Here is a 55868-nt window from a genome sequence, read left to right on the forward strand (position 1 = left end):
TGGTCGGCTTGAAGCTGGACGGCGGCGGCGGCCACGCCGGCACCTCGATCCTGCCAAGCGCGCCGGAAGACAAGGCGCGCCACGCCTTCTCCACCGCCGGCGGCGCAATCAAGCTCAAGGGCTTCGACACCGAGTTCAAGGCCGGTGACCTGTTCCTCACCAACCCGGTGATCGCCGGTGGCGAAAGCCGCATGCTGCCGCAGACCTTCCGCGGCGTCGCCGTGACCAACCGCAGCATCGACGGGCTGATGCTCGAAGGCGGCAAGGTCAGCTTCACCAAGCCGTACAACCAGAGCGGCCACCGCCGCATCAACACCTACTACAGCCAGCAGACCGCGGAGCAGGACAGCCAGAACCTGAGCTGGGCCGGCGCGTCGTGGAGCGGCACCGAGGGCGTCACCGCCAACGTCTACGCCGCCGAGCTGAAGGACATCTGGAACCAGTACTACGCCGACTTCGACTACACCTACCAGGTCAACGACCTGGTCAGCCTGAACCCAGGCGTGCACTTCTACCACACCCAGGACACCGGCCAGTCGAAGCTGGGCGACATCGACAACAACACCTGGAGCGTGCACTTCACCGTGGCCGCCGGGTATCACAGCGTCACCGCCGCCTACCAGCGGGTCAACGGCGACACGCCGTTCGACTACATCAACCTGGGCGACAGCATCTACCTGGACAACTCGCGCATGTACGCGGACTTCAACGCGCCGAACGAGCGCTCGTGGAAGCTGCAGTACAACTACGACTTCGCCGGCGTCGGCATCCCTGGCCTGACTTCGACGCTGTCGTACTCGCGCGGCAAGGCCGACCTGACCAAGGCCAGCCAGGACACCCAGTACTACAACTTCTACAACGCCGAGGGCGAGAACGGCCGGCACTGGGAGCGCGACTTCGACGTGAAGTACGTGTTCCAGGAGGGCCAGCTGAAGGACCTGTCGGTGCTGCTGCGCTATGCCACGCACCGAGCCAACGCGGCGTATTCGTCGGTGTCGGACAACGACGAATTCCGGGTGATCGTGGATTATCCGCTGAACGTGTTCTGATCCGGGATCGGGGACGAGGGCTTCGCCCTCGTTTCGCCGGCAAGGCCGGCTCCTACAGGTCCAGGTAGGAGCCGGCCTTGCCGGCCATGGCACTGAGCATTCGCCGATGCGGCACTGTAGGAGCGGATTCATCCGCGATGCGTCGCGTCTGCGACGCTCGATTTGCGCATCACCACAACCCCTCAGGCGAGCACCTGGGCGCCATCACGCGATCCTCGAACGGAACAAGGCACCGGTTTTACCGGTCTTCGCGGATGAATCCGCGCCTACGGGAAACCTGCGGCCCCAAGGCCTACTGAATCATTTCCGTCGGGCGGAACACCTTTAATCTTGTCCGACAATCCCCGCTTCCCTAGAATATCGCCCGCCGCTTTCCGGCCCATTCCCCATGGATCCCGGGGCTTATGCAGTTGCGAGCATGACGTTGCCCACCCGATCACCACGATCCGCCCTGTACAAGTCACACCCCGAGCTGATCCTCAACCTGGGCAGCTGCCTCGCCGTGCTCGCCATCGTGGCCATCGTCAGCTACCTGCTGGCCCGCGAGCGTGACAGCGTCGAGCAATCGGCGATGCGTTCGTCGAGCAACATCGTGCAGCTGATCGAAAGCGACATCCTGCGCAACGTCGAGCTCTACGACCAGTCGCTCAAGGGCCTGGTCTGGGCGGTGCGCCACCCGGAACTGCTCGACGTGCCGCCCAAGCTGCGCCAGCAGATCCTGTTCAACCAGGCGTTCACCGCGCCCATTCGCGGCGACATCCTCTGGCTCGACAACAAAGGCGATGTGGTCGGCGACTCCACCAGCATCATCCCGCGCCAGGCCAACTTCGCCGACACCGTGCCGTTCCAGACCCACCGCGACCACCCCGGCATGGGCCTGCTGATCAGCCCGCCGTTCAAGGCGCGCCTGGGCAACCTGGACTGGTGCATCAGCTTCAGCCGGCGAATCACCGGCAGCAACGGCGAATTCCTCGGCCTGGCCGCCGGCGCCTTGCGGCTGTCGTACTTCAACCAGCTGTTCGAACGCCTGGACATCGGCGTGGACAGCAGCATCAACCTGCTCAACACCGACGGGCAGTTGCTGGCACGCCAACCGACCCGCCCGCAGGACCCGCTGATCGGCGCCAGCTTCAGCGAACGGCCCAACTTCAAGCGCATCCTCAGCGAGCGCAGCGGCAGCTTCACGGCCCGCTCCAGCACCCATGACGTGCAGCGCATCTACACCTTCGCCCGGGTTGCCGACCTGCCGCTGATCGTGCTGGTGGTGCATTCCTCGGACGAGGTGTTCCAGTCGTGGCGGCGCACGGCGATCGTGGTCAGCGTGGCCACCGGCGTGCTGTGCATCGGCATTCTCTGGCTCACGCTTTTGCTAGGCCGCGAGCTGCGCCGTCGCCATGAAGCCGAGCAGGGCCTGGCGACCCTGGCCGCCACCGACAGCCTCACTGGCCTGGCCAACCGCCGTCGCCTGGACCAGGTGCTGCGCCAGGAATGGGCGCGTGCCCAGCGCAATCGCCGGCCGCTGGCGGTGCTGATGGTAGATGTGGATCACTTCAAGGCATTCAACCAGCGCCATGGCCATGCGGGGGGCGACCACGTGCTGCGCGAGGTGGCCAAGACCATCGAGCTGTGCATAAGACGCCCGGCCGACCTGGCCGCGCGCTATGGCGGGGAGGAGTTCCAGGTGGTGCTGCCGGAGACCGACTTGGCCGGTGCCCAGCTGTTGGCCGAGCGTATCCGGGGCAGCGTCGAGGCGATGCCGCCGTTCGGCGACGATGTGCGTGCGGTGACCGTCAGCGTGGGCATCGGCTTGCATATCCCCGGCACCCTGCAGGACCTGGCGGCGCTGCTGGGTGATGCGGACGAGGCGCTGTACCGGGCGAAGGCCAATGGTCGGAACCGGGTGGAAGGGCCCCAGGACCCGGCAATGTGAGCTTGGGGCTGCTGTGCAGCCCATCGCGGCTGAAGCCGCTCCTACAGAGACGGCGGACCACCTGTAGGAGCGGCTTCAGCCGCGATGGGCCGCAAAGCGGCCCCGAGGTTCAAGACCGAGCGCGTGCCGCGTTACGCAGCGCCTTCACCTGGTCATGATTACGCTGCACCCCCTGCAACTGCTTCTCCACCAGCACATAGCTCTGGTCGTTGGCAGTACGCCCCAGCTTGACCAGTTTTTCGCGGGCTTCCTTGTAGGCTTTGAGGGCATGATCCTCGCCCCGCTCCACTTCATTGAGCACGGCGGCTTCATCCTTGCCGGTGACCATCGACTTGAGGTTGACCCAGCCACGGTGCAGGTCGCCGCTGATACTGGTGCTGGTTTCCGGGTCGCCACCCAGCCGACGCACTTCGCCTTGCAGCTCCCCTGCGGCATTGGCGCAATCGCCAGCGCGCTGGACGAAGAACGCCTTGAGCTCAGGGTTCTTCACATCGTCGGCGGAGGCCTTGAAGCCTTTCTCGCCATCCTTGCTGTATTCGATCAGGTCGTTGAGTACGTCGATCACGTCTTTGTTGAGATTGCTCATGGCAACTACTCCTTGGCAGGTGGAAGTCACCTGGAACGGAGCAGGCTTCATGCCAGCCATGAATTATAAAAATATTTCTTTAAAATCAATAAGTTGGGATATTTCAATAAACGATGAAAAGCAGCGTTCTGCATGATCGCCGCTTGGGTCGTCGTGCAGATTGCAGTATGGTTCGCGGTCCATCCCTGCCCAGGCCCGAGCCCGATGAAACCCGAATCGCTGCAACTGCTGGTCACCCGCACCATGCCCTTCGGCAAGTATCAGGGCCGCCTGATCGCCGACCTGCCGGGCGACTATCTGGCATGGTTCGCCCGCAAAGGGTTCCCGCCCGGCGAACTGGGCGGGTTGCTGGCGTTGATGCACGAGATCGACCACAACGGGTTGGGTGACCTGTTGAAGCCGTTGCGCAGTAAAGCCCGAGGTTGATCAGCTCGGAACACAGCCCCTGTAGGAGCCGGCTTGCCGGCGAACAGGCCCGACCTAGCCCTTGGCCGGCGCCACCACCATCTCCACCTGCTCGCTCTTCTTGATCACGGCATACACCACCGCCGTCACCAGGCTCCCCGCCAGGATCGCCAGCAGGTACAGCAGCGCGTGGTTGATCGCATTGGGGATCAGCAGCACGAACAGCCCGCCATGGGGCGCCATCAGCTTGCAGCCGAAGTACATCGACAGCGCACCGGTCAACGCGCCCCCGGCGATGCTGGCCGGGATCACCCGCAGTGGGTCCTTGGCGGCAAACGGGATCGCCCCTTCCGAGATGAAGCACAGCCCCAGCGCCAGCGCCGCCTTGCCGGCCTCGCGCTCGCTTTGGGCGAACTTGCGCCGGGCCAGGAAGGTGGCGATGCCCAGACCGATCGGCGGCACCATGCCGGCGGCCATGGTGGCGGCCATCGGCGCGTAGCTGGACGAGGCCAGCAGCCCCACCGAGAACGCGTAGGCCGCCTTGTTGATCGGCCCACCGAGGTCGACACACATCATGCCGCCCAGCAACAGCCCGAGCAGGATGGCGTTGGTGGTGCCCATGCTGTCGAGAAACTGCGTGAGCCCTTCGAGCATCGCCGCCACCGGCTGGCCGACCACGTAGATCATCACCAGGCCGGTGAACAGGCTGGCCAGCAGCGGGATGATCAGGATCGGCTTGAGCGCCTCCAGGCTCGATGGCAGGCGCACCCAGCGGGCGATGGCCTTGGCACTGTAGCCGGCGAGAAAACCGGCGACGATGCCGCCGATGAAGCCCGCGCCCAGGGTGCCGGCCAGCAGGCCGCCGATCATGCCCGGGGCCAAACCCGGGCGGTCGGCGATGGACCAGGCGATATAACCCGCCAGCAACGGCACCATCAGCTTGAATGCCGCTTCGCCACCGATCTGCATCAGTGCGGCGGGCAAGGTGCCGGCCTCTTTGTAGGCCTCGATGCCGAACACGAATGACAGCGCGATCAGCAGGCCACCCGCCACCACCATCGGCAGCATGAACGACACACCGGTCAGCAGGTGCTTGTAGATGCCGGTCTTCTCGGCCTTTTGCGGGGCACTGGCAGCGCTGCTCTCGGCCTTGGCCTGGTTCAGCGCATTGTCCAGGGTGGCGCGGGCCTGCTTGAGGGCGATGCCGGTGCCACAGCGGTAGATGCGCTTGCCGGCGAAGCGGGCCGTGGGCACCTCGATATCGGCGGCCAGCAGCACCACGTCGGCTTCAGCGATGGCTTCGCTGGACAAGGGATTGCGCGCTCCAACCGAGCCCTGGGTCTCGACGGTGAGCTGGTAGCCCAGCGCCTGGGCGGCCTGCTGCAGGGCCTCGGCGGCCATGAAGGTGTGCGCCACGCCCGTGGGGCAGGCGGTCACCGCGACGATCTTCACCGCAGCATTGGCCACGGCCGGGGCCACATCCTGAACCTGTGCCTTGGCCGCCGCCTCGTCGAGGAAACCTTCGCGGTCCGCCAGGGCCTGGGCCGGTGTGCTCTGGTACAGGCGTTTGCCGGCAAAACGTGCCAGATCGATCGGACCGGTGCTGACCACCAGCACCCAGTCGGCCTCGGCGATCTGCGCCGGGGTCAGGCGGCGCTCGGGGTGGTCGGCGTCCTGCACTTCGACGCTGGTGCTCCAGCCGCGGCGCTGGGCGGCAGCAGCCAGCAGGCGCGCGCTGAGCACGCTGGAGACCTGGCCGTTGGGGCAGGCAGTGACAATGGCGATATTCATCAGCAGCCCTCTTCCTGTTGTTCTGTCAGCTGTACCCCGGCTTGCAACCGCGCCAGCTGGTCACGATCGTTGATGCCGAAACCCACCTGGGTCACCGCCTGGGCGGCGATGGCCGTGGCGCGGCGCAAGGTATCTACAACGGGCTCGCGTTGCAGCAGGCCATGGACCATCCCGGCCACCAGCGAGTCGCCCGCGCCCACGGTGCTGGCGATGCTCACCTGAGGGGGTTGGGCGTGCAGCGCCAGGCCACTGGCGAACCAGTTCACGCCCTGCTCGCCCTGGGACACCACGACATGCTCGATGCCAGTGGCCAGCAACTGCTGGGCGGCGGCGCGCTGTTCGGCCAGGGTGTTCACCCGCAGCCCCAACACCTCACCCAGTTCTTCGGTGTTCGGCTTCACCAGCCACGGCATCGCCTGCAAGCCGGCACGCAGCGCTTCGCCGCTGCTGTCCAGCGCCACCTTCAGGCCTTGGGCCTTGAGGGTATCCAGCAGTGCGCGCAGCCACTGCGGGCTGATGCCGCGCGGCAGGCTGCCGGCCACCACCACCGCGTCATGGCCGGGCGCGACCTGCGCCAGCTTGCCCAGCAGCTCCGCCTGGGCGGCTTCGTCTACCTGAGGGCCCTGGCCGTTGATGTCGGTGACCCGGCCGTCGGCTTCCACCAGTTTGATGTTGCTGCGGGTCTCGCCCGGCACGCGCACGAAGCAATCGGTGAAACCGCGTCGCTCGATCAGCGCCTCGAAGGGTTGCAGGTTGTCGCGGCCCAGAAAGCCGCCGACGGTGACGTCGTGCCCCAGGTCGGCCAGCACCTGGGCGACGTTCAAGCCCTTGCCGGCGGCATGGCTGTGCTGGGCCTGGCTGCGGTTGACCTGGCCGGGGCGCAGGTGGTCGAGGCCGACGGTGATGTCCAGCGCGGGGTTGAGGGTAAGGGTGAGGATCTTGGCCATCTCAGTAACGCTCCACCAGCGCCCGGACTGCTTCGGCGCTGTCTTGTTGCAGGGCCTCGCGCGCCAGGGCGCGGGCCGTCGAATGGTCGGCCTGGCGCACCAGGGCCTTGACTTCAGGGATGCTGCGGGCAGACACGCTCAGCTCGTCCACCTCCAGGCCCAGCAGCACGGCGACCGCCTGCGGGTCGGCCGCCAGCTCGCCGCACACGCCCACCCACTTGCCCTGGGCATGGGCGGCGCGCACGGTCATGTCGATCAGGTTGAGCACCGCCGGGTGCAGGCCGTCGGCCTGGGCCGACAGGCTCGGGTGGCCACGGTCGATGGCCAGGGTGTACTGGGTGAGGTCGTTGGTGCCGATGCTGAAGAAGTCCACTTCGCGGGCCAGTTGCGGCGCCAGCAAGGCCGCCGAGGGCACCTCGACCATGATGCCGACCTGCAGGTCGCTGACCGGGATCTCCTGGCGCAGGCGCTCGACCATGGCCTTGGCCGCGCGCCACTCGTGGACCTGGCCGACCATGGGGAACATGATCCGCAGTGGCCGGTTGTCGGCGGCGCGCAGCAGGGCGCGCAACTGGTCCTCCATCACCTGGGGCCGTTGCAGGGTCAGGCGCACGCCGCGCACGCCAAGGAACGGGTTGTCCTCCGCCGCGATGGGCCAGTAGGGCAAGGGTTTGTCGCCGCCCACATCGAGGGTGCGCACCACCAGCGGTCGACCGGCCAGGCCATCGAGCACGCGGCGGTACTCGGCTTCTTGCGTGGCCACGTCGGGCGCCTGGGGGTGGGCCATGAAGATCAGTTCGGTGCGCAGCAGGCCGACGCCTTCGGCGCCCTGCTCCACCACCTTGTCGATACCGCTGCTTTCGCCGATGTTGGCCACCACTTCCACGCGGTGGCCATCACGGGTGACCGCCGGCTCGTGGCGATTGGCCCAGGCGGCTTGCAGGCGCTGCTCGCGGGCATCGCGCTCGGCCAGGGCCCGCTGCAGTTCATCGGCAGGCGGTGCGACCACCACCCGGCCACGTTGGCCGTCGAGCAACAGGGGGGTGCCGCTGTCCAGCAACAGGACCGCCGCGCCGGCCCCCACCACGGCCGGGATGCCCAAGGCGCGGGCGACGATGGCGCTGTGGGCGGTGGCGCCGCCCTGGGCGGTGAGGATGCCGGCGACCCGGGCCGGGTCCAGGCGCGCCACATCCGATGGGCCGACTTCGGCCATCACCAGCACGTAGGGTTGTTCAGGCGCCAGGACGTCCTGCACGCCGCACAGCTGCGCCAGCACCCGGCGGCCGATATCGCGCAGGTCGGCGGCGCGCTCGGCTAGCAGGGTATCGTGCAGCGCCTCCTGCTGGCGCGCGGCGGCTTCGATCACCGCCATCCAGGCCGCGGCGGCACTCTCGCCCTGGGCCAGGCGCGACTCGACTTCGTCGGTCAGCGCCGGGTCGGCGAGCATTTCCTGGTGGGTGACGAAGATTTCGCCGATGGCCTTGTCGCTGCGCTGTACCAGCGCTTGAAGGTCGCCGTGCACGGCTTCGATGGCTTGGCGCAGCTTCAGGCGTTCCTGCGCGGTGGATTCGCCGCGCAGTGGATAGTCGATCTCACGCTCGACACAGATGTGGGCCGGGCCGCTGGCGATGCCCGGCGAGGCGGCGACACCTTGAAGGTGGCTGCCTGGAGTCGGAGCCTGAAGCGCTTCGGCCGCTGGCTCGGCTATCGGCGGCGCGACCTCCGGCAGAGGTTCGACCTCCTCGCCCAAGCCTTGCTCGATGGCCGCCAGCAATACCGGCAGGGCATCGGCGGCGACGGCCGGCTCGGCGATCAGCTCCAGCGTCTGGCCACGGCGCGCCCCCAGGCTGAGCAGCTTGCTCAGGCTCTTCACCGATACCGCGGGCTGGGCACTGTCGAGCAGGCGCACCCGCACTTCGCCCTCGAAGCCCTTGGCCAGTTGCGCCAGCACCTTGGCCGGGCGCGCATGCAGGCCGTGGGGGTTGGCCAGCACCACACGGGCACTGGGCCAGTCGGCGGGCGCCTCGCCACCGAGCACTTCGAGCACGGCGCGGCTGCTGGTGGCCAGGTAGAGCGTCTGCCCACGGCCCTCGATCAGCACTTCGCACAGGCGCTCGAGCAGCGCTTCGTGAGCGGCGCCGAGGCTGGCCAGGCAGAACAGGCCATTGAGCGGCTGGTCGCGGTAACGCAATGGTTGCTGTGGGGTGATGAAGGCCAGGCCCGGTTGCCGCACCTGGCGCTCGCTGTGCAGCCACCACAGGCCCTCGCCCAATGGCAGTGGTTCGGCTTGTTGCAGCACGGCGGCAAAACCGCTGTCGGCGCACCCGGCGCGTTGCAACAGGCGGGCGCCGCGCCAGGCCAGCTCGTCGAAGTCCTCGGCTGCAAGGCCCAGGCCGACCAGTTGCGCGTCCAGCGCCAGCTCGCGGGGGGCGCCTTGCAGCAGCTTGAGCAGCGCCTCGGCGGAGCTGGACCGGCGCAAGGCCTCGGCCAGGTCGGTTTCGCCCAGGGCGCGGGTCAACAGTTGCAGGAGGCGCAGGTGCTCATCGGAACGCGCGGCGATGGCGATGGCGAGGTAGACGATCTGGCCGTCGCCCCAGTCCACGCCCTCGGGAAACTGCATCAGGCGCACGCCGGTGGCGAATACCTGGTCGCGGGTCTGCGGCGTGCCATGGGGGATGGCAATGCCCTGGCCGAGGAAGGTCGAGCCCTGCGCCTCACGGGCGCGCAGCCCTTCGAGGTAGCCCTCGGCCACCAGCCCATCGGCCACCAGCCGCCCGGCCAGCAAGGCCAGTGCCTCACTTTTGTCGGCGGCCTTCTGGCCCATGGCAATCTGCTCCACGGCAAGCTCGAGCATGACCTTCTCCTTTTGCGGCGCCCACGTCGGCGACCCAGGTATTGTTGTGAATTTGGCGGCCAAATACCGCTCGAACGATCAGCATGGCGGGCAGACAACTGGTTTCTCGGCAGAAAAATTTCCAATGCTGAATCGTTTAATCTGACCAAGTGGCCACGTTACTCGATAATCTTCCGACGAAAAAGCCCCATCCTGTCGGACAATTGCGACAATGGTCGTCTGCGCGCGGGCCTGCCGATGGGTGACACTACCCGGTCAGGCAAGCAGTCAGCCCCGGAAATAACAAGGAAAATTCGGTGAAACTCAGCGATATCGCCCGTCTGGCCGGTGTGTCCGTGACCACCGCCAGCTACGTCATCAATGGCAAGGCCGAACAGCAGCGCATCAGCAACAGCACCGTCGAGCGCGTGCGCGCGGTGGTCGAGGCCCATGGCTTCACCCCCAACCCCCAGGCCGCCGGCCTGCGCAGCCGGCACACGCGCACACTGGGCTTCATTCTCCCGGATCTGGAGAACCCCAGCTACGCCCGCATCGCCAAGCAACTGGAACAAGGGGCCCGGGCCCGTGGCTACCAGTTGCTGATCGCCAGCAGCGACGACCAGCCCGACAGCGAGCGCCAGCTGCAGCAGCTGTTCCGCGCGCGCCGCTGCGACGCGCTGTTCGTCGCCAGCTGCTTGCCGCCAGAAGACGACAGCTACCGCGAGTTGCAGGCCAAGGGCCTGCCGGTGATCGCCATCGACCGGCGCCTGGACCCGGCACACTTCTGTTCGGTGATCAGCGACGACCGCGACGCCAGCCGCCAACTGGCCCAGAGCCTGTTGAGCAGCCACCCGCGCAGCATCGCCCTGATCGGCGCGCGCCCTGAGCTGTCGGTCAGCCAGGCCCGCGCCGGGGGCTTCGAAGAGGCCCTGCAAGGCTTTGCCGGTGACGTGCGTCGCTACCAGGGCGAAGCGTTCAGCCGCGAATGCGGCCAGCGCCTGATGCAGCAGCTGATCGACGAGCTGGGTGGCCTGCCGGATGCCCTGGTAACCACCTCCTATGTGCTGCTGCAAGGGGTGTTCGACACGCTCCAGGCGCGCCCGGCCGATTCGCGCCAGCTGCAGCTGGGCACCTTCGGCGACAATCAACTGCTCGATTTCCTGCCACTGCCGGTCAACGCCATGGCCCAGCAGCACGGCCTGATCGCCGCCACCGCGCTGGAGCTGGCGCTGGCCGCCATCGAGGACAAGCGCTACGAACCCGGCGTGCACGCCATCGGCCGCACCTTCAAGCAACGTATCGCCCTGGCCTGAGCATGCGCCTGATCGACACCCACACGCACCTGGACTTCCCCGACTTCGATGCCGACCGCGAACAGTTGCTGGCCAACGCGGCGGCGCGCGGCGTAGAGCGAGTGGTGGTGCTGGGGGTGTACCAGGAGAACTTCCAGCGGGTGTGGGACCTGGCCTGTCGCGACCAGCGTGTCTACGCCGCGCTGGGGCTGCACCCGATCTACCTCGACCAGCATCGCCCCGAGCACCTGGTGCAGTTGCGCGAGTGGCTGGAGCACCTGCACGGTGATCCACGCCTGTGCGCAGTGGGCGAGTTCGGCCTGGACTTCTACCTGCCGGAACTGGACCCGGCGCGCCAGCAGGCGCTGTTCGAGGCCCAACTGCAACTGGCCTGCGACTTCGCCCTGCCCTCGCTGCTGCACGTGCGCCGCAGCCATGCCCAGGTGATCGCCACGCTCAAGCGCTACAAACCGGCGCGGGCGGGGATCATCCATGCCTTTGCCGGCAGCTATGAAGAGGCGCGGGAATACATCAGGCTCGGTTTCAAGCTGGGGCTCGGCGGCGCCGCCACCTGGCCCCAGGCACTGCGCCTGCGCAAGACCCTGCCGCGCTTGCCGCTGGAGAGCGTGGTGCTGGAGACCGACGCACCGGACATGGCGCCGGCGATGTTCCCCGGGCAGCGCAACAGCCCGGAGCATCTGCCGGAGATTGCCGGGGCGCTGGCGGAGGTGATGGGGATCGAGCTCGATGCACTGGCTGAGGCCAGCAGCCGCAATGCCTGCGAAGTGTTTGGCTGGTAGACCAACGCGACCCCTGTAGGAGCGGCCTTGCGCCGCGAAAGGGCCGCAAAGCGGCCCCGGTATTCTGCGTCACGGCAACTGTCACTGGGGCTGCTACGCAGCCCATTCGCGGCACAAGGCCGCTCCTACAGGGGTCGAGCCGCTGCCGGCTAGACCCTGAACGCGCCGATCAGACGCTTGAGTTCCACTACCTGCGCCGACAGCGCGCGGCTGGCGTCCTCGGTCTGGCAAGCACCCTCGGTGGTGTCCTGGGCCGCGCGGTTGATCGCCACGATGTTCAGGTCGATATCGTGGGCCACGGCCGTCTGCTGCTCGACGGCAGCGGCAATCTGCTGGTTCTGCTCGACGATCCCACCCACCGCGCCAAGAATATTGCCCAGGGCCTGCTGCACCTGACGTGCCTCATCAACCGTGCCAGCGGCCATCTGGTGACTACTGCCCATCACCTTCACCGCCGCCCCGACACCATCGCGCAAACGCTGGATCATCTGCGCGATCTCCTCGGTGGAGTCCTGGGTACGCCTGGCCAGGGTCCGCACTTCGTCGGCGACCACGGCGAAGCCCCGGCCCTGCTCGCCGGCCCGGGCGGCCTCGATGGCGGCGTTGAGGGCCAGCAGGTTGGTCTGCTCGGCGATGCTGCGGATCACCTCCAGCACACGCCCGATCGCCTGGCTGTCGCCCGCCAGCTGGTTGACCGCCGCCACGCTCTGGTCGATCTCGCCGGCCAGGCGGGCGATGCTGCCCTGCTGGCTCTCGACCAGGTCGCGGCCGGAGGCGCTTTCATGGTTGACCCGCTGTGCGCCCTCGGCGGCCAATGCCGCGCTGCGCGCGACCTCCAGTGAAGTGGCGCTCATCTGGTTCATCGCCGTGGCCACCTGCTCGATCTGCTCGCGCTGGCCACTGACCGCCAGGTTGCTGCGGGCCGACACCGACAGCACCTGGCCGGCCTGTTCCTCGACCGTGGTCACGGTGTGCCCCACCTGCTCGATCAGCCCGCGGATGCGCCGCACGGTCTCGTTGAAACCGCGACCCAGCTCGCCGAGCTCGTCCTGGCTGCGGGCCTGGAAGCTGACCGTCATGTCGCCGGCCGCCACCTTGTCCATGGCGCTGCCCAGGTTACCGAGGGTTTCACGGGTGGAAACGTAGAAACCGCTGTAGAGGTAGATGATCAGCACGAACACCGAGGCCAGCGCGACCACCAGGCCGATCATGCGCAGACGGTGTTCGCCGAGGCGCTCCTCGAGCTGCCCGTGCAGATGAGTCAGCACCGCGTCGTTGAGGCGGTAGGTCTGGGCCATCAGGTCGCTGGTCTGCTGGTAGAAGCCGGCCCACGGCGTGTCCAGGCTTTCAGCGACCACTACCTGATCTTCGAACAGCGTCGACGCCTGCTTGACCGTGGCCTGGCTGGCCTGGGCAACAGCGGCGAGGTCGGCCTTGGCGGCAGCATCGCTGGCCAGGGCATCGTCAAGGCGAATGGCATAGTCGGCGGACAACCGCTCCAGGCGCTGCAACAGGTCCTCGAAACGAGCACTGCCGGAGGAGTCCATGAAGCCGCGCCCCAGGGCCACCGCGCCCATCGCCCGGCCCTCGCCCAGCGCCTGGGTGACCTGCGCGGTGGCGCTGCCGACCAACTCGCCCAACTGGCGCACCGAGGCCTGGCTATCCTGGCTCAGGCCTGCCTGGCTGGCGACCAGCTTGCCCAGCACCTGGGCCTGGGCCAGCAGCTTGTCGAACAGCGCCACTTTGTTCTGCAGCGACGTCTCGCCACGCGCCTGGGCGAAGGCATCGGCCAGCTCGCCGCGCTTGGCCTCGAGCACCGGGTCGCTGCCCTTGAGCGCGTCGAGCTGGGCCTGGACCTTGTCCTGCAAGGCGGCGATGCGTGTCTCCACATCACCGGCCTGGCCCGACTGGCCGAGCACGGCATTGATCTGCAAAAGATTGCCCAGGGTTTCCAGGTCGCCGCGCAGGGCCAGGCTATCGCCCAGCGGCGCCAGGCCCTGAAGCTCAACGTGGGTGGCATGGAACTGGTTGTAGGCGTCACGCACCAGATAGAAGCTGGTGGCGAACATGGGCAGGAAAAACAGGACGCTGATCAAGCTGAACTTCATGCCGAAGCTCAGGCGATTCATCAGTGCGATGGCCGGATAGAGCAGCTGCTTCACAGGTCACCTCCTTGAATTCTTGTTGTTCTGCGGGGTAGCACTAGGCCATCTATAGCCCAAGGCTTTGTATAGCGCAGATTGGAATCAAGGTTTGTAACTTATGGTTAAGTTCGCCTGTAGGAGCGGCTTTAGCCGCGATGCGGTGTGGGCACCCGCTGCGCGGGTGATCGCGGCTGAAGCCGCTCCTACAGGTGCTCCAGGCGCCGCGACACTCTCAGACCAGCACGGTCCACAGCGCAAAGCAGGCGTACCAGAGCACCGCGCAGCGCAGCAACAGTTCCCACAGGCTGTCCAGCCGCTCCAGCCCGCGCTGGTGGTCTTCCTCTTCCGGAATATCGTCGGCCACCCGCCCGACCTTGGCCACCAGGTGCCCGGCACTGATATGCCAGTCGAGCAATTCATGCAGCATCACCCGGGTGACCGCGACAAAATTGCCGACCAGGGCGAAACTCACCGCGATGACCCGCACCGGCAGCCAATCCAGGGCATGGCGCAATTGCCCGGCCAGGGTCTGCAGCGCCGGCTGGCGGCTGTGGTCGGCGGTCAGGGCGAGCAGGCGGTAGGCCAGCGCCGCGCCCGGCCCAAGCAGGAAGTACCAGAAGATCACCGCGAAGAAGCTCTGGTAGGCCTGCCACAGCAGATGCCCCTGGACCCGCTTGATCAGGCCCTGGGCATCATCGGCGGCCAGGCCCAGGTCACGCTCGGCCACGTGCAGCGCGGCCTGGTCGTCGCCCCGGCGCCAGGCATCGCGAAACGGCCCCAAGGATGCCTTCACATCGCCGCGTCCCAGGCTGTACACCAGCACCAGCAGGTGCACCGGCAAGGCCAGCAGGCCATAGGCGACCGGCTCCAGCACATGCAGCAGCAAGGCCAGCACCGCCACCGGCGCCAGGATCAGGATAGCCAGGGTCCACCAGGGGTGGACCTTGCCGCTGCGCTCCAGGCGCACCAGTTCGCCGAGGAAGAAACCATCACGCTGCACGCGCTGGCGCAGGGCGGAGAACTTCTCGACCCACAGCGCCAACACCAACACCAGGAAACTCATGCCTTGTCCTCGTTACGCTGCAGGGCGGCGCGGTAGCGCGGCCAGTCGAATGCCGGGCCCGGGTCGGTCTTGCGCTGCGGGGCGATGTCGCTGTGACCGCAGATGCGCTGCGGCCCGATCACCGGCCAGGCGCCGCGGATCTCGCGGGTCAGCTGCTCCAGGGTGGCGTACTGGGCATCGGTGTAGGGCAGCTCGTCGGTGCCCTCCAGCTCGATACCGATGGAAAAGTCGTTGCAGCCTTCACGCGCTTCGAAGCGCGATACGCCGGCATGCCAGGCACGGTCGAGCAGCGAGACGAACTGGGTCGCCTGGCCGTCGCGCTCGACGAACAGGTGGGCGGACACCGTGAGGTGGTTGATGGTGGCGAAGTAGGGGTGCTCGTGCGGGTCCAGGCGGTTCTGGAAGAACTGCTGGACCTTGCCGGTGCCGAAGCAGGCCGGCGGCAGGCTGATGTTGTGGATGACCAGCAGCGAGATGGCCTCGCCGTCGGGGCGGGCGTTGAAGTTCGGCGAAGGGCAGCGGGTCACGCCGGAGAACCAACCGGTCGCACGGTCCAATTGCATGGAGCAGATCCTGAAAACACCGGGTACAGGATCGCAGTATGCCTCGCAGGCGCGGCCGATTGCATGTGAATCATTGTAAGGGCCGCAACGGAGCGCAAAGTGTCGGATCGCCTCGCAAGGCAGCGCCGCACCTGTAGGAGCCGGCTTTGCCGGCGAAAGGGCCAGTACCGCCAAGGACGTTCCTACGGCTTCACTACCCCTGCTGCCGGCGCAAGCCCTCAAGCACCGCCTCCAGCGCCCGCTCGAACAGCAACCCGTCATCAAGCAGGCGAACCTCCCCCAGACGCAGCGCCACGGCCAGCCCGGCACGGTTCCATTCACGCACCTTCATCCCGGTGCGGTTGGCAAAGACGAAGCGGTCGTTGATGTCCACACGCGCCACCAGCTTGCAGCGCAACGGTTCATCATCGTCCAGCACCTCGACCCAGGTGCCGATACGCAGGCGCTGCACCTGGCGCAGCGCTGGCTCCTGGTCATCCAGGCACGGGCGGGGCCCGCAGGCCGGCTCGTCGGTGATGGCCAGTACGATGTCGTCTTCGACACGTACCAGGGCCAACGCCCCATCGCTCTCCTCCACCTTCCCCGCGCACGCCTGCAGGTGCAGCCGCTCCAGTTGCAGGAAGAACTCACGGGTGGCCGCCGAGTCCAGCGCCACCCCCGCCAGCCCTTCGCGCAATGCCTTGAGCAAACCGGGTACCTGCTCAAGCAACCGGCTCGGCTCAGGGGCCGGGGCGATGCTGACGAGCAGGGTGTCGACGGTCGCCAAGCCATCGGCCCACGCCGTCGAGGCCTCGCCCTGCTTGAGCCAGGCCAGCAGCAACACCTGGCTCCAGGATTGCACCAGCATCCGCAGCACCCCCTCGGGCAACAATCGCCCCCGCAGGCGCAGGTTCAACTCATCCTGTACACGCTGACGGGCCAGCAACGTGCGGGCACGGCCTTCCTCGGCGTCGCGCGTGCGTTGCTCGAACAATTCGTTGCGCCGCCGCTCGTCCTGGCTGAAGGCCAGGAACTCGTCGAGCAGTTCGCTGAACAGCCCGCAATCTTCGGAGAAATCATTGAGCAGCCGCTGGACGATGCGCTCCACCCGCAGGTGCAGGCTGTCACGCAGGCCTTCGGCATCGCTCTCCCAGCCGATGGCCGTGGTGGCGATTTCGTTAAGCAGGCGCCGCGCCGGATGGGTGGCGCGGCAGAACAACGCCTTGTCGATCAGGGCAACCTTGAGCAGAGGAATATGCAGACGGCCGATCAGCCCACGCAGGCTGACGGGCAGGTTGTCGTCGACCTCGATGTAGCCGAACAGCAGGCCCACCAGGTTGATCATGTCCTCGTCGTCGGTGGCGATACGCCGGCGCGTACCGCTGCGCACGCTGACCCGCAGCAGCAACTGCTCCAACTGCTGGCCGAGATTGAAGTCGTCCGGCTCGCCTGCGGCTGGCACGTAATGCTGCAGGTGGGTGAGCAGGCGCAGCAGGTCGCTCGTGCCGATCGGTTGGGCCGAGCCCACGGCTTGCAAGCGCGGCGCGATGCATCCCCGGGAAGGGGCCAGAAGCCCCTGTACCGAGGCAAAGAAAGCCTGGCCGGCAGCATCGGCTCCAGACTCGCCAGCTTGCACGGGGTTGGCCGGCACACGCCGGGCAATGCCGCGTAAATCCTCGGCGCGGCGGCGCGGCGCAGGTTGCAGGCCGGGCAGCACACCGGCGCTGGCCAGCAGTTGGCCGGCCTCGCCATACAGCAGGTCGAGGTCACGCAGCACATAGCGTTCGAAGAGCTTGAGCAAGACCATCTTGACGCTCGTGCCCACGCCCAGATTGCGCCCGGCCGCGAGGAAATAATCACAGAGACTGGCAGGGCCAAGCGGGTTGTGCCGCTCATCCAAGTCCCGATCGAGCAGCGCGGCGAAGCGCTGGTTCAACTGCTGAAGAAAGAAACCGTCACGCGACAGCACCCGATCGACCATGCCCTGTACAACGCTGGAACGCTCGAGCTCGGTCTCGCCGCAGGCCACTGGCGTCGGCATCAGCGAATCGAACAGGTCGTTCTGGCCAATCCGCGCAAAGGCCTCGTAGAACAAGTCGAGGAACCCGCGCTCGATGCTCTTGCGCTTCAGCCGCAGGTCGCGCATGGCTTCGAAATAGAGGTTCTGGTCGACCCGGGCGCCGGCCTTGTCGGCCATCTCGAAGAGGGTGTCGTCGGCATTGTCGAACAGCGCCTGCAAGCCTTGGCGCAGCTGCAAGGCCGCCTTGTCGCGCACCTGCAGGAGCAACACGGGAAGGCTCGGCGAGGGCGTGCGCGCGCCCCGGTCGATGGCGGCCGCCAAAGGCACCACCTTGCCTTCTTTATGCATCCCGGACTCCTTGATGGATGTAACGTTGTTCGACTGGAAGGGGTCGTCAAAGCTATGACGCCAAATACAAGGCGCCATTATCGATGAAAATTCTGACAGCTGCTAGCACGCCATTCGCACGCCTCACTGACAGTGCATTCGTCCGATTGCTCGCACAACCTGACCAAAGGTCACCGCCGCAGCAGCTGTACACGCTGCCCCCCTGCCCTATAATCGCCGGCACCTAGCTTGTGGAGCCGACCATGCCGAACCTACGCCTCGCCGACCTGACCGCCGAAATCGAAGCCAACGTGCGCCGCGCGCTGCTGGAAGACATCGGCAGCGGCGACATCACCGCCCAGTTGATTCCGGCGGAGCGCCTGGCCAAGGCGACCATCATCACCCGCGAGGACTGCGTGATTGCCGGCACGGCCTGGGTGGATGCGGTATTCCGCCAGCTCGACCCGCGGGTGGCGGTGCACTGGCAGGTCGCGGACGGTGAGCGGGCCACCGCCAACCAGGCGTTGTTCCACCTCGAAGGCCCGGCGCGCTCGCTGCTCAGCGGTGAGCGCTCGGCCCTGAACTTCCTGCAGATGCTCTCGGGCGTGGCCACCCGCGCGCGTTTCCTCGCCGACCTGGTGGAAGGCACCCAGGTGCGCCTGCTCGACACCCGCAAGACCCTGCCCGGCCTGCGCCTGGCACAGAAGTACGCAGTCACCTGCGGCGGCTGCCACAACCACCGCATCGGCCTGTACGACGCCTTCCTGATCAAGGAAAACCATATCGCCGCCAGCGGTGGCGTGGCCCAGGCCGTGGCCGCGGCGCACCGCATCGCGCCGGGCAAGCCGGTGGAGATCGAGGTGGAAAGCCTGGACGAGCTGCGCCAGGCACTGGCGGCGGGGGCCGATATCGTCATGCTCGACGAATTGACCCTGGACGAGATGCGCGAGGCGGTGCGCATCAACGACGGCAAGGCCAAGCTCGAGGCCAGCGGCGGTGTGAACGAAACCACCCTGCGGGTGATCGCCGAAACGGGTGTCGACTACATCTCGATCGGTGCCATGACCAAGGATGTGAAGGCGGTGGACCTGTCGATGCGCCTTAGCCTGTAGGTCGAATCGCGGATATGAAAAAACCGGCCATAAGGCCGGTTTTTTTGTAGGTCCTGTTCGCCGGCAAGCCGGCTCCTACAGGGGCTTGCAGGAGCCGGCTTGCCGGCGAACCAACGCAACGCTTAGTGCGCGGCGTTGGCCAGGCCGTCCAGGTAGCGCTCGACATCCAGCGCGGCCATGCAGCCGGCACCGGCCGAGGTGATGGCCTGGCGGTAGACGTGGTCGGCCACGTCGCCAGCGGCGAACACGCCCTCGACGTTGGTGGCGGTGGCGTTGCCTTCGCGGCCGCCGTGGACCACCAGGTAGCCGTCCTTCAGGGTCAGCTGGCCTTCGAACAGCGAGGTGTTCGGGGTGTGACCAATGGCGATGAACACGCCATCGACCTTGATTTCGTCGAAGCTGCCGTCGTTGTTCTTCAGGCGCGCGCCAGTCACGCCCATGTTGTCACCCAGCACTTCGTCCAGGGTGGCGTTGAGCTTGAGCTCGATCTTGCCTTCGGCCACGCGGGCGTGCAGCTTGTCGATCAGGATCTTCTCGGCGCGGAAGGTATCGCGACGGTGCACCAGGGTCACCTTGCTGGCGATGTTGGCCAGGTACAGCGCCTCTTCCACGGCAGTGTTGCCGCCGCCAACCACCGCGACCGGCTTGTTGCGGTAGAAGAAGCCGTCGCAGGTGGCGCAGGCCGACACGCCCTTGCCCATGAAGGTTTCTTCCGAGGGCAGGCCCAGGTAGCGGGCGCTGGCGCCGGTGGCGACGATCAGCGCGTCGCAGGTGTAGGTGCCGCTGTCGCCGCGCAGGGTGAACGGCTTGTTGGCCAGGTCCACGGCGTTGATGTGGTCGAAGACGATCTCGGTCTCGAAACGCTCGGCGTGTTCCTGCATGCGCTGCATCAGGGCCGGGCCGGTCAGGCCATGGGGGTCGCCCGGCCAGTTGTCGACCTCGGTGGTGGTGGTCAGCTGGCCGCCGGCCTGCATGCCGGTGATCAGCAGCGGCTTGAGGTTGGCGCGGGCGGCATAGACCGCGGCGCTGTAACCGGCAGGGCCGGAACCGAGAATGATGACGCGCGAATGACGTACTTCAGACATGTCGAACTCCTGTCGAGCCGGCCGCACCGGGCCGGTACCTGTGTACCGGCTGCGCCAGCTGGAATTAAAAGGGACCCACGCAGCACTTGGGGAAGGCTACAACGCGCAGGTCCTGAAACCAAAAAAGTTGAGCGCACTGTAGCGAGGCCGCAGAGAGTAAGGAAATATCCTTCGACAATCCACCTCATAGGCAGTCTCTATCCTGGGAAGAAACCGATAGACCACCTCCAGGCGCTTTGTTACAGGCCGTTTCCCGGCCACCGAGTGCCTTTCGTCGCCGCGACAAACTCGGTAAGGTCAGCGCGTTTTCCTTCTGCGGAGCATTCCGATGCAAGCCCCCGTCCTTTCCGGCCCCCAGTACCTGCGCGAGGGGCTGAAGCTGGTCCTGAGCCCGAGCCTGCGGCTGTTCGTGCTGCTGCCCCTGGCGGTCAACCTGCTGCTGTTCGGCGGCCTGATCTACTTCGCCGGGCACCAGTTCAGCCTGTGGGTCGACAGCCTGATGCCCACCCTGCCCGACTGGCTGAGCTTCCTCACCTACATCCTCTGGCCGCTGTTCGTCGCCCTGGTGCTACTGATGGTGTTCTTCACCTTCACGATGCTGGCCAACGTGATCGCCGCGCCGTTCAATGGGTTTCTCGCGGAAAAGGTCGAGGTGGTGGTGCGCGGCCAGGACACCTTCCCACCCTTCAGCTGGGCGGAGCTGGTGGCCATGGTGCCGCGTACCCTGAGCCGCGAGATGCGCAAGCTGGGCTACTTCCTGCCGCGGGCCATCGGCCTGTTCATCCTGTCGTTCATCCCGGTGGTCAACGTGATCGCCGCGCCGCTGTGGCTGGTGTTCGGTGTCTGGATGATGGCCATCCAGTACATCGACTACCCGGCGGACAACAACAAGATGAGCTGGCAGGACATGCTTGCCTGGCTGCGCCAGAAGCGCTGGCAGTCGATGGGGTTTGGCGGGATCACCTACCTGGCGTTGATGATCCCGGGCGTGAACGTGCTGATGATGCCGGCGGCGGTGGCGGGCGCCACGCTGTTCTGGGTGCGTGAGCGCGGCTGACCCACATACCTAGCCTCGGTAGGAGCCAGCGTTGCTGGCGAACAAGGTTTGCGTGATCCCTGGTTCGCCAGCAACGCTGGCTCCTACCTGGTCAGGTCAAGAGCTGAGCTGGCTGGAGAACTGACCCACCGCATCCACTACCTTCTTCGCCCCTTCCTGGATCTCCACGATCACCCCGCCGGTGTCGGCGGCCAGGGCCAGGCCTTGCTCGGCCTGGCGCTTGCTGGTGTCGATGATGTCCACCGCCGCCTGGGCCAACTGTTCATTCTGCTGCACCACCTTGGCGATCTCCTCGGTAGCGCTGCTGGTGCGCGAGGCGAGCTGGCGCACTTCGTCGGCGACCACCGCGAAACCACGCCCCTGCTCGCCGGCCCGGGCCGCCTCGATGGCGGCGTTGAGCGCCAGGAGGTTGGTCTGCCCGGCAATGTCACTGATGGTCTTGATGATCGCGCCGATCACCTTGGACTGCTTGTCCAACGCCTGGATACCCTCGGCGGCATCCTGCATGGAGCCCTCCAGGCCGCGCATCACCTCGACGGTCTGGGTCACCACGTCGGTGGCCTTGCGTGCGCTGCTGTCGGTTTCCAGGGAGGTGGTGTAGGCAATGTCCGCCGCCTGGGCCACGGCCAGTTCCTGATTGACCTGGTCGGTGATCACCGTGGCGAACTTGACGACTTTGTAGAGCACATCGTGGGCGTCGATGATCGGGTTGTAGGAGGCCTCCAACCACACCACCCGGCCATGGGCATCGATGCGCTTGAAGCGGTCGGCGACATACTCGCCGCGGCGCAGCTTGTCCCAGAACTGCTGGTAGCCGCCCGAGCTGGCCTCTTCCGGGTCGCAGAACATGCGGTGGTGCTTGCCGCGCACCTGGTCCAGGTTGTAGCCCATGGTCTGCAGGAAGCGGTCGTTGGCGGTGATCACCTGGCCGTCGAGGTTGAACTCAATCACCGCGGTGGAGCGCATCAGCGCCTTGATCAGGCTCTCGTGCTCACGGGAGGTCTCGATGGTGCGAGTCAGGTCGCTGGAGTGCAGGGAGAAGTACTTGATCCGCCCTTCGCTGTTCTTGACCGGCTGCAGGATCGAACGCAGCCAGGCCTCCTCGCCATTGCCGCGCAGCAGACGGAAGGCGCCATTCAGGTGCTCGCCACGGGTGATGGCGTGCCTCATGCGCTGGTAGAAGTCGAGCTTCTTCACGTGGGGCGGGACGATATCTTCGATATTTCGCCCGATCAGCTGTTCGGCGCGGTAGAGCATCTCGGTCTCGAAATTGCCGTTGACCGACTCGATGCGCCCCTGGGGGTCGAGCTGGAGCACCAGCATCTCGCTGTCGAGGCTGTTCTTGACCTGCTCGATGGACATCAGCTCTTCGCGCAGTTGCTGGATTTCTTTCTTCAGTTTGCTGTTGAACATGACCGCTCTCCTGGAGCGAATTCCCGTAGACGAATGCCTTTGCATCGGCTGCGGCCACGCAGTTCTTGAGCACGTTGCAAGGAATTATTCATCTGCCTGGAATCGCCGGAAATCAGGCGTCATATGGCCGTCACAAAGCCGTCACATGGGCGCAACCGGGGCGACGGAAACTTTTTTCATGAGCACACCATCCCTGCGCATCACCCTGGTCAGCGAAACCTTTCCACCCGAAATCAACGGCGTGGCCAATACCCTTGGCCGCCTGGGCGACGGGCTGCGACAACGAGGCCACCACGTGGAGATCGTGCGCCCACGCCAGCCGAGCGACAGCACGGTCACGCCCGATGAAACGCTGCTGCTTTGCCGAGGCTGGCCGCTGCCCGGATATCCCGGGTTGCAATGGGGCGAAGTGTCGATGCATCGGCTGCTGCGCCGTTGGCGCCGGCAGCGACCGGACGTGCTGTACATCGCCACCGAAGGCCCGCTCGGCCTGAGCGCCCTGCGCGCCGCCCGGCGCCTGGGGATCGCCGTGGTCAGCGGCTTCCACACCAACTTCCCGCAGTACTCCGGGCAATACGGCCTGGGCCTGCTGGCGCGGATGCTCACCCACTACCTGCGCTGGTTCCACCGACGCACCGCCATCACCCTGGTCCCCAGCGCCAGCCAACGGCTGGAGCTTGAACGGCGCGGCTTCGAGCGGCTGGGCCTGATGGCCCGTGGTGTCGATGCCGGCCTGTTCAACCCGGCCCGACGCAGCCAGGCGTTGCGTGACCAGTGGGGACTGGGCGTGGATGACATCGCCGTGCTGCACGTCGGGCGCCTGGCCCCGGAAAAGAACCTGGCGCTGCTGCGCCCTTGCATGGAAGCCTTGGAGAAAAGTTATCCACAAAAGCGCCTGCGTCTGATCGTGGTGGGCGACGGACCACAGCGTGCGAGCCTGGAACAGCAACTGCCGGAGGCGATGTTCTGTGGTGCACAGCGTGGCGAGGCGCTGGCCGGGCACTATGCCAGCGGGGATCTGTTCCTGTTCCCCAGCCTCACCGAGACCTTCGGCAACGTGGTGCTGGAGGCCCTGGCCTCGGGGCTGGCGGTGGTCGCCTACGACGAAGCCGCGGCCGCCCAGCACATCCGCCACGGCCACAGTGGGGCCCTGGCCATGCCGGGCGACCAGGCCGCCTTCATCGACGCCGCCTGCTGGCTGCTCGAAGAGGGCGAGACCCTGCGCCGGGTGCGCCTCAATGCCCGGCAACACGCCAGCCGCCAGGGCTGGCCGGCGATCGTCGAGCAGTTCGAGGGGTACCTGCGTGGCGCGATGGCAGGAAACGGGGTCCCTGCCGCCACGCTGGCGATCAAGCCAGGGTCGTCAGTGCCTCACGGCTGAACGGCAGCACGTCGGCTTCACGCCCGTCGCGCACTTTCTGCGCCCATTGCGCGTCCACCAGCAAGGCCCGGCCCACGGCCACCAGGTCGAACTCTTCGTCCTCGAGCCTGCGCAGCAGCCCTTCCAGGCTGGCCGGCTTGGCCACCTTGTCGGTATCGACCATGAACTGCAGGAACTCGCCGTCCAACCCGACGCTACCCACGGTGATGGTCGGCTTGCCAGTGAGCTGGCGGGTCCAGCCAGCCAGGTTCAGCTCGCTGCCGGCGAACTCCGGCTCCCAGAAGCGGCGGGTGGAGCAGTGGAAGATGTCCACACCGGCTTCGGACAGCGGCTTGAGGAAAGCCGCCAGGGCTTCGGGCGTCTCCACCAGGCGCGCGCTGTAGTCCTGCTGCTTCCATTGCGAGAAGCGGAAGATGATCGGGAAGTCCGGGCCGACCGCTTCACGCACGGCCTGGATCAGTTCGATGGCGAAACGCGAGCGACTGGCCAGGTCACCCCCGTATTCATCATTGCGACGGTTGCTGGCCTCCCAGAAGAACTGGTCGATCAGGTAACCGTGGGCGCCGTGGATCTCCACGCCGTCCATGCCGATGGCCTGGGCATCACGGGCGGCCTGGGCGAAGGCCGCGATGACGTCACGGATATCCTCGTGGGTCATGCCATGGACCATTACCTTGCCGTCCTTTTCCTTGCCGCTCGGGCCATAGCCCGGCACGCTGCCGTCCGGCTCGGTGCCCAGACGGCGCACGCTGCCCACATGCCACAGTTGCGGCACGATACGCCCGCCTTCGGCGTGCACCGCGTCGACCACCCTCTTCCAGCCAGCCAGGGCATCCTCGCCGTGAAAGCGCGGCACATTGGGGTAGCCATTGGCAGCCAGGTGGCCGACCGTGGTGCCTTCGCTGATGATCAGCCCAACCCCGGCGGCGGCGCGGCGGCGGTAGTATTCGACCACCCCGTCATGGGGCACGCCGCCCGGCGAGAAGGTACGGGTCATCGGCGCCATGACCACGCGGGTCGGCAAGTCGAGGGAGCCAAGGGTGAAGGGCTGGAACAGAGGGTTGCTGGACATGCGGCGCTCCCGACGGGTGAGGAAATGCGCCAAAGATTAGGGGGAGCCTGGTAACGGGCACAGCATCATTGATTTGAGTGATTGCAGGGTATCGCGAGAGATTGCGGGGGCCGCTCGGCGGCCCCTTGGGCTGTTCAGGCCAGCGCCTTCTCGATCGCCTGGACCACGGTCGGGTCGTCCGGTGCGGTCCGTGGCGCGAAACGCGCCAGCACGCGGCCATCCTTGCCCACCAGGAACTTCTCGAAATTCCAGGTGATATCACCCGGGAATTCGGCGCCTTCGCCTGCCAGCAAGCGATACAGCGAATGACGATGCGGGCCGTTGACCTCGAGCTTGGCCCCCATCGGGAAGCTCACGCCATAGTTGAGGCGGCAGAAGTCGTTGATCTCCTTTTCGCTCCCAGGCTCCTGCCCGGCAAACTGGTTGCACGGCAGGCCGAGCACGTTGAAACCCTTGCCCTTGAACTGCTGATGAAGCTTTTCCAGCGAAGCGTACTGCGGCGTCAGGCCACACTTGGACGCAACATTGACCACCAGCACCACCTGGCCCTTGAACGGTGCAAGGGGCAGCTCCTTGCCATCCAGCGCCTGCAACGTCAGGTCGTGAAATGCACTCATGTTGATTCCCCTCTCAGGTTCCCATTTGCCGCTGGGGGCGAATTCCGCCCACTAAAAAGGCGCGCGGTCAAGCCGTCTACCCTCCCGAGGAGGGCAAGTCCGGCTTGCCCGAGCGCCTGGCGACTTTCTGAGCTTAGCGCAGAAAATCAGTGGTGATGGCCACCTTCGCCGTGGATGTGACGGTGAGCGATTTCTTCTTCGCTGGCATCACGCACGTCAATGACCTTGACCTTGAAGTTCAGGCGCTGGCCGGCCAGCGGGTGGTTGCCGTCGACGGTCACGTCGTCGCCGTCGATGTCGCGGATGGTAACGATCTGCATCTGGCCATCCGGCGCCGAGGCGTGGAACTGCATGCCGACTTCCAGTTTGTCGACGCCTTCGAACAGGCTGCTGCTCAGGGTGCTGACCAGCTCGGCGGAGTATTCGCCATAAGCGTCTTCTGGTTCGATGGCGACGGTCAGTTCGTCACCGGCCTGTTTGCCTTCCAGGGCTTTTTCCAGGCCCGGGATGATGTTTCCGGCACCGTGCAGGTAGACCAGCGGCGCACCACCGGCGGAGCTGTCGATGACCTCACCAGCGTCGTTGGTCAGGGTATAGTCGATGGAGACAGCCTTGTTGGCGGCGATCAGCATGGGGCAAGACCTTTTGCAAAAGAATGTAGAACCGGGAAGTGTAACCAAGGCATCGTCCGATTGCGAACGCGCCATGGATGAACAGTCGCCCGTCAGTCAGATCATCGGCTTCCATCAGGACGAGGAAGGTCACTGGGTGGTCGATCTGTCCTGCGGCCACACCCAGCACCTGCGCCACCAGCCCCCCTGGCAATCGCGCCCCTGGGTGCTCGACCCCGTCCAGCGTGCGCAACGGGTCGGCCAGGCATTTGCCTGTGGCTGGTGCGCCCAGGGTGCCGTTAGCGCTACCCTTGGCCATTGAATTCCTTGCACCGCTTATTTCGAGAAGCACGCATGCAGACATTTTTCATCGCGCCGACCGACTTTGGTGTCGGCCTGACCTCCATCAGCCTGGGCCTGGTCCGTACCCTGGAACGCGCCGGGCTCAAGGTCGGCTTCTTCAAGCCGATCGCCCAACCGCATCCCGGCGACACCGGCCCGGAACGCTCCAGCGAACTGGTCGCCCGCACCCACGGCATCAAGCCGCCCACGCCATTGAGCCTGGCCCACGTCGAACGCATGCTCGGTGACGGGCAACTGGACGAACTGCTCGAAGAGATCATCCGTCTCTACCAGCAAGCCTGCGTCGGCAAGGACGTGGTGGTCGTGGAGGGCATGGTGCCGACCCGGCACGCCAGCTATGCGGCACGGGTCAACCTGCACCTGGCCAAGAGCCTGGATGCCGAGGTGATCCTGGTATCAGCGCCGGAAAACGAGGTATTGAGCGAGCTGTCCGGCCGGGTCGAGCTGCAGGCCCAGCTGTTCGGCGGCCCGCGCGATCCGAAGGTGCTGGGGGTGATCCTCAACAAGGTGCGCACCGACGAAAGCATGGCCGATTTCGCCACGCGTCTGCGCGAGCACTCGCCACTGCTGCGTGGCAACGATTTCCGCCTGCTGGGGTGCATCCCCTATCAAGCCGACCTCAACGCGCCGCGCACCCGCGATGTCGCCGAACTGCTCGGCGCCCAGGTGCTCAACGCCGGTGACTACGAACAGCGGCGCATGAACAAGATCATCATCTGCGCGCGCACCGTGGCCAACACCGTGCCGCTGCTGACCTCCGGCACCCTGGTGGTGACCCCGGGCGACCGTGACGACATCATCCTCGCAGTGAGCCTGGCGGCGATCAACGGCGTGCCCCTGGCAGGCCTGCTGCTGACCAGCGACAGCAAACCCGATCCGCGCATCCTCGGCCTGTGCCGCGGCGCCCTGCAAGCGGGCCTGCCGATTCTGTCGGTGAGCACCGGCTCCTACGACACCGCCAACCAGCTCAATTCGCTGAACCGCGAGATCCCGGTGGATGACCGTGAGCGCGCCGAATTCATCACTGACTTCGTCGCCAGCCATCTCGATGCCGCCTGGCTGCACCAGCGCTGTGGCACGCCACGCGAGCTGCGCCTGTCGCCAGCGGTGTTCCGCTACCAGTTGATCCAGCGCGCCCAGCAGGCCAACAAGCGCATCGTCCTGCCCGAGGGCGCCGAGCCACTGCTGGTCCAGGCCGCCGCCCTGTGCCAGGCGCGCGGCATCGCCCGCTGCGTGCTGCTGGCCAAGCCGGAAGCGGTGGAAGCCGTCGCCCGTGCCCAGGGCATCACCCTGCCGCCCGACCTGGAGGTGCTGGATCCGGAGCTGATTCGCAGCCGTTATGTCGAGCCCATGGTCGAGCTGCGCAAGAGCAAGAACCTCAACGCGCCAATGGCCGAGCAGCAACTTGAGGATCCGGTGGTGATCGCCACCATGATGCTTGCCCTGGGCGAGGTCGACGGCCTGGTTTCGGGCCTGGTGCACTCCACCGCCAATACCATTCGCCCGGCCCTGCAACTGATCAAGACCGCACCGGGCGCCAGCCTGGTGTCGTCGGTGTTCTTCATGCTGTTCCCCGACCAGGTGCTGGTGTATGGCGATTGCGTGATGAACCCACACCCCAGCGCCGCCGAACTGGCCGAGATCGCCCGGCAGAGCGCCGAGTCGGCCGAATCGTTCGGCATCGCGCCACGGGTGGCGATGCTCAGCTACTCCAGCGATTCGGCGGCCAGCGACGAAGAGGTGGAGAAGGTGCGCGAGGCCACACGCCTGGCGCAGCAGGCCGAGCACGACCTGCTGATCGACGGGCCGCTGCAGTACGACGCCGCCGCCAACCCCGAGATCGCCCGCCAGCTGGCGCCATCGAGCCCGGTGGCCGGGCGCGCCACGGTGTTCGTGTTCCCCGATCTGAACACCGGCAACACCACCCACAAGGCCGTGCAACGCAGCGCCGACTGCGTCAGCCTCGGGCCGATGCTCCAGGGGCTGCGCAAGCCGGTCAACGACCTGCCGCGCGGGGCACAGGTGGACGATATCGTGCATACCATCGCGCTGACGGCCATTCAGGCCAGCACCGTGCGCTGAATGCAGATGGGGCCGCTACGCGCCCCATCGCGGGTAAACCCGCTCCTACAGGTGCAGTACAAACCTCAAGGCTTGCGCTGTACCTGTAGGAGCGGGTTTACCCGCGATGGGCTGCGAAGCGGCCCCACCGACTCAGCGTCTTGGCGACTCAGGGGTACTGCTGAACGGTACCCTGCTGGTCATACTGCTGACCCGGGATCGGCTTCAGGTTGACCTCGACCCTACGGTTCTGCGCACGGCCGTTGGTATCGGCGTTGCTGGCGATCGGCTGGTCCGGGCCCATGCCGCGCACGGTCACCCGCGTTGCGTCAACGCCCTGCGAGGTCAGGTAGCTGCTGACGGCCTGGGCGCGGCGCTGCGACAGGTCCATGTTGTGCTGGCGGCTGCCGGTGCTGTCGGTGAAGCCGACTACCTCGATGGTGTTCTGGTTGAACTGCTTGAACGAGTTGGCGAGGTTGTTCAGCGGCGAGTAGAAGCTTGGGGAGATGTTCGCCGAGTCGGTGGCGAAGGTGATGTTGCCCGGCATGATCAGCTTGATCTGGTCACCCTGACGCTGCACTTCGACGCCGGTGTTGGCCATCTTCGCGCGCAACTCGGCTTCCTGCTTGTCGGCGTAGTAGCCATAGCCGGCGGCGGCGGCGCCCACCGCGGCAGCGCCGATCAGCGCGCCCTTGCCACGGTTGTTGTGGTCGATGGCAGCACCAGCGATGGCGCCGGCCAGCGCACCGAGCCCACCGTACTTGGCGGTCTTGCTCATCCCTGTGGATTCCTGCGACTGGCCCTGGTTGTCATACGGGTTGGGGCTGGCACAACCGGACATCAGGGCAGCGGCGGTAGCGACGATAATCAGACGACGCATGGTGAACATGGACAAGCTCCTACTGAAATTCAAAAGTGCGGCGGATCACTCACGGATCTGTGCCAGCCTTGGATTGCAGCGCAGCGGAAAAATTCCATGAAACCTCAGGCGCGCACGAACGGGTTCTCGCGCATCTCGTCGCCGAGGCGGGTGTCCGGGCCATGGCCGGTCACCACGATGGCCTCTTCATCCAGGCGGTACAGGCGTTCCTTGATGGAACGAACGATAGCCCGCTGATCGCCCCCCCACAAATCGGTGCGCCCCACGCCCCGGCGGAACAGGGTGTCGCCGGCGATCAGCAGCTTGTGCTCGGCGAACCAGAAGCTCATGGAGCCCGGCGTGTGCCCGGGGGTGTGCAGCGCCACGCCGCAGCCGCAGGCCAGCTCCTCGTCGTCGCTCAGCCAGCGGTCAGGCGAAGGTACGGGGGGGTAGGGCATGCCGAACATCTGGCATTGCATCTCCAGGTTGTCCCACAGCGGCTGGTCGGCCTTGTGCAGGTGCAACGTGGCGCCGGTCAGCGCCTTGAGCTTGCCGGAGGCGAGGAAGTGATCGAAGTGGGCATGGGTGTGGATGATGCTCACCAGCGTCAGGCCGTGGTGCTGCAGGCGGGCGAGGATCTTCTGCTCGTCACCGCCCGGGTCGACGACGATGGCTTTCTTGGTGAGGGGGTCGCCGATCAGGGTGCAGTTGCACTGCAACGGGCCTACGGGGAAGGTTTCGCGGATGAGGGAGGCAGGTAATGAGTTCATGTTCGGCCCATGAAGGTGTTTCGCTTATTTACACAGATATCAAGATGCTCGATTAAAGCATTGCAGCGCCCGTGAGATCGAGCGCCGCCCGCGCGGCGCATCGCGGATGAATCCGCTCCTACATTTATTGCAACGTGGCCATGCCAGATAGGCCATGGTTGTCCGCCTTGTTTGTTCGCCGCGATTTTTCGACTGGCGCTGCCGCCGCCCAAGGCGCGGCACGTTGCAACCGATGTAGGAGCGGATTCATCCGCGATGCGCCGCGCGGGCGGCGCTCGATCTGAAGAGCACTGCAAAGCCATCGCCAGGCACCTGGCAGCCAACACGCGCCCCCTGAAGGGCCGACGTGTTCACCCGGTTCTCAGGGCAGATACAACCGGAACAACCCGCCGCCCAGCGTCCCGCCATTCGCGATTTCATGCAGTGCGGCAATCCGCGCGGCAAAGTACAACCCCAGCCCGGTACTGCCACTCTGCGAATCGATACCCTGCACATAGTCGTGCTGGCGCTCGAGCATGCGCTGTGGATAACCGGTGCCGTCGTCGTTGACGCTGATCACCAGTTGCTCGCCCTCTTCCTCGATGCTGATCAACAACGCATGACCGGCATAGCGGATGGCATTGGTGAGCACGTTGGCAACGACCGAAGCAACCAGCTCGCGGTCGAAGAACCCCAATGGGCTTTCGGTCTCGATACGCCAGGTGGCGAGGATGTCACGGTGCTTGATTACCTCTTCCTGGGCCGCCAGCTGAGCTTCGATGAAATCGTCGAGTTCGTGGTAGTCCGGGCAGATGGGGAGCTGGTTGACGCCCAGCTTGTACAGCCCCAGCAACTGCACCAGCATGCCGTTCAAGTGGCTGAGCTCATGCTCCACCACGCCTTGCTCGGTGCCGCCGCGCAGATCTTCGGGCAGGCGCGCCAGCCATTGGCTGTGGGCATGGGTCAGCGCCGAAAGGGAGTTCTTCAGGTCGTGCACGGTGGAGGCGATCACCGTGGAGAAATCCAGCCCCTGGTTGTCCTGGTTCATGCGCCGAACACCCGGATGTGCAATTTGCGGTAGCGGTCGTAGCGGCTGTCGCTGGCGGGAATGCCGGCCACGCTGGTCAGGCAGTTGCGGCACTCTTGCATGACTGCGGGCGACGGCGTCTCGCCACCGATGCGCAACAGCGCCTGGGCAGTGTTCAAGGCGATACTGATGTTCTTCGGCTGCAACGACAGCGCCTTGCGGAACATGCCCAGCGCCTCGTTGAGCTGCCCACCCTGATAGCTGCGCACGCCTTGACGGTTCAGATCCACCGCCTCGGTCACGGCACCGAGCACCGTGGGGTCGTCGGTGAGCTTGGCCACGCTCTGCATGACCTTGGGATCGTCGCCGTAGGTCTCCACGCACCCCTTGAGAATCGAGGTACCCGCCGCGTCCTGGCCAAGCTGCTGCAACTGCTTGGCCACGGTGAGCGCTGCTTCAACCGAGAAGAACTGTTCCATCTTGTCCAGGCGCTGCATGGCCTGCTCGGTGAGCTTGGCCGCGGTTTCCGCGTCACCGGCCTGTTGCAGACTGGCGGCCTTCATCAAGCGTGCGCGCACCTGCAGGCCCTGGTCCTCGACGTTCTCCTTGGCCACTTCGCTGAGCACGGTGTTGATTTCGACGCGAGTCCGGGCGTCGAGACCGTTGCCGGCGTTCTTGTTCATCAGTGCCTGAACGAGCCCCAGGTTGCTTTCGGCATCCTTGTAGCGCGAACTCTGCCCTTGATTCACGGCGTGACGGAAGGCCTTCGACGCACTCTCGAAGTCGGCGTTATCCAGGGCCAGCTTACCCAGGGCGGCCTGTCGGCGCACGGCGAGTGGCGACAGACGTACCGCCTCTTCAAGCATGTGCTGGGCACGCCGGGTTTCACCCTGGGCGACCAGCACCTCCGCCATGCCGTCATACAGGTTGGGCATGATCGGGAAGGCTTTGAGCGCCTGCTCGTAGACGCCCTGGGCCTGGGCGTTCTGGCCGCGCTTGTGCAACAGGTTGCCCAGTGCGGCGTAGACCCATGGCTGTGGACGGCTGGCGAGGATGCTCTTGAGGAACTTCTCAAGCTCCTCGAAACGGTTCAGGTCACGCAGTGCGTCGGCGCGATAGCGCAGGCACAGCGGGGCGAAACGCGGATCTTTCTTGCACAATTCTGCACAAGCCGCGAGCACTTCGGCCGGGCGGGAGCGGTCGAGGGCCTGGAGGATCGGTTTGAGCAACGTCTTGCGCTGGGTGAGCTTCTCCAGCCGCTGGGCCAGACCAACCCGATTGAAAGGCTTGGTCAGGTAGGCGTCGGGCTCGTGCTCAATGGCACTGAGCACGATGGACTGGCTGCTCTCGGCCGTGACCATGATGAACACGCACTCATGGCTGATGAGCTTGTCGAGGATCAGGTCTTCGAGCACCTGCTGGCCATTCTTCTTGCCATCGCCCAGGTGGAAGTCCTGGAGAATGAAGTCGTAGCGCTTCTGCGAGCACATGCGCAGCGCCTGCTCGCCGCTGTCCGCGGTATCCACGTCGCGCACGCCCAGCTCCCGCAGCATGGAGCGGGTCGAAGTGCGAAAGTCGGTGAAGTCGTCGACGATCAGAAAGTTTTTTTGCCCGTACTGCAGCATCAACACGACCTGTATGCGAAGAAATGGGGAGAAGGCGCGCGACGATGCATGGCGCCGAATCCTGTATCGGCAGCGGGTCGGGAAAGATGAGCCCTGGAGTGACGCTGGCCGGGTTACGCCAGCAGCCCCAGGGACTTGGCCCTGGCCACGGCCTGGGTGCGGCGCTCGACACCCAGCTTGCCGTTGATATGGCTGGCGTGGGTCTTGACCGTGTGCAGCGAGATGAACAGGCGCTCACTGATCTGCTGGTTGGAGCAGCCCTGGGCAATCAGCTCCAGCACGGCCAGCTCACGACCACTGAGCGCCTCGGTAGCGCCGAGGTCATTCGCCTGCGCCTCAGGCAGACGTGCCAGCAGGTCAGCCTGGGCAGGGCTGACGGGCTGGCCCGCCAGTTGTTCACGCAACCAGGTGGGCTGATCCTCAAGCAACCGCTGGAATGCCTGTAACGCACCACCTTGAGCCGCCTCAAGTGCCAGGGGCAACAACCTGCCCGCCTCGGGCTCCCGGCCTTCACCGAGCAACAGGCCGATCAACTGGCACAACGCACTGACCACCAGTGTCATGCCGCCACTGGCCTGGCCTCGCTCGACCAGTGTGCGCAAACGTGCCTCGGCCTCGCGTGGGCGATCCAGCACGCGCTCCAGCAATGCCTGCTGCAGTTCGATGTGCAGGGGCAGCAGCGGATGAAACTCGGGGGCGGCCGCAGGTTGCTCGCCGCCATAGGTTTGCCCCAGACGCAGCAACCAGGATTCGGCCAGGTCCGTCCGCCCCTGGGCCAGCCACAGTTCGCATTTCACCAGGGTGATCATGGCCAGGTAGAAGATCGGCGGCACGTCCCAGATATGCATCAGCCGCTCGGCTTCGGCCAATTCCGCGAATGCCTCGGCGAAGCGCCCTTCACGACCATCGAGCGAGGCGATCACGCAATGGCCGATCAACACGCTGATATCGCGGCAGCTACGTGCCTCGCTGAGGCCCGCACGCAAGCGAGCGCGCCCCTGGACAGGCTGGAGGCGCGCTGCCAACAGGTAACCTTCGTACAATGTCAGGCGAGCGCGCACGGCGTACAGGCGCTGCCCCGACAACCCCTGCAGCCGCAGCAGCCCCTGACGCACTTCATCCTGCGCCCGCAGCACCTCGCCACGGGCATGCAGCACCCGGGCCCGGTCGTAGTGGGCCAACGCTTCGAACAAGGGGTTGCCGACCCGCTGGGCCAGTTCCAGCGCCTCACGGTTCCACCCCCGTGCCCGCCAGAAGTCGCCATCGGCAATGGCCAGGTTGGACAACGTGGACAGGCACACCAGACGCTGACCGTAGCGCTTGCAGGGCAGGCTTTGCAAAGCCTCGCCGCAGTAGGCCTGGGTACGCTCACGGTCACCCCGGCCACGGGCGATGACGCCGCTGAGCGCCAGCCATTGGGCCAGCATCGACTTCTGGGCCGTGGCCGACGGTGCTGGCAGGAAACGGCTGAGGTAGCCCGCAAGCTCTTCGGCGGCGTCCAACTGGCAGGCGAGCCCCAAGGCCCAGCTGTACAGCACGATCAGCCGTGGCGTGCTGATGAGCAGGCTTTCGGGCAGGTCCATTTTCCAGCGCAGCAGCATGCCGACGTTCTGCTCTGCCAGCAGTTGCTCCTCGGACAGGCTTTGCACCAGGTCGGCGGCCACATCCAGGTGGCCCGCTCGCAACGCCTGCTCCACGGCCTCATCGAGCAGCCCCTGCCCTTCGAACCAACGGCAAGCACGCAGGTGCAGCGCCGCCAACGGCTCGGTCGCCTGGCGGCTACGCAGCAGGTCGGAGAACAAATGGTGATAGCGGAACCAGCGCCCGTGCTCGTCGAGCGGCACCAGGAACACCTGGTGGGCCTGCAAATAGCGCAAGACATCCGAGCTGTCATGGCGCTCGCGCAGGGCATCGCACAGCTCGGAACAGAAGCGCTCCTGGCAAGCGGTTTCATAGAGGAATGCCTGCACCGGCGCAGGCAGCATGTCGATGACTTCCTCCAGCAGGTAATCACGGATCAGCCCCTCGCCGCCATGCAGGGCCTGGGGCAAGGCGTTGTCGTCACCGGACTCGCTGGCCGCCAACTGCCAGAAACGCAGGCCGGCGACCCAGCCATCGCTGCGCTGGATCAGATTGTCGAGGGCCTGGCCACGCAAACCGGTGGGCTGGCGACCGATCACGGCCAGCGCTTCGTCTGGCGTGAGGCGCAAGTCCTGCTCGTTGAGCTCGACCAGTTGCCGTGACAGCCTCAGGCGAGCCAGGTGCCAATCGGGGCGCTGGCGGCTGGTGACCAGCAGCACCAGGCCGGGCGGCAGGTGATTGAGGAAGAATTGCAGGCAGCGATCGAGCACCGGCCCCTGGGCGAGATGGTAGTCGTCGAGTACCAGCAGCAGGGGCGTGTCGGGTTGCAGGTAGAGCGCCAGCTCGTCGAGCAGGCCATCGAGCCACTCTTCGAAGGCGAAAGGCTGGTGGCGCTGACGCATCTTGAGCAACCCGAGGGCCTGTCCGCCCAAGGCTGGACAGAACTGCTGGAGCCCCTCAAGCAGGCGCTCCAGGAAGCGCCCAGGGTCAGCGTCACGCTGGCTCAAGCCAAGCCATAGGCTGCGCCAGTGAGAAGGCAGCTCCTGGCAGAACTCGATGGCAAGTGAACTTTTACCAAAGCCCGCCGGTGCGTTGACCAACAGCAACCGGCCCGTTAGCCCAGGCTGCAACCGCTGGCACAGGCGCGCTCTCGGTACGTGCGCTTCCGGCAACGGGGGCCGGAAGAAACGCCCGTCCAGCAGGCCCAAGGCCTGACTGGCAACTCCATGCGTACGGGACAGGTCTGTCATGGCCGGCTCGTTCTGATTGTAAGGCTTCGGCGGTACGGATCTTTGCGAGACTAGCGGCAAACGCCACGCAATTGAAGATGATGGGTGCGCTTCGAGCAAAAAAGACTACGACAAAACGAGACAAGACCGATCGACATCAGCGGGGTCGATATCTCGTCATCAATGCAGGGTAGAGAATCCCTGCCGGTTTCAGCCCACGCCAAAACAGAAACGCCCCGGCAAGCCGGGGCGTTCTGGGGGATCACACGGAGTGGGTGACAATCAGCTCAACGTACACCCGACTGACGCAGGGCAGCTGGCTGGAAGTCGGCCTTGCCGGCAGTGAAGCCGAAGTCGTAGGCGCTCTTCTCTTCGTTCTTCATGCCCAGGGCCAGGTAGCGGCCCGATTGCAGGTCGTAGATGGCCTCGAGGGTGTACCACGGCACCTGCACGTTGTAGTACGGCTGGGCATGGGCTTCGGACACGCGCCACAGCTGGTTGCGACCGTCGTACTGGTCGATCACCGCAGCTTGCCAGGTGTCTTCGTCGATGTAGAAGTCACGCTTGGCGTAGATGTGCCGCTGGCCAGCCTTGAGCGTGGCGACCACGTGCCAGACACGGCGCAGCTCGTAACGCGCCAGGTCCTGGTTGATGTGGCCAGGCTTGATGATGTCCGAATACTTGAGTTTCGGGTCATCGAGCTTGTAGGCGTTGGAGGCGATGTACATCTCCTTCTTGCCTTCGAGCTTCCAGTCGTAGCGATCTGGCGCGCCGTTGAACATGTCCAGGTTGTCGGACGTGCGCAGGCCGTCGGCGGCGGTACCCGGACCGTCGTACGAGACTTGCGGTGCCTGACGCACGCGGCGCTGGCCAGCGTTGTAGATCCACGCCTTGCGCGGCTCCTTGACCTGGTCGAGGGTTTCGTGGACCAGCAGCACGGTCCCGGCCAGGCGCGCTGGAGCGGTCACTTCCTGCATGAAGTAGAACAGGATGTTGCCTGGGTTGCTCGGGTCGTAATCCTTCATCTTGTCGCGGAAGACGAACTGGTCCCTGAAGTACACCAGGCTGTACGAGCCGTTCTGCTGCGGGGTGGCCTGCGTGACTAGGCGCGTCACGCTGCCACCGCGGTAGCGGGTGATGTGGTTCCAGATCACTTCCACACCATCCTTCGGAATCGGGAACGGGATGGCGGTACGGAAGTTCTCAAGGCCGTTGCCCCCACCGACCAGCGTGGTCTTGGTTGCGTTTTCCTTGATCGCGGCGAAGACATCGTCAGGCACGGTAGAGCCGCGGTGGGTCTTGTACACCGGGATCTTGTAGGTGTCCGGGTAGCGCTCGAGCATCGCCATCTGGCCAGGCGAAAGCTTGTCCTTGTACTGGGCAGCGTTCTGCTTGGTGATAGTGAACAGCGGTTTCTCGCTGCCATAGGGGTCGGAGAGGAAACCCTTGGCATCGACCGTTCCGGCCGACTTCGACAGCGGCTCCCAAGGGCCGATCGAACCATCGGCGTTACCGGCTTTCTCCGCACCCATTGGCGTAAGGCTCGAGCCTAGCTTGGCTGCTTCATCGGCGGAAACCGCAGCCATGACGCTGGTCGCCAGCAGGGACAGGCCCAGTACACCGGCTTGCAGCAGACGTGTGGTCATCTTCATTCTGTTGTCGTCCTGGATCAGTGTTCTTAGAAGTTCACGCCGAAGCTGAGGGCGACGAAGTCGCGGTCATCCACGGTGGTGTACTTGCCGTCGAAGAAGTTGGTGTACGACAGGCTGGCCGTGTAGGTGTTCTGGTACTCGGCGTCCAGGCCCAGGCTGATCGCCTTGCGGCCTTCCTCGAAGTTGCCGCCAGGGCCCGGCGAGTAGCCGGAGACATCGTGGGACCAGGCCACGTTCGGCTTGAGGTTGACCCCGGCGAAGACGTCGTTGTAGTCCCAGATTACCCGGGCGCGGTAGCCCCAGGAGGTGCTGGTGGTGTAGCCGTCGTTCTCGCACTTGCGGTTGAGGTTGGCGGTGGAGGCGCCTGCACCGGCACCGGCGATGGTGCTGGCATTGAGTGCCTGGCAGGTGTTGGCACCCCCCGTGGCGGGCAACGGGCCAGGGCCATAGACCGGGTCGCGGCCGTAGCGGACTTCGTGGGCGTTTTCCAGGCCGCCGACGTGGGTGACGCCCACCTCGCCGACGACGGTCATGCGGCTGGCGCCCATCACCTGGTCGAAGAAGTGCGTCAGGGTGGTCTGGAACTGGGTGATCTCCTTGCGGCGATAACCATGCAGGTCCTGGCCGGGAACACCGTTGAGCAGCGAAGCATTGGCCAGTGCGCCACCGATCGGACGCACACCGGCGAACAGGATGTCGGTGGTGTTCAACTGCACCGGGGCGTTGGGGCGGTAGCTCAACTCGCCGCTCCAGGCCGTGCCGGTGGGCAGCGTGGTGGAGAAGCTCAGGCCGTAGAGGCGGATGTCTTCCGGGTACTCGACGAAGTACTTCGAGTTGCCCGCGACGATAATCGGCGCCAGCGACCTCAGCTGGGCCGGCAGGCCCGCCAGGCCGGCGTACACCGACTGCGGGGCGCCGGTGGCGCTGAAGATCGGCGCACGGCTGTGGTAGTTCATGAAGTAGGCGCCGAACTCGGTGTCCAGCGGCTCGAACATGTAGCGCATGGCGACACCGAACTGGCCGCTGTCACGGGCGTCACGGTCCGGGCCACGGCCGACCATCACGCCTTCCTCGTTGATGTTCACGCCACGGGTGGCAAGAAACTGCTGGGCCGCCACTGGCACCGTGCGGCTGCTGTTGAGCACGCGCAAGTTGTTGTTGCAACCGTCGGCGATGATGTCCGGCTGCGAGAAGAAGGTGCCGCAGTTGTCGACGACGGTCTGGTCCCATTCGAGCTGGTAGAAGGCTTCGGCCGACAGGTTGTCGGTGAGGCTCTGGGAGATGTAGAACATGTTGACCGGAATCAGGCCTTCCTTCACCTCGGCACCTGGGCGGCGGAAGGCGGACACGTCGATCGGGTTGATCGAGTTGATGCCGCCACCAATGAAGGTGCTCTCACCCCAGCTCACCACCTGCTTGCCCAGGCGCACCGAGCCCGGCAGGTCGGCGATGGAGTAGTTGTGGTAGACGAAGGCGTCGAGCAGCTCCGCACCAGACGATTTGGCGCCCTCCTTGCGGTTGGAGTCGCTGATGTCCTTGAACTCGCGGTGCTCGTCCTTGAGCTCGAAGTCGTACCAGTACTTGCCACGGACGAACACGCCGGTGTCACCGTACTTGAGCTCGAGGTCGTGGATACCCTTGAAGATCTTCGAGAAGGTCTCGCCCTTCTTGAAGTTGAGGTGGCCGTCGTCGGAGGTCTGCGACAACCCCTTGCCGCCGTTGTTGACCCCGATGAGGTCCTTGTTCGGGTTGGCTGTCGACCAGCTGGCGCCGATGGAGAGCGACGAGTCGAACTGGCCTTCGATTTCACCGATGTTGAAGCTGACCGCGAAAGCAGGACTTGCAAGCGTGGAAGCGAGGCTGACGGCCAAGGGCAGACGTGCCCGGCGCCAGAACGGGTTTGCAGATGTCATCGACGCTACTCCATGTACTTTTTTGTTATGGCAGTGAGTCCTTTCAGAAACGGCCGAGCGCCTGGTGAAGCCGGCTCCTGCCCGAGGCGCCACGACAATGCGCGGCGCCCTCCCCCATTCCTGAAATTCCCCTGGCCCGACTATAGCCAGCGGTCACAGGTGCTAGATCCCTCTAAAGTGTGATTTGCGCTCCCTGTTGTTGGCCCGCCCCAAAAGACCGGCCTGTGCGCTGGCAGTGGTGAAGCATGGCTCAATTTTGCCGTTTGACAAGACACCACCCTCTCTAGCGTGCGGGTCGCGATCTTGCGACCGCGACACACGAGGGTGGTTACAGCGTGGAAAGGAATGCGCTGTTACTGGCCTGCCATTGGCTGATATCCACGCGGATGCGCTTCTTGTCGAGCTTGCCGACGCTGGTCTTGGGAATTTCAGTAACAATGGCGATCTGGCTGGGAATCGCCCACTTGTTGATATGCCCCTGCTCGACGAAAGGCTTGAGGTGTTCCTTCAGGCTGCGTGCATCGATGCTCAGCCCCTCGCGCACCACCAGCAGTGCGAACGGCCGCTCGCCCCACTGCGGATCAGGCACGCCGACCACCGCCACCTCGCGCACCGCAGGGTGGCGGCTGACCAGGTCCTCGAGGTCGAGCGACGAGATCCATTCGCCACCGGTCTTGATCACATCCTTGATACGGTCGCGGATATCGATGAACCCCATGCCGTCGAGGGTGGCGACATCGCCGGTGTGCAGCCAGCCACCCTGCCAGAGCTCTTCGCTCTTCTCCGGCTCGCGGAAATAACCCATGGTCAGCCAGGGTGCGCGCAGCACCAGCTCGCCTTGGGTTTCGCCATCAGCGGGCAGGAAGTTGCCATTGCCATCGACGATCGCCGCTTCGACCAGCGGCACCGGCACACCGGCCTTGATCCGGTAGCTGGTGCGCTCATCCTCACTGCCGGCCTGCAGCTCGTCGTTCAGGTGCGCGGCGCTGATCAGTGGGCAGGTCTCGGACATGCCGTAGGCGGCGGTAAGCTGGATGCCCCTGGCCAGTGCGGCCTCATACAGCGCGCGGTTGAGCGCGCTGCCACCGATGATGATCTTCCAGCCGCCAAAGTCCTGGCCGGCAGCCGACGGGCAGTTGAGCAGCATCTGCAGGATGGTGGGTACGCAGTGGGAGAAGGTCACCTTCTCTTCGCGCCACAGCTTGATCAGCATGTCTGGCTCGTAGCGCCCGGGGTAGACCTGCTTGATCCCCATCATCGTCGCCGCGTAGGGAATGCCCCAGGCGTGCACGTGGAACATGGGTGTGATCGGCATGTAGACATCGTTGCTGCTCAGCAGCCGCACACTGTCCAGGCTGCCGAGCACGGAGGTTTCGGCCAGGGTGTGCAGCACCAGCTGGCGATGGGTGAAATAAACCCCCTTGGGGTTGCCGGTGGTACCGGTGGTGTAGAAGGTGGTGGCCACCGAATTCTCGTCGAAATCGGGGAAATCGTAGTGTGGGCTGGCCGCTGCCAGCAGTTGCTCGTATTCACCGCGCAGGCCCGGCAGGTCGGCGCTCTTGTCCGGACCATCGGTCAGCAGCACGGTCCCCTGCACCGTGGTCAGTTGCCCGGCGATGGTCTGGTAGAGGCCGATGAAATCACTGTTGACCAGCACGAAGCGGTCTTCGGCGTGGTTCATGGTGTAGAGGATCTGCTCCGGTGACAGGCGCACGTTGATGGTGTGCACCACCGCGCCGATCATCGGGATGGCGAACATGCACTCCAGGTAACGGTGGCTGTCCCAGTCCATCACCGCCACCGTGTCACCCGCCTTGACGCCAGCTGCGGTCAGCACGTTGGCCAGCCGCGCGATGCGCTCGCCCAGTTGCGGGTAGGTGAGGCGGATCTGGTCGCGGTAGACGATCTCGCGGGTCTTTTCATAGCGGCTGCCGGACATCAGCAGGCGCTTGATCAGTAGCGGAAATTCGTAGGCGCCCTCGGCGGGCTTGATGATGCGCGTCTGCAACATGGGTATCCCTTTTCTGTAATGCGGGCCGGACAGCTCTGGGATCCACTCTAGATTGGTGACGCGCCGGTCAAATCAGCCGAAGGAATGATTTGCCGTGCAAAGGTATGAGCGGCGATACCGGCGTTGACGAACGGCACCGGCGGGCCAGACACTGCCCTGAATGGATCGCGCCCCCGGTAGGAGCCGGCCTTGCCGGCGAACAGGCCAGTACAGCCAGCACAAGACAATGGTTCCCACAGGTTCGCGCCAACGCCAAGAATGCATCCAGCCCTGCACCGGAGCCCCCATGCCCAGCCCACGTCGCGCCGTGTTTCTCGACCATCCGTCCCTGGATCTCGGTGATCTCGACCTTTCCCCCCTGCGGGATCAGTTCGATGATCTGCAGCTGTTCGCCACCACCCGCCCCGACCAGGTAGCCGAGCGCCTGCGAGGCGCCGTGGCGGTGATCAGCAACAAGGTGATGCTCGACGCCGCCAGCCTGGCCGCCAACCCGCAGCTCAAGCTGGTCCTGGTCGCCGCCACCGGCACCAACAACGTCGACCTGGCCGCCGCCCACGCCCAAGGCATCACGGTATGCAACTGCCAGGGCTACGGCACGCCATCGGTGGCCCAGCACACCCTGGCCCTGCTGCTGGCCCTGGCCACGCGCCTGTGCGACTACCAGCAGGCCGTGGCCCGGGGCGAATGGGCCAAGGCCAGCCAGTTCTGCCTGCTGGATTACCCCATCGTCGAACTCGAGGGCAAGACCCTTGGCCTGCTCGGCCATGGCGAGTTGGGTGGCGCGGTGGCGCGGCTGGCCGAGGCGTTCGGCATGCGCGTGCTCAGCGGGCAGATCCCCGGGCGCCCGACCCGCGATGATCGGCTGCCACTCGATGAACTGTTGCCACAGGTCGATGCCCTGACCCTGCACTGCCCGCTCAACGAACGCACCCGGCACATGCTCGGCGCCCGTGAGCTGGCCCTGCTCAAGCCCGGCGCGCTGGTGGTCAACACCGCCCGTGGCGGGCTGATCGACGAACAGGCCCTGGCCGATGCCCTGCGCAGCGGTCACCTGGGCGGCGCGGCAACCGATGTGCTCAGTGTCGAGCCTCCGGTCAATGGCAACCCGTTGCTGGCAGCGGATATTCCCCGCCTGATCGTGACCCCGCACAGCGCCTGGGGCGCGGTGGAATCGCGCCAGCGCATCGTCGGCCAGCTCGCCGAAAATGCCCAGGCATTCTTTGCCGGGCAACCGCGGCGAGTGGTCGGCTGAGTCAGCGAAGGCTCTGCTACACTGCGCGACTTTTTCCAGGAGGCGCCGTTCATGGACCCGCGCAGTGAAGTAATGCTCCGCCAGACGGAGCTGTTCCAGAAGCCGCTGCTGATCGCCGGCGCCCCCGCCGATGGCCTGCTCGGCCAACTGCCCAAGGCCCACGGCTGGACTTGGCATGCAGGCGACCAGGCTCTGCTTGAAAGCCGTTTCGGCGATCGCTGCCACCATGGTGTGAGCGTGCCCGACGTGGCTTTCGACGCGGCCATCCTGTTCCTGCCCAAGTCCCGTGAACTGGCCGCCTACCTGCTCAACGCCCTGGCCGCCCGCCTGGCCGGGCGCGAGCTGTACCTGGTCGGTGAGAAACGCGGCGGCATCGAGGGCGCGGCGAAACAGCTGCAAGCGTTCGGCAGGCCCCGCAAGCTCGACAGCGCACGCCACTGCCAGCTGTGGCAGGTGACCGTCGACCATGCGCCCGAGGCCAAGCCGCTGGAGAGCCTGGCCGAGCGCTTCGAGCTGCCGCTCGAGGACGGCCCGTTGCACGTGGTCAGCCTGCCGGGGGTGTTCAGCCATGGTCGCCTGGACAAGGGCACCGCCCTGCTGCTGGAACACCTCGACGGGTTGCCCGGTGGGCATGTGCTCGACTTCGGTTGTGGTGCCGGCGTGCTGGGCGCGACGATCAAGCGCCGCTACCCACAGAGCCGGGTCACCCTGCTGGATGTCGACGCCTTTGCCGTCGCCGCCAGCCGCCTGACCCTGGCAGCCAATGGTCTGGAAGGCGACGTGATCAGCGGTGACGGCATCGATGCCGCACCGAGTGGGCTGGACCTCATCCTGAGCAATCCGCCGTTCCACACCGGGGTGCATACCGATTACCAAGCCTCGGAAAACCTGCTGAGAAAATCCGGCGAACACCTGCGAAAAGGTGGCGAAATGCGCCTGGTAGCCAACAGCTTCCTGCGCTACCAACCGCTCATCGAGGGCGCACTTGGCAACTGCGAGGTCCGCGCCGAGGCACAGGGTTTCCGTATCTACCGGGCGACACGCGGGTAAAAACAGGGCTTGCCGAAAGCGCCCGGCGTAGGCAGAATCCGCTCCGTCCTAGGGGAGTAGTCTCCCGCGAGCCCTCCGCTCGCCCGGTACGCGTCAACACACTTGGCCCACAGGCCATGGCGCGTGCGACCCACGATCTGCGCAGACAGGTCCAGGGTTTGACAAGACCTATGACACGCACACCTTACCCGGGGCGGGGAGGTCGTACGTGTCATAGCCGTGTCGACCCGCCCCCGTAGGAATCCTGATGCTGGAATCACTGCTCGTCCCCACCGCCATCGTTGCCCTCGCCGAAATCGGCGACAAGACGCAACTGCTCGCGCTCATCCTCGCGGCGCGTTTCCGCAAGCCCTGGCCGATCATCGCCGGCATCATCGCCGCCACCCTGGCCAACCACGCCGCCGCGGGCGCCGTGGGTGCCTGGGTCAGCAGCTTCTTCACCGAATCCGTGCTGCACTGGATCCTCGCCGCGAGCTTCACCGCCACCGCGCTGTGGACCCTGGTGCCAGACAAGATGGACGATGACGAAACCAGCAACGCACGCCGCTTCGGGCCGTTCCTGACCACGTTGATCGCATTCTTCCTGGCCGAGATCGGCGACAAGACCCAGGTCGCCACGGTGATGCTGGCCGCCCAGTACCCGCACCTGATCATGGTGATCATCGGTACCACCCTGGGCATGCTGATTGCCAACGTGCCGGTGGTACTGGCGGGCAACTTCGCCGCGGAGAAACTGCCGTTGACGCTGATCCGTCGCTTGGCGGCGGCGGCGTTCTTCGTGCTGGCCGTCGTCGCGGTGTATTCGGCGATGAAGACCAGTGGCTGGATAGGCTGAAGACCCTGTAGGAGCCAGCCTTGCTGGCGAACCAGACAGCGCGGTGCCTGGCACCGGCTTTGCCGGTGTTCGCCGGCAAAGCCGGCTCCTACAGGGGGCCCGGTGAATTACTTCCTGGCGGCTTGATACAGCGGCATCACCTTCGGAATGGCTGCCTGCAACGAAGCGATACGGCTGCTCGACGCCGGGTGGGTGCTCATGAACTCAGGCGGCGCGCCTTCGGACGCCTTGCTCATCTTGTTCCACAGAGTGATCGCGGCGTTCGGGTCGTAGCCAGCGCGGGCCGAGAGTTCCAGGCCGATCAGGTCGGCTTCGTTCTCATTGGCGCGGCTGTTGGGCAAGGTCATGGCGTAGTTCACCACGGTATCGGCCAGCGCCATGCTGTCCTGGCCCAGGCCGAGGAACGCACCGGCGCCCTGGCGGGCCATTTCCACGCCATAGGCCTTGGACATCGCTTCACGGCCATGCTCGCGCAGGGCGTGGGCAATCTCGTGGCCCATGACCGCGGCGATCTCGGCGTCAGTAAGCTTGAGCTGATCGATCAGGCCGGTATAGACGATGATCTTGCCGCCCGGGCCGCAGTTGGCGTTCAGCTCGTCGCTCTTGATGACGTTGACTTCCCATTTCCACTGTGCGGCATCCGGCCGGAACTGTGGCGCCTGGGCGATCAGGCGATCGGCGATGGCCTGCACGCGCTTGGCGTCGGCGCTGCTTTTGTCCAGGACGCCCTTGCTCGACGCCTCGCCGAGGGTCTGCTGGTAGGACTGGGCGTACATCTGGTTGACCTCATCGGTCGAGAGCATGCTGAACATGTACTGCTTGCGCTCGACGCCCACGGCGCCACCGCTGGTGGTATTGACCGCCTGGCAGCCGCCCAGCAGGACGCTGGCGCTCAACATACTGACAACGAATGACTTACGCATTTAAAACACTCCCTTTTTACGTGCCGCGTATCCTAGGCCCAGTCGCCCGGCCCCGCCAGAGCCGCAGGGAAGATTTCTGCACGCCCCTCATGCTTTTGTATTAGCCCGCCGATAACCCGGGGACACGACCTCCTTGCGCGCGGAGCCTTCCATGAAGTTCAAGTCGATCCAGTTTTCCGTGGCCGCCCTGGCCGGTGCCATCGTACTGAGCATTGTCGCCGCCCTGGTGCTCTATGCCGTGTATTCCGGCGAACGCACCCAGACGCTGGTGCAGCAGCGCACCCAGCAACAGTTCGAAAGCGTGATCGAACAGCGCCTGTCGGCGCTGGCCCGCACCCAGGTCAGCGAGATCCAGCGCGGCCTGGAGGCGCCGCTGTCGATCGCCCGCGGCCTGGCCACCGGCAACGCGATGATCGGCATGCAAGGCGCCGACGGCCGGCCACTGATGCGGGTCGACCGCGAACACCTGATCAACCAGCTCAAACGCACCGTCGAGGCCAACCCGAGCGTGCTCGGCGCCTACCTGGGCTGGGAGCCGAACGCCCTCGACCACGATGACGCCCGCTATGTCGGCAGCAGCATGGTCGGCATCGACAGCGCCAGCGGCCGCTTCCTGCCCTGGTGGTTCCGCAACGGCGATGGCAGCCTTGGCCAGGACAAGCTGGCCGACGTCGACGACCGCACCGTGCTGGCCACCGGCGTGCGCGCCAGCGAGTACTACCTGTGCCCGAAAGAGTCGAAGAAGGCCTGCGTGATCGACCCGGCCCCTTATAAAGTGGGCGACAAGATGGTCATGCTCGCTTCCTTCGTCGAGCCGATCATGGTCGACGGCCAGTTCAAGGGCATGGCCGGTGCCGACCTGTCGGTGAACTTCATTCAGGACCTGCTCAACGCCGCCGACCGTCAGCTCTACAACGGCGCTGGCGAACTGGCCCTGGTGTCGAGCAACGGCCGCCTGGTGGCCTATACCCGCGACTCGGCCAAGTTCGGCGAAAAGGCCAGCGATGTACTGGACGCCGATGAAGCAAGCACCCTCAAGAACCTCGTCGGCGAAGACCTGCACTACAAGGTCGAGACCGCCAAGGACCGCATCGAGCTGTACCTGCCGTTCAAGGTGGCCAGCACCGACGCCCGCTGGACCCTGCTGCTGGAGCTGCCGCTCAGCACCGTCATGGCCGACGCCGCCCAGTTGCAGAAAGACCTGGCCGAGCAGCGTCGCACCGACATCACCGGCATGACCGTGGTCGGCCTGGGCATCGCCGCCCTGGGACTGCTGGTGATCTGGCTACTGGCCCAGGGCATCGCCCGGCCGCTGAAACAGATGGTCGCCATGCTCGACGACATCGCCCAGGGGGAGGGTGACCTGACCCGCCGTCTGCAAAGCGACCGCGCCGACGAACTGGGCGCCATCGCCAAGGGCTTCAACACCTTCCTGGCCAAATTGCAGACGATGATCAGCCAGGTGGTCAGTTCGGTGCAGAAGGTCAGCGACTCGTCGGAACACACCGCCGACATCGCCATCCGTACCAACCAGGGCGTGCACAAGCAGATGGCCGAGATCGACCAGGTGGCCACCGCCGTGCACGAAATGACCGCCACGGCCCAGGATGTGGCGCGCAACGCCACCCAGGCGGCGCAGGCTGCCAGCGACGCCGACCGCGCCGCCAACGAAGGCCTGGACATCGTGCGCGGCACCTCGCACTCGATCAGCGCCCTGGCCACCGAAATCGGCCGCGCGGTCACCGTGGTCCAGGACCTGGCCCGTGACAGCGAGAACATCAACGCCATCCTGGTGGCCATCCGCGCCATCGCCGAGCAGACCAACCTGCTGGCGCTGAACGCGGCCATCGAGGCCGCCCGGGCCGGCGAGCAAGGGCGTGGCTTCGCCGTGGTCGCCGACGAGGTGCGCAACCTGGCGCAGAAAACCCAGCAGGCCACCGAAGAGATCCAGCACATGATCCAGCAGCTTCAGCAAGGTACGCGGGAAGTGGTGCGGGTGATGGAAGAGAGCCAGGGCAAGACCGATGTCAGCGTGCAGCAGGCCAGCCGCGCCGCCGAATCGCTGGAGAGCATCACCCAGGCAGTGTCGGTGATCAACGACATGAACACCCAGATCGCCAGCGCCGCCGAGGAGCAGAGTGCGGTGGCCGAGGACATCAACCGCAACGTGATCAACATCGGCCAGGTGGCCGGCGAGGTGGCCGGTGGCGCCGACGAGTCGAGCCAGGCGAGCGCCGAGCTGACCAAGCTGGCAGAGCAGCAACGGCGCCTGATCAATCAGTTCAGGGTTTGAAATGCAGCAAACCTGTAGGAGCGGCTTCAGCCGCGAACACCGGCAATGCCGGTGCCAGGCACCGCGTCGTTTGTATCGCGGCTAAAGCCGCTCCTACAGGGAAAGCCACCGGCTCAATACTCAAGCGGGCGTCAGGCACTCCGGCCCATTGAGCTTCGGATCGTTGACGAAATACGTCAACGCCCTTTCGCGCAAGGCGGTCGGGGGCTTGGCCAACAACTCGTGCAGGCGCGCCAGCGGCGTCTCCGGGTCCAGCCAGATCGCCTGCTCGGCTTCATCCAGGATCAACGGCCGACGCTGGTTCATCGCCGCTTGCGTCACCACGGCACAGCTCAGCCATTCCTGCTCCTGCACCGGATAGACTTCCCACACCGCCGCGAAGAACAGTGAAGCCCCCTCCCCCGGCGTCACCCAGTACGGGCGTTTGCGCGCCGTGCCGCGCCATTCGTAGAAACCGTTGGCCGGCATCAGGCAGCGCCGCTGGCGCAGCGCCTCGCGGAACATGGGTTGCTCGGCGAGGGTTTCGGCACGGGCCTGGGCCGGCGTGCGCGACAAGTCGGTCAGCCAGGCCGGGGTGAGCCCCCAGCGGGCGCTGGCCAGTTGCATCTGGCCATCGAGCTGGCGCTGGATCAGCACCGTGGCGCCGGGCGAGATGTTCCATTGGGCCTGCTGGCTCGAAGGGAAACCGGGCAGGCCGGCGAAGGCCTGGGTCCAGCGAAACAGGGCGTAGCGTCCACACATGGGCGATTTCAGAACCTAGCAGATCAGGGTACCGGGATAACTCTCCGGCGCTTCGCCGACAAGCGGCTGGGCGGCATTGTACGCGTCGATCAACTGTCGCGCGTAGCCGGCTTGCTCATCGGGCACCGCCAGGCCCAGCAAGCCCTGCATCGGCAGCTCGCCCACAGCGCCCATCAGGTCGCGCCCGACCAGATGCACCTCGACACCCTCGCTGGCCAGCATGCCCACCAGCATCTGCGCCTCCAGCAGGTTTTCCGGGTCATAGATCCGTTGCATCAGTCGTTCTCGCCATAGACATCCAGCATCCATTCCTCGTCATGCACCTGCAGCACGAAACGAATGGGCTTGCAGCAGACCTGGCAGTCCTCGATGTACTCCTGGTCGCCGCCGGACAAGTCCACGGTCGTCTCGACTTCTTCACCGCAATAGGGACAATCGTAGATCGCAGTTTCCAGCATCGCGGCCTCCCGAGTGACTTGTGCGTATAATTGCCGGTCTGTTTACAGGGCCTGCGTGTGTCCGAGCCGTTTTTCGGGCCCCACCCCTACCTTATTACCCTAGCCGTTTCCAACAAGAGAGCATGATGGGCGAATTCGATGCCATCCGACCGTACGACGACGCTGAAGTGCCTGCCGTTCTGGCACGCCTGCTCAGCGACCCGGCATTCCTCGATATCCTCACCCACTTCCGCTTCCCGCGCGCGGCGGGCGCCTTCGGCTGGCTGCTCAAACCGCTGATCGCCCGGCGCCTGCGCCAGGAGTTCGCGGGCGTGCAGTGCGTCGCCACGCTGCAGGATAAAGTCGAGTACTACGTCGACCGGACCATCGACCGCGCCACCGACGGTGTCACCTACACCGGCGTCGAACAGCTCAAGTCCGGTACCGCCTACCTGTTCCTGGCCAACCACCGCGATATCGTCATGGACCCGGCCTTCGTCAACTACGCGGTGTACCACGCCGGCCTGCCGACACCACGCATCGCCATCGGCGACAACCTGCTGCAAAAGCCGTTCGTCAGCGACATGATGCGCCTGAACAAGAGCTTCATCGTGCACCGCTCGATCAGCGGCCGTCGCGAGAAGCTGGCGGCCTACCAGCTGCTGTCGGCCTACATCAACCACTCGATCCGCAACGACGGCGCGTCGATCTGGATCGCCCAGGCCGAGGGCCGCGCCAAGGACGGTGACGACCGCACCGACTCGGCCATTCTCAAAATGTTCCACATGAGCCGCAAGGACGAGCCGTTCGGCGCGGTAATCCAGAGCCTGAACCTGATTCCGGTGTCGATCAGCTACGAATACGACCCCTGCGACCAGGCCAAGGCCCGCGAGCTGTACATCCGCGCGACCACCGGCACCTACAAGAAGGCACCGGGCGAGGATGACAACAGCATCGCCCAGGGCATCACCGGCTACAAAGGGCGGGTGCACATCAACTTCGCGCCCCCGGTGACCGAGTACCACGAGGACACCAAGCAATTGGCGCAGGCCATCGATCGGCAGATTCTCGGCGGCTACCGGTTGTTCCCGGTGCACTACCTGGCCTATGCAATGTGGGCAGAGAAGGACGCGGCGCTGGAAGTGCCGGGCGCCGAGACGCTGTTCCCGGCCGATGAGCTGGCCAAGGCGAAGGAAGAGTGGCAACGCCGGTTGGACGCCTGCCCGGTGGAGCACCAACCATACCTGGTGCAGCAGTACGCGACACCGGTGCGCAATCAGTACCAGGTCAGGCAGCAGGCCACGGTGGTCTGACCGCCTCTATCTGTAGGAGCCAGCCTTGCTGGCGAATGCCGCTTATCATCGGTGGTGAGCGAACGATTCGCCAGCAAGGCTGGCTCCTACGGTGGGTGCGTTGCGTTCAGATCCAGGTGCTGAACCAGGACAACAGCAACGCCATCGCCAGGCACGAGAACCCGAGAATGTAGTAGTAGCGCGGCACGCGCAGGTCGAAGGCATCCACCAGCCCTTCATCCACCGCCAGGCTTTCGCGGGCCATGCTCGCCCGGCGCCGGGCACTGTGCAGCAACAGGCCGCCCGGGCAGGTGACCAGCAGGGCCAACAGGTTGATCAGCTTGGCGGGATGGGCGGCCAGGAAGCCCCAGAGCACTTGCAACGACATTGCGCGACCTCGGTATCACGACGGCAAAGCCCGGCATTCTACCCAAGCCCACGAACACCGCCCCGACTTTGCGACCAGCTGCGGTAAATTTCATCTGTCACACGCTCGTCATCAGGACAGGCCACCCTGTCGGCCTTCAACCGAACCGGAGCTTGTCATGCTGCACGCCGAAAACCAGGACCGCCTCTACCTCGTGGCCCAGAGCGACGAACAGCAGGCGCTGATCGACGGCTTCGCCATCAATGTCCAGGACCGCCAGTGGCTGGTCTACTGCGCGCTGGGCGGCCATGCCCACCATGACCTGCCGGAGGTCGATGCGCAGACCGGGATCAGCCTGCTGGACTTCAATGTGCTGGCCGCCTGATCTGCATTGCCTCAAGACCAGCGCCACACCTGTAGGAGCCGGCCTTGCCGGCGAACAGGTCGGTATAGCCAACAAAAAACCCGCCGCCTGATCACAGGCGGCGGGTTTTCTTCATTGCAACCGCCTTACTCGCCCAGCACCTGACCAACGGTCGGGTCCTTGAACAGGCGGGTCAGGGCATCGCTGAGCACGTCGCTGACCAGCTTGGTGTTGGTTTCCTGGTTCGGCGCCATGCCGAAGCGCTGGTCCAGCGAGGCACCGTAACGGCCGCTGTAGCGACGGTTGGCATTCGACACGTCGGCACGGAAGGTGGCGCCGATGGTCGCCTCGGTCACGTACATCTTGTCCTTGGGCGACTGATATTTCAGTTCAGCCAGCGTCACGGTCAGCTGCGGCGCGTTGTAGGCGTTGGGGGTCGGGGTGAAGCCGAGCAGGCGCACCGCCGCCTCGGCCTGGGCCTGCAACTTGGGCACGACGTCGTTGCCATTGACGGTGATGGTGCTGGTCTCGGGGTACATGCCACCCCGGGTACCCAGCGACTGCGAGGCACGCCCGTCGACCACCTTGACCACCACCGGTTGGCCGTGGCCGACTGGGGCCAACTGTTGCGTTAGCTTGGGTTGCGGGCTGAGTTGTTGCGGGCTGTGGGCACAACCGGCCAGGCTCAGGCTGGCTACCGCGAACAAACCGACCAACAGACGTTGCAACATGCGCGTTTCTCCAGAAAAAGCGGCAAAGGCCCACAGTATACCCAGCGCGCCACAGGCCAGCCATCGGCCTTTCCCGCCTGTCACAATGGTTTCATGGCCCGCGCGCTATGCTGGCACCAGCCCGAACACACAGGACCGTCCGCCATGAACCTGTTCTGGAACCTGCTCCTGCAACGCCCGCGCCACGCCACCTACGCCCGTCTCGACAGTGACGGCATCTGCCTGGGCTTCAAGCAGTGCAGCCTGCCACCAATCGGCAGCGGCTGGGTCCAGGTCAACGAGGCGCACCTGGGTTGGCTGGGCCAACCGCTGCCAGCCAGCGCCCGCCTTTGCACCCCTGCAAGGCGTCGTTGGCAGCAACGCACCCTGTCTGCCTGACAAACGCTGCAATAAAAACCCAAGAAGCATGACCTTTCTGCCCGCGACCTCGTTATAATCTCCCCCCGATTATAAGGACGTCTCCTGATCGGGCCCCGCATTCGCCGATTGACCCCGGCACCCTCGACGCTTCGCCCACAGAGAGCCTTCCACTCAGGTCTTGCATTGGCTGTCGTGCCTGCTGTTTCCGGCCTTCTGCTTCGCATGAACCTGCGGGTTGCCATCGCGCAGTCCACTTTTGAGGTTCACGACTCCAAAAGAGCGTGAAAAAATGGTTTTTCACAACTTCACGAGAGTGTGGCGAGCAAATGAACAGTCTGGCATGTGCAAAAGCGGCAGATGATTCACAAACAGCCCTGAGCAGACGGCGCAAATGCTCCTGCAGGATAGGAGCCTGAGGCCGATCCATAACGCACGACGGGCCCCTTGACCATAAGTCGAATTGCCGCACCCGTGGCAAACGGCGTTCAATACCTGAACACCCAAGACTGGTTGGCGGTGTCCGCTGGAGTTGCAAGAACTGCGAAGAGTCGGACATGGCGATCCTGGCGACCCCAGGGTTCCTATGCTGTCAATTAGGTGCTGTAGATTGTGGAGACGCGTTAAATGGCGCAGAACGAATCGGTTGATGTGGTACTGGTAGGCGCGGGCATCATGAGTGCCACCCTGGCCGTACTGCTCAAGGAGCTCGACCCGTCGATCAAGCTGGAGGTCGTCGAGGCGATGGACTCCGGGGCCGCGGAGAGTTCCAACCCCTGGAACAACGCCGGTACCGGCCATGCCGGCCTGTGCGAGCTGAACTATACCCCGCAGGCCGCCGATGGCAGCATCGATATCAAGAAGGCCGTGCACATCAACACCCAGTTCGAGGTATCGCGTCAGTTCTGGGCCTATCTCAGCAAAAAAGGCGGCTTCGGCTCGCCCCGCGCCTTCATCAACCCGGTGCCGCACCTGAGCTATGTCGAGGGTGACAAGGGTATTTCCTTCCTCAAGAAGCGCTTCGAGCTGCTCAAGCAGCACCACGCCTTCGCGGACATGGAATACACCGAAGACAAGGCCGTGATGAACGAGTGGATGCCGCTGATGATGCCGGGCCGCCCGGCCGACCAGCGCATTGCCGCCACCCGCGTGATGAAGGGTACCGACGTCAACTTCGGCGCCCTGACCAACAAGCTGCTCAAGCAACTGGGCAACAGCCCGGATACCCAGGTCAAGTACAGCAAGAAAGTCGTCGGCCTGCGCCGCAACGGCAGCGGCTGGACCGTGAGCATCAAGGACGTCAACAGCGGCGGCAGCCGTGAAGTCGACGCCCGCTTCGTCTTCCTCGGCGCCGGCGGCGCGGCCCTGCCCCTGCTGCAACTGTCCGGCATCCCGGAGAGCAAGGGCTTCGGTGGCTTCCCGGTCAGCGGCCAATGGCTGCGTTGCGACAACCCGGAAATCGTCAAGCAGCACCAGGCCAAGGTCTACAGCCAGGCCGCGGTCGGCGCGCCACCGATGTCGGTCCCGCACCTGGACACCCGCGTGGTCGATGGCAACACCTCGCTGCTGTTCGGCCCGTATGCCGGCTTCACCACCAAGTTCCTCAAGCACGGCTCGCTCATGGACCTGCCGCTGTCGGTGCGCATGGGCAACATCGGCCCGATGCTGGCCGTGGCCCGCGACAACATGGACCTGACCAAGTACCTGGTCAGCGAAGTGATGCAGTCGATGGAGCAACGCCTGGAATCGCTGCGCCGCTTCTACCCGCAAGCGAAAGCCGAGGACTGGCGCCTGGAAGTGGCCGGCCAGCGCGTGCAGATCATCAAGAAGGACCCGAAGAAAGGCGGCATCCTGCAGTTCGGCACCGAACTGGTGGCGGCCGAGGACGGCAGCCTGGCCGCCCTGCTTGGCGCTTCGCCAGGCGCCTCGGTGACCGTGTCGATCATGCTCGAGCTGATCGAGCGCTGCTTCCCCGAGCAGGCCAAGGGTGCCTGGGCTGCCAAGCTCAAGGAAATCTTCCCGGCCCGCGAGAAGGTCCTGGCCACCGACGCCGCCCTGTACCACAAGATCAGCGCCGACAACGACGTGGCGCTGGACCTGGTGGACAGCAGCCCGGCCAAGCAGCATTACGCCTGAACCGGCTGAAACGAAAAAACGCCCCTCGGGGCGTTTTTTTGTGCCTGTTCCCCAACCCCCGCATTTCTATTTGTAGGAGCGGCCTTGTGCCGCGAAAGGGCTGCGAAGCAGCCCCAGCGATGTTGAGTGTTGAGGCAAGGCATCAATCCGGGGCCGCTTCGCGACCCTTTCGCGGCACAAGGCCGCTCCTACAGGAAACGTCGAACGAGCTGATTCAACCGCGGGCGTTGTCGATGATCTCGATGTACTCCGGCGCATTGCGCTGGTCGGCGATCGCCTCGACGAAGGTCTTGCCGTGCTCGTCCTTGCCATCCAGGTCATAGCCGGCCGCGACGAAGAACCCCACATAGCGTTCGAAGTCATCGACACGCAGGCCGCGATAGCCCTTGATCAGCTTGTGATGCGATGGCGAGGTGAGGCCATCGGCCGGCTCGAACTGCAGGAACGACTTGATGTACTCGTCGCTGATCTCGTCACCAATCACTTGTTTCTTGTCTTTGCGCATCGCCGACTCCAACTGGACCATCACGGTAATTCGAAGGCCGGCAGTGTACCCCTCGAAACCTGCGAGCCTCAACGCGTACGTACGGTACCGGTGTGCAAGTCGGCCCAGACGTGGCCATTGGTGTAGGTGAGGAACTGCACATACAGGGTTTCGTTGCGCAGCAGGTCCATGATCACCCGGTAGTCCGCCATCGGATAGTTGAGGGTCAGGGTGCGGCTGTTGTCGTCATAAACCGGCTTTTTCAGGCTCTTGCCACCTTCTCCATCGAAATTGATCAGCACCTGGCCGATGGTCGAGCCCTTGCTCAACGGCTTGCCTTTCAGGCGCATCTGCAAGGAAGACGTGATCGGAATGGGTTGCTGGTCGGACTGGCGCTGGGTACCCACCACCACGGTGTAGTCGGTGACCTGCAACAATTGCTGGCTGGTCGGCGCTTCCTGGCGCAGGGACAGGTCGTCGGGGGGGAGGAACTGGCTGTGCAGCGGAGCGGCCGAGAGCGGAAGGCTCACCGCCAGCAGGAGGGGGACGATTGCACGCATGTGAGGCTCCTTGGTATGAGCAGGCACTCTACGCATGGCCCCTGTCGCGGGGCAAGCCCGCTCCCAGGAGCGGCCATTCAGTCAGGCGAACTGCGCGCACATCCAGGCGTGGTACTCGGCAACGCCGGCATCACCGTCGCGAGGCGCCCATTCAGCCAACTCACCCTCACCGACCGGACGATACGGCCCTGCCTTGCATTCGAACATGATGCTGTCGTCTTCCAGTACCACCAGGCCATGGAAAACACCTGGCGCGAGGTCGACGCCCAGGCATTCCCCTCCGGCCTCGAGTACACGCTTGTCGATCACGGCACCCCGGTCATCGAAGATCAGCAAGCCCAGGCGCCCCCTCAGCACGATCAACGTCTCGGCCTTGTCATCGCTCAAGTGACGATGGGGCTGGATGTAGGTACGCGGCTGCAGGCCCACGGCCATGCGATGGCATGGCTCCTCCATACCATGGAAGTTGTGGTTCTGGCGCCCACGCGGGCTGGAAGTAGCACGCTCTGCCAGCGCGGTGAACAACGACTGATCGAGGAACCCCGGCTGGCGCATGATCACAACCCCTTGACGGCGAAGATACCGTTGGCGTTGCGCCAGTAGCCCTTGTAGTCCATGCCGTAGCCGAAGATGTAGCGGTCCACGCACGGCAAGCCGGAGTAGGTGGCCTTCAGGTCCGGGCTGGCCTTGCGATCATGATCCTTGTCGATCAGCACGGCGGTGTGTACCGCGCGGGCGCCGGCGTGCTTGCAGAACTCGATGATGGCGCTCAGGGTGTGGCCTTCGTCGAGGATGTCATCGACGATCAGCACGTCACGGTCGATGAACGACACTTCCGGCTTGGCCTTCCAGAACAGCTCGCCACCACTGGTGGTGTTGCGGTAGCGGGTGGCGTGCAG

Annotated in this window: 51 protein-coding genes, 2 pseudogenes and 1 riboswitch (2 of these 54 cut by a window edge); of the genes and pseudogenes, 21 read left to right on the top strand and 32 right to left on the bottom strand. The window is 65.2% G+C overall.

The genetic code is table 11. From position 1 onward, the window contains the following. A protein-coding gene (locus tag P5705_RS13525) for an OprD family porin (protein WP_431196944.1) crosses the window boundary here: on the top strand, window positions 1-1049 show its 3' portion. The gene continues 211 nt to the left of window position 1, outside the view; 1049 of the gene's 1260 nt are visible here — the last part of the coding sequence; its start codon lies beyond the left edge, outside the window; the stop codon is at window positions 1047-1049. 424 nt (window positions 1050-1473) lie between these two features. Beyond that, window positions 1474-2979, top strand: coding sequence for a sensor domain-containing diguanylate cyclase (locus tag P5705_RS13530; RefSeq protein ID WP_277461388.1), 1506 nt, complete (start codon window positions 1474-1476; stop codon window positions 2977-2979). A 109-nt stretch (window positions 2980-3088) separates the two neighbouring features. Here P5705_RS13530 and P5705_RS13535 read toward each other — a convergent pair whose 3' ends face one another. Beyond that, complete coding sequence (locus tag P5705_RS13535; protein WP_277461335.1) at window positions 3089-3565, bottom strand: ferritin-like domain-containing protein; 477 nt, start codon at window positions 3563-3565, stop codon at window positions 3089-3091. On the opposite strand from P5705_RS13535, the gene P5705_RS13540 reads away from it, so the two are divergent. Together P5705_RS13540 and P5705_RS13545 are read left to right on the top strand one after the other, a co-directional pair. Further along, window positions 3564-3701 (top strand): hypothetical protein, encoded by a 138-nt coding sequence (locus tag P5705_RS13540; protein WP_277461336.1) that lies wholly within the window; start codon window positions 3564-3566, stop codon window positions 3699-3701. The genes P5705_RS13535 and P5705_RS13540 overlap by 2 nt on opposite strands. 68 nt (window positions 3702-3769) lie before the next feature. Further along, the gene (locus P5705_RS13545) at window positions 3770-3991 is read left to right on the top strand and encodes a DUF3820 family protein (RefSeq protein ID WP_011532267.1); all 222 of its coding nucleotides are present in this window, start codon (window positions 3770-3772) and stop codon (window positions 3989-3991) included. A gap of 54 nt (window positions 3992-4045) precedes the next feature. On the opposite strand, the gene P5705_RS13550 is transcribed toward P5705_RS13545, so the two are convergent. The 3 genes from P5705_RS13550 to ptsP are packed head-to-tail and all read right to left on the bottom strand — an operon-like array spanning window position 4046 to window position 9562. Continuing rightward, window positions 4046-5761, bottom strand: coding sequence for a PTS fructose-like transporter subunit IIB (locus tag P5705_RS13550; protein ID WP_277461337.1), 1716 nt, complete (start codon window positions 5759-5761; stop codon window positions 4046-4048). Further along, window positions 5761-6708 carry a 1-phosphofructokinase gene (pfkB, locus tag P5705_RS13555; protein ID WP_277461338.1) on the bottom strand — a complete coding sequence of 316 codons (948 nt, stop codon included), beginning with the start codon at window positions 6706-6708 and terminating at the stop codon, window positions 5761-5763. The genes P5705_RS13550 and pfkB overlap by 1 nt, the downstream gene beginning before the upstream one ends. Window position 6709: 1 nt before the next feature. After that, a complete protein-coding gene (ptsP, locus tag P5705_RS13560) occupies window positions 6710-9562 on the bottom strand; it encodes a phosphoenolpyruvate--protein phosphotransferase (RefSeq protein WP_277461339.1) in 2853 nt (950 codons plus the stop codon). Here ptsP and P5705_RS13565 point away from each other — a divergent pair. The 3 genes from P5705_RS13565 (at window position 9561) to P5705_RS13575 (ending at window position 11633) form a co-directional block, all read left to right on the top strand. Next, window positions 9561-9707, top strand: coding sequence for a hypothetical protein (locus tag P5705_RS13565; protein WP_277461340.1), 147 nt, complete (start codon window positions 9561-9563; stop codon window positions 9705-9707). The two genes, ptsP and P5705_RS13565, sit on opposite strands and share 2 nt — an antisense overlap. Before the next feature lie 151 nt (window positions 9708-9858). After that, window positions 9859-10854, top strand: a complete 996-nt coding sequence (gene cra / locus P5705_RS13570) for a catabolite repressor/activator (RefSeq protein ID WP_277461341.1) — start codon at window positions 9859-9861, stop codon at window positions 10852-10854. A gap of 2 nt (window positions 10855-10856) precedes the next feature. Beyond that, window positions 10857-11633 carry a TatD family hydrolase gene (locus tag P5705_RS13575; RefSeq protein WP_277461342.1) on the top strand — a complete coding sequence of 259 codons (777 nt, stop codon included), beginning with the start codon at window positions 10857-10859 and terminating at the stop codon, window positions 11631-11633. 149 nt (window positions 11634-11782) lie between these two features. On the opposite strand, the gene P5705_RS13580 is transcribed toward P5705_RS13575, so the two are convergent. From P5705_RS13580 to P5705_RS13595, 4 genes are all read right to left on the bottom strand, one after another. Next, window positions 11783-13795 carry a methyl-accepting chemotaxis protein gene (locus tag P5705_RS13580; protein ID WP_277461343.1) on the bottom strand — a complete coding sequence of 671 codons (2013 nt, stop codon included), beginning with the start codon at window positions 13793-13795 and terminating at the stop codon, window positions 11783-11785. 214 nt (window positions 13796-14009) lie between these two features. After that, window positions 14010-14840, bottom strand: coding sequence for a regulatory signaling modulator protein AmpE (gene ampE / locus P5705_RS13585; RefSeq protein ID WP_277461344.1), 831 nt, complete (start codon window positions 14838-14840; stop codon window positions 14010-14012). Continuing rightward, window positions 14837-15403: a 1,6-anhydro-N-acetylmuramyl-L-alanine amidase AmpD gene (gene ampD, locus P5705_RS13590; RefSeq protein WP_277461345.1), complete on the bottom strand. Its 567-nt coding sequence runs from the start codon at window positions 15401-15403 to the stop codon at window positions 14837-14839. Before ampD ends, ampE begins: the two co-directional genes overlap by 4 nt. 193 nt (window positions 15404-15596) lie before the next feature. Then, window positions 15597-17750 carry a DUF1631 domain-containing protein gene (locus P5705_RS13595; protein WP_277461346.1) on the bottom strand — a complete coding sequence of 718 codons (2154 nt, stop codon included), beginning with the start codon at window positions 17748-17750 and terminating at the stop codon, window positions 15597-15599. A gap of 242 nt (window positions 17751-17992) precedes the next feature. On the opposite strand from P5705_RS13595, the gene nadC reads away from it, so the two are divergent. Further along, window positions 17993-18841, top strand: a complete 849-nt coding sequence (gene nadC, locus P5705_RS13600; RefSeq protein WP_213659617.1) for a carboxylating nicotinate-nucleotide diphosphorylase — start codon at window positions 17993-17995, stop codon at window positions 18839-18841. A gap of 122 nt (window positions 18842-18963) precedes the next feature. On the opposite strand, the gene trxB is transcribed toward nadC, so the two are convergent. Beyond that, window positions 18964-19926, bottom strand: coding sequence for a thioredoxin-disulfide reductase (gene trxB / locus P5705_RS13605; RefSeq protein ID WP_028689829.1), 963 nt, complete (start codon window positions 19924-19926; stop codon window positions 18964-18966). Between the two features lie 328 nt (window positions 19927-20254). Between trxB and cysZ the strand changes: the two genes are divergently transcribed. Further along, window positions 20255-20983 (top strand): sulfate transporter CysZ, encoded by a 729-nt coding sequence (cysZ, locus tag P5705_RS13610; protein ID WP_277461347.1) that lies wholly within the window; start codon window positions 20255-20257, stop codon window positions 20981-20983. 96 nt (window positions 20984-21079) lie between these two features. Here the strand turns inward: cysZ and P5705_RS26385 are convergent, their stop codons facing one another. Then, window positions 21080-21511 (bottom strand): methyl-accepting chemotaxis protein, encoded by a 432-nt coding sequence (locus P5705_RS26385; RefSeq protein WP_431196945.1) that lies wholly within the window; start codon window positions 21509-21511, stop codon window positions 21080-21082. Window positions 21512-21673: 162 nt separating this feature from the next. Next, window positions 21674-22441, bottom strand: a pseudogene (locus tag P5705_RS26390) (PAS domain-containing protein); the annotation flags it as partial. 133 nt (window positions 22442-22574) lie between these two features. Here P5705_RS26390 and P5705_RS13620 point away from each other — a divergent pair. Beyond that, window positions 22575-23777, top strand: coding sequence for a glycosyltransferase family 4 protein (locus P5705_RS13620; RefSeq protein ID WP_277461349.1), 1203 nt, complete (start codon window positions 22575-22577; stop codon window positions 23775-23777). On the opposite strand, the gene P5705_RS13625 is transcribed toward P5705_RS13620, so the two are convergent. The 3 genes from P5705_RS13625 to P5705_RS13635 form a co-directional block, all read right to left on the bottom strand. Further along, window positions 23746-24849, bottom strand: coding sequence for an NADH:flavin oxidoreductase (locus P5705_RS13625; protein ID WP_277461350.1), 1104 nt, complete (start codon window positions 24847-24849; stop codon window positions 23746-23748). The genes P5705_RS13620 and P5705_RS13625 overlap by 32 nt on opposite strands. Window positions 24850-24983: 134 nt before the next feature. Then, window positions 24984-25466, bottom strand: a complete 483-nt coding sequence (locus P5705_RS13630) for a glutathione peroxidase (protein ID WP_277461351.1) — start codon at window positions 25464-25466, stop codon at window positions 24984-24986. Between the two features lie 146 nt (window positions 25467-25612). After that, entirely contained in the window at window positions 25613-26098 is a 486-nt protein-coding gene (locus P5705_RS13635) for an FKBP-type peptidyl-prolyl cis-trans isomerase (protein ID WP_277461352.1), read from the bottom strand. Between P5705_RS13635 and P5705_RS13640 the strand changes: the two genes are divergently transcribed. Then, window positions 26097-26399, top strand: coding sequence for a DUF3565 domain-containing protein (locus tag P5705_RS13640; RefSeq protein WP_277461353.1), 303 nt, complete (start codon window positions 26097-26099; stop codon window positions 26397-26399). The two genes, P5705_RS13635 and P5705_RS13640, sit on opposite strands and share 2 nt — an antisense overlap. Window positions 26400-26431: 32 nt before the next feature. Then, window positions 26432-28522: a phosphate acetyltransferase gene (gene pta / locus P5705_RS13645; protein WP_248918711.1), complete on the top strand. Its 2091-nt coding sequence runs from the start codon at window positions 26432-26434 to the stop codon at window positions 28520-28522. Window positions 28523-28670: 148 nt separating this feature from the next. Here the strand turns inward: pta and P5705_RS13650 are convergent, their stop codons facing one another. The 8 genes from P5705_RS13650 to P5705_RS13685 form a co-directional block, all read right to left on the bottom strand. Further along, window positions 28671-29390, bottom strand: coding sequence for an OmpA family protein (locus tag P5705_RS13650; RefSeq protein ID WP_277461354.1), 720 nt, complete (start codon window positions 29388-29390; stop codon window positions 28671-28673). A 95-nt stretch (window positions 29391-29485) separates the two neighbouring features. After that, window positions 29486-30130, bottom strand: coding sequence for an MBL fold metallo-hydrolase (locus tag P5705_RS13655; protein ID WP_277461355.1), 645 nt, complete (start codon window positions 30128-30130; stop codon window positions 29486-29488). Between the two features lie 361 nt (window positions 30131-30491). Beyond that, on the bottom strand, window positions 30492-31157 hold the full coding sequence (locus P5705_RS13660; protein ID WP_277461356.1) for a sensor histidine kinase: 666 nt from the start codon (window positions 31155-31157) through the stop codon (window positions 30492-30494). Further along, on the bottom strand, window positions 31154-32761 hold the full coding sequence (locus P5705_RS13665) for a response regulator (RefSeq protein ID WP_277461357.1): 1608 nt from the start codon (window positions 32759-32761) through the stop codon (window positions 31154-31156). The genes P5705_RS13660 and P5705_RS13665 overlap by 4 nt, the downstream gene beginning before the upstream one ends. A gap of 113 nt (window positions 32762-32874) precedes the next feature. Then, window positions 32875-35592 carry a LuxR C-terminal-related transcriptional regulator gene (locus P5705_RS13670; protein WP_277461358.1) on the bottom strand — a complete coding sequence of 906 codons (2718 nt, stop codon included), beginning with the start codon at window positions 35590-35592 and terminating at the stop codon, window positions 32875-32877. Between the two features lie 266 nt (window positions 35593-35858). Further along, window positions 35859-37223, bottom strand: coding sequence for a DUF1329 domain-containing protein (locus P5705_RS13675; protein WP_277461359.1), 1365 nt, complete (start codon window positions 37221-37223; stop codon window positions 35859-35861). A gap of 26 nt (window positions 37224-37249) precedes the next feature. Continuing rightward, on the bottom strand, window positions 37250-39136 hold the full coding sequence (locus P5705_RS13680) for a DUF1302 domain-containing protein (protein WP_277461360.1): 1887 nt from the start codon (window positions 39134-39136) through the stop codon (window positions 37250-37252). Between the two features lie 328 nt (window positions 39137-39464). Next, window positions 39465-41147 (bottom strand): fatty acid--CoA ligase, encoded by a 1683-nt coding sequence (locus P5705_RS13685; RefSeq protein WP_277461361.1) that lies wholly within the window; start codon window positions 41145-41147, stop codon window positions 39465-39467. Window positions 41148-41433: 286 nt separating this feature from the next. On the opposite strand from P5705_RS13685, the gene P5705_RS13690 reads away from it, so the two are divergent. The 3 genes from P5705_RS13690 (at window position 41434) to P5705_RS13700 (ending at window position 44284) form a co-directional block, all read left to right on the top strand. Then, entirely contained in the window at window positions 41434-42399 is a 966-nt protein-coding gene (locus P5705_RS13690; RefSeq protein WP_277461362.1) for a 2-hydroxyacid dehydrogenase, read from the top strand. Window positions 42400-42450: 51 nt separating this feature from the next. Next, window positions 42451-43449: a class I SAM-dependent methyltransferase gene (locus P5705_RS13695; protein WP_277461363.1), complete on the top strand. Its 999-nt coding sequence runs from the start codon at window positions 42451-42453 to the stop codon at window positions 43447-43449. Between the two features lie 38 nt (window positions 43450-43487). Then, window positions 43488-43609, top strand: a riboswitch (yybP-ykoY riboswitch). A 90-nt stretch (window positions 43610-43699) separates the two neighbouring features. Then, a complete protein-coding gene (locus P5705_RS13700) occupies window positions 43700-44284 on the top strand; it encodes a TMEM165/GDT1 family protein (RefSeq protein WP_213661110.1) in 585 nt (194 codons plus the stop codon). Window positions 44285-44391: 107 nt separating this feature from the next. On the opposite strand, the gene P5705_RS13705 is transcribed toward P5705_RS13700, so the two are convergent. Beyond that, window positions 44392-45207, bottom strand: coding sequence for a M48 family metallopeptidase (locus tag P5705_RS13705; protein ID WP_277461364.1), 816 nt, complete (start codon window positions 45205-45207; stop codon window positions 44392-44394). A 1234-nt stretch (window positions 45208-46441) separates the two neighbouring features. Between P5705_RS13705 and P5705_RS26395 the strand changes: the two are divergent. Together P5705_RS26395 and P5705_RS26400 are read left to right on the top strand one after the other, a co-directional pair. Continuing rightward, window positions 46442-46642 (top strand): annotated as a pseudogene (locus P5705_RS26395) (HAMP domain-containing protein); the annotation flags it as partial. A 114-nt stretch (window positions 46643-46756) separates the two neighbouring features. Next, window positions 46757-47500, top strand: coding sequence for a methyl-accepting chemotaxis protein (locus P5705_RS26400; protein WP_373694316.1), 744 nt, complete (start codon window positions 46757-46759; stop codon window positions 47498-47500). Window positions 47501-47620: 120 nt separating this feature from the next. Here P5705_RS26400 and P5705_RS13715 read toward each other — a convergent pair whose 3' ends face one another. The 3 genes from P5705_RS13715 to P5705_RS13725 are packed head-to-tail and all read right to left on the bottom strand — an operon-like array spanning window position 47621 to window position 48699. Further along, window positions 47621-48241, bottom strand: coding sequence for an SOS response-associated peptidase (locus P5705_RS13715; protein ID WP_277461366.1), 621 nt, complete (start codon window positions 48239-48241; stop codon window positions 47621-47623). A 15-nt stretch (window positions 48242-48256) separates the two neighbouring features. Continuing rightward, window positions 48257-48517 (bottom strand): putative signal transducing protein, encoded by a 261-nt coding sequence (locus P5705_RS13720; protein ID WP_248918698.1) that lies wholly within the window; start codon window positions 48515-48517, stop codon window positions 48257-48259. Further along, complete coding sequence (locus P5705_RS13725; RefSeq protein WP_277461367.1) at window positions 48517-48699, bottom strand: CPXCG motif-containing cysteine-rich protein; 183 nt, start codon at window positions 48697-48699, stop codon at window positions 48517-48519. Before P5705_RS13725 ends, P5705_RS13720 begins: the two co-directional genes overlap by 1 nt. A 125-nt stretch (window positions 48700-48824) precedes the next feature. On the opposite strand from P5705_RS13725, the gene P5705_RS13730 reads away from it, so the two are divergent. Continuing rightward, complete coding sequence (locus P5705_RS13730) at window positions 48825-49991, top strand: 1-acyl-sn-glycerol-3-phosphate acyltransferase (RefSeq protein WP_277461368.1); 1167 nt, start codon at window positions 48825-48827, stop codon at window positions 49989-49991. Between the two features lie 106 nt (window positions 49992-50097). Here the strand turns inward: P5705_RS13730 and P5705_RS13735 are convergent, their stop codons facing one another. After that, window positions 50098-50358 carry a hypothetical protein gene (locus P5705_RS13735; RefSeq protein ID WP_252090258.1) on the bottom strand — a complete coding sequence of 87 codons (261 nt, stop codon included), beginning with the start codon at window positions 50356-50358 and terminating at the stop codon, window positions 50098-50100. A gap of 157 nt (window positions 50359-50515) precedes the next feature. Here P5705_RS13735 and P5705_RS13740 point away from each other — a divergent pair, with 157 nt between their 5' ends. Beyond that, the gene (locus P5705_RS13740; RefSeq protein ID WP_213659593.1) at window positions 50516-50722 is read left to right on the top strand and encodes a hypothetical protein; all 207 of its coding nucleotides are present in this window, start codon (window positions 50516-50518) and stop codon (window positions 50720-50722) included. Between the two features lie 125 nt (window positions 50723-50847). On the opposite strand, the gene P5705_RS13745 is transcribed toward P5705_RS13740, so the two are convergent. Beyond that, complete coding sequence (locus P5705_RS13745) at window positions 50848-51432, bottom strand: YajG family lipoprotein (protein ID WP_011532230.1); 585 nt, start codon at window positions 51430-51432, stop codon at window positions 50848-50850. A gap of 144 nt (window positions 51433-51576) precedes the next feature. Here P5705_RS13745 and P5705_RS13750 point away from each other — a divergent pair, with 144 nt between their 5' ends. Together P5705_RS13750 and mqo are read left to right on the top strand one after the other, a co-directional pair. Next, window positions 51577-51810, top strand: coding sequence for a hypothetical protein (locus tag P5705_RS13750; protein WP_277461369.1), 234 nt, complete (start codon window positions 51577-51579; stop codon window positions 51808-51810). A gap of 606 nt (window positions 51811-52416) precedes the next feature. Next, the gene (gene mqo / locus P5705_RS13755) at window positions 52417-53925 is read left to right on the top strand and encodes a malate dehydrogenase (quinone) (protein WP_277461370.1); all 1509 of its coding nucleotides are present in this window, start codon (window positions 52417-52419) and stop codon (window positions 53923-53925) included. A 214-nt stretch (window positions 53926-54139) separates the two neighbouring features. On the opposite strand, the gene P5705_RS13760 is transcribed toward mqo, so the two are convergent. The 4 genes from P5705_RS13760 to P5705_RS13775 all read right to left on the bottom strand — a co-directional run. Continuing rightward, a complete protein-coding gene (locus tag P5705_RS13760; protein WP_277461371.1) occupies window positions 54140-54430 on the bottom strand; it encodes a PA4642 family protein in 291 nt (96 codons plus the stop codon). A gap of 68 nt (window positions 54431-54498) precedes the next feature. Beyond that, window positions 54499-54969, bottom strand: a complete 471-nt coding sequence (locus P5705_RS13765) for a hypothetical protein (RefSeq protein WP_277461372.1) — start codon at window positions 54967-54969, stop codon at window positions 54499-54501. 81 nt (window positions 54970-55050) lie between these two features. Continuing rightward, complete coding sequence (locus P5705_RS13770; protein WP_277461373.1) at window positions 55051-55524, bottom strand: WbuC family cupin fold metalloprotein; 474 nt, start codon at window positions 55522-55524, stop codon at window positions 55051-55053. A 2-nt stretch (window positions 55525-55526) separates the two neighbouring features. Beyond that, a protein-coding gene (locus P5705_RS13775; protein ID WP_277461374.1) for a hypoxanthine-guanine phosphoribosyltransferase crosses the window boundary here: on the bottom strand, window positions 55527-55868 show its 3' portion. Its footprint extends 216 nt past the window's final position; 342 of the gene's 558 nt are visible here — the last part of the coding sequence; the start codon falls outside the window, past its right edge — the gene reads right to left on this strand; it ends in the stop codon at window positions 55527-55529.

It is taken from the genome of Pseudomonas entomophila, assembly GCF_029478665.1.
GTDB classification, from domain to species: domain Bacteria; phylum Pseudomonadota; class Gammaproteobacteria; order Pseudomonadales; family Pseudomonadaceae; genus Aquipseudomonas; species Aquipseudomonas entomophila_F.

Excerpts from the sequence above, each read along its gene's own strand:
- P5705_RS13650 (WP_277461354.1), bottom strand. The coding sequence starts at position 29,390 with ATGTTCACCATGCGTCGTCTGATTATCGTCGCTACCGCCGCTGCCCTG.
- P5705_RS13595 (WP_277461346.1), bottom strand. The coding sequence starts at position 17,750 with ATGCATAAAGAAGGCAAGGTGGTGCCTTTGGCGGCCGCCATCGACCGG.
- P5705_RS13545 (WP_011532267.1), top strand. The coding sequence starts at position 3,770 with ATGAAACCCGAATCGCTGCAACTGCTGGTCACCCGCACCATGCCCTTC.
- P5705_RS13575 (WP_277461342.1), top strand. The coding sequence starts at position 10,857 with ATGCGCCTGATCGACACCCACACGCACCTGGACTTCCCCGACTTCGAT.
- P5705_RS13680 (WP_277461360.1), bottom strand. The coding sequence starts at position 39,136 with ATGACATCTGCAAACCCGTTCTGGCGCCGGGCACGTCTGCCCTTGGCC.
- P5705_RS13620 (WP_277461349.1), top strand. The coding sequence starts at position 22,575 with ATGAGCACACCATCCCTGCGCATCACCCTGGTCAGCGAAACCTTTCCA.
- P5705_RS13635 (WP_277461352.1), bottom strand. The coding sequence starts at position 26,098 with ATGCTGATCGCCGCCAACAAGGCTGTCTCCATCGACTATACCCTGACC.
- P5705_RS26385 (WP_431196945.1), bottom strand. The coding sequence starts at position 21,511 with ATGCGCGGCCTGGAGGGCTCCATGCAGGATGCCGCCGAGGGTATCCAG.
- P5705_RS13715 (WP_277461366.1), bottom strand. The coding sequence starts at position 48,241 with ATGTGTGGACGCTACGCCCTGTTTCGCTGGACCCAGGCCTTCGCCGGC.
- P5705_RS13655 (WP_277461355.1), bottom strand. The coding sequence starts at position 30,130 with ATGAACTCATTACCTGCCTCCCTCATCCGCGAAACCTTCCCCGTAGGC.
- P5705_RS13565 (WP_277461340.1), top strand. The coding sequence starts at position 9,561 with ATGACCTTCTCCTTTTGCGGCGCCCACGTCGGCGACCCAGGTATTGTT.
- P5705_RS13690 (WP_277461362.1), top strand. The coding sequence starts at position 41,434 with ATGCCCAGCCCACGTCGCGCCGTGTTTCTCGACCATCCGTCCCTGGAT.
- P5705_RS13550 (WP_277461337.1), bottom strand. The coding sequence starts at position 5,761 with ATGAATATCGCCATTGTCACTGCCTGCCCCAACGGCCAGGTCTCCAGC.
- P5705_RS13740 (WP_213659593.1), top strand. The coding sequence starts at position 50,516 with ATGCTGCACGCCGAAAACCAGGACCGCCTCTACCTCGTGGCCCAGAGC.
- P5705_RS26400 (WP_373694316.1), top strand. The coding sequence starts at position 46,757 with ATGGCCGAGATCGACCAGGTGGCCACCGCCGTGCACGAAATGACCGCC.
- ptsP (WP_277461339.1), bottom strand. The coding sequence starts at position 9,562 with ATGCTCGAGCTTGCCGTGGAGCAGATTGCCATGGGCCAGAAGGCCGCC.
- P5705_RS13770 (WP_277461373.1), bottom strand. The coding sequence starts at position 55,524 with ATGCGCCAGCCGGGGTTCCTCGATCAGTCGTTGTTCACCGCGCTGGCA.
- P5705_RS13745 (WP_011532230.1), bottom strand. The coding sequence starts at position 51,432 with ATGTTGCAACGTCTGTTGGTCGGTTTGTTCGCGGTAGCCAGCCTGAGC.
- P5705_RS13630 (WP_277461351.1), bottom strand. The coding sequence starts at position 25,466 with ATGAGTGCATTTCACGACCTGACGTTGCAGGCGCTGGATGGCAAGGAG.
- ampD (WP_277461345.1), bottom strand. The coding sequence starts at position 15,403 with ATGCAATTGGACCGTGCGACCGGTTGGTTCTCCGGCGTGACCCGCTGC.
- cysZ (WP_277461347.1), top strand. The coding sequence starts at position 20,255 with ATGCAAGCCCCCGTCCTTTCCGGCCCCCAGTACCTGCGCGAGGGGCTG.
- P5705_RS13695 (WP_277461363.1), top strand. The coding sequence starts at position 42,451 with ATGGACCCGCGCAGTGAAGTAATGCTCCGCCAGACGGAGCTGTTCCAG.
- P5705_RS13725 (WP_277461367.1), bottom strand. The coding sequence starts at position 48,699 with ATGCTGGAAACTGCGATCTACGATTGTCCCTATTGCGGTGAAGAAGTC.
- P5705_RS13540 (WP_277461336.1), top strand. The coding sequence starts at position 3,564 with ATGGCAACTACTCCTTGGCAGGTGGAAGTCACCTGGAACGGAGCAGGC.
- P5705_RS13685 (WP_277461361.1), bottom strand. The coding sequence starts at position 41,147 with ATGTTGCAGACGCGCATCATCAAGCCCGCCGAGGGCGCCTACGAATTT.
- P5705_RS13750 (WP_277461369.1), top strand. The coding sequence starts at position 51,577 with ATGAACCTGTTCTGGAACCTGCTCCTGCAACGCCCGCGCCACGCCACC.
- P5705_RS13640 (WP_277461353.1), top strand. The coding sequence starts at position 26,097 with ATGGGGCAAGACCTTTTGCAAAAGAATGTAGAACCGGGAAGTGTAACC.
- P5705_RS13670 (WP_277461358.1), bottom strand. The coding sequence starts at position 35,592 with ATGACAGACCTGTCCCGTACGCATGGAGTTGCCAGTCAGGCCTTGGGC.
- pta (WP_248918711.1), top strand. The coding sequence starts at position 26,432 with ATGCAGACATTTTTCATCGCGCCGACCGACTTTGGTGTCGGCCTGACC.
- ampE (WP_277461344.1), bottom strand. The coding sequence starts at position 14,840 with ATGAGTTTCCTGGTGTTGGTGTTGGCGCTGTGGGTCGAGAAGTTCTCC.
- P5705_RS13730 (WP_277461368.1), top strand. The coding sequence starts at position 48,825 with ATGGGCGAATTCGATGCCATCCGACCGTACGACGACGCTGAAGTGCCT.
- P5705_RS13720 (WP_248918698.1), bottom strand. The coding sequence starts at position 48,517 with ATGCAACGGATCTATGACCCGGAAAACCTGCTGGAGGCGCAGATGCTG.
- P5705_RS13735 (WP_252090258.1), bottom strand. The coding sequence starts at position 50,358 with ATGTCGTTGCAAGTGCTCTGGGGCTTCCTGGCCGCCCATCCCGCCAAG.
- nadC (WP_213659617.1), top strand. The coding sequence starts at position 17,993 with ATGCCGAACCTACGCCTCGCCGACCTGACCGCCGAAATCGAAGCCAAC.
- P5705_RS13625 (WP_277461350.1), bottom strand. The coding sequence starts at position 24,849 with ATGTCCAGCAACCCTCTGTTCCAGCCCTTCACCCTTGGCTCCCTCGAC.
- P5705_RS13665 (WP_277461357.1), bottom strand. The coding sequence starts at position 32,761 with ATGCTGCAGTACGGGCAAAAAAACTTTCTGATCGTCGACGACTTCACC.
- P5705_RS13660 (WP_277461356.1), bottom strand. The coding sequence starts at position 31,157 with ATGAACCAGGACAACCAGGGGCTGGATTTCTCCACGGTGATCGCCTCC.
- P5705_RS13705 (WP_277461364.1), bottom strand. The coding sequence starts at position 45,207 with ATGCGTAAGTCATTCGTTGTCAGTATGTTGAGCGCCAGCGTCCTGCTG.
- P5705_RS13675 (WP_277461359.1), bottom strand. The coding sequence starts at position 37,223 with ATGAAGATGACCACACGTCTGCTGCAAGCCGGTGTACTGGGCCTGTCC.
- trxB (WP_028689829.1), bottom strand. The coding sequence starts at position 19,926 with ATGTCTGAAGTACGTCATTCGCGCGTCATCATTCTCGGTTCCGGCCCT.
- P5705_RS13760 (WP_277461371.1), bottom strand. The coding sequence starts at position 54,430 with ATGCGCAAAGACAAGAAACAAGTGATTGGTGACGAGATCAGCGACGAG.
- pfkB (WP_277461338.1), bottom strand. The coding sequence starts at position 6,708 with ATGGCCAAGATCCTCACCCTTACCCTCAACCCCGCGCTGGACATCACC.
- mqo (WP_277461370.1), top strand. The coding sequence starts at position 52,417 with ATGGCGCAGAACGAATCGGTTGATGTGGTACTGGTAGGCGCGGGCATC.
- P5705_RS13765 (WP_277461372.1), bottom strand. The coding sequence starts at position 54,969 with ATGCGTGCAATCGTCCCCCTCCTGCTGGCGGTGAGCCTTCCGCTCTCG.
- P5705_RS13535 (WP_277461335.1), bottom strand. The coding sequence starts at position 3,565 with ATGAGCAATCTCAACAAAGACGTGATCGACGTACTCAACGACCTGATC.